The sequence below is a fragment of the Bradyrhizobium sp. U531 genome, assembly GCF_051710265.1.
In the GTDB taxonomy this organism is placed as follows: domain Bacteria; phylum Pseudomonadota; class Alphaproteobacteria; order Rhizobiales; family Xanthobacteraceae; genus Bradyrhizobium.
Genome location: NZ_JASVEN010000014.1, coordinates 57,672 through 113,696, shown reverse-complemented (window position 1 = coordinate 113,696; position 56,025 = coordinate 57,672). Strand labels below are relative to the sequence as shown.

Here is a 56,025-nt window from a genome sequence, read left to right as displayed (position 1 = left end):
CGTCGGCGGCGTCGTCAGGCAACTGTTTCCCGGCCGGCATCTGGAGGCGTGACGGTGCGCTTCCTTGTGCTGTCCGCCCTGCTGCTGATCGCCTCGCCGCTGCACGCGGCGGAGCGGCTCAACGTCGTCGCGAGCTTCTCGATCCTCGCCGACTTGGTCCGCAATGTCGGCGGCGACCGCATCGATCTGACGACGCTGGTCGGGCCCGACAGCGACGTTCATGTCTACACACCGGCGCCGGGCGATGCGAAGCGCATCGCCGCGGCCAGGCTCGTCATCGTCAACGGGCTCGGGCTGGAGGGCTGGCTGCCGCGCCTGGTGCAGTCAGCGGGCAGCAAGGCAATCGTCGTCACGGCCAGTGCCGGCATTGCGCCGCTCAAGCTTGGCTCGGCCGCCGATCCGCACGCCTGGCAATCCATCCCCAACGTCAGGATTTACGTGGCCGACATCGCCAAGGCGCTGGCGGCCGCCGATCCGGATGACGCGGCATTCTTCGATGCCCAGGCCAAGGCCTATCTGGAAAAGCTCGAAACGCTCGACCGCGAGGTCCGCGAGGCCGTCGTCAGGATTCCGTCCGAGCGGCGCAAGGTGATCTCGACCCACGACGCCTTCGGCTATTTCGCCGCCGAATACGGTATCCAGTTCGTGGCTCCCCTCGGGGTCTCCACCGAAACCGAGCCCAGCGCCCGGGACATCGCTGCCATCATCGGCCAGATCAGGGCCCAAAAAATCCCGGCGGTCTTCCTGGAGAATATCAGCGATGACCGCCTGATCCGCCGGATCGCGGCGGAGACCGGGGTCAAGGTCGGGGGGACCCTGATTTCGGACGGTTTGACCGGCGAAAAGGGGCCTGCACCCACTTACATTGATATGGTCAGGCACAATATAAAGGCCCTGACCAGCGCGCTTGACCATTAGGGCAGGGGCCACCCCGCCTCGCGTCGCGCGACCAGCCCTATGTCCGGAGTTGTTATGTCTGAAGCGACCTCCCAGAAAATTCCCGTGACCGTCCTGACCGGCTATCTCGGTGCCGGCAAGACCACGCTCCTCAACCGCATCTTGTCGGAGAACCACGGCAAGAAATACGCCGTCATCGTCAACGAGTTCGGCGAGATCGGCATCGACAACGACCTCATCATCGGCGCCGACGAGGAAGTGTTCGAGATGAACAACGGCTGCATCTGCTGCACCGTGCGCGGCGACCTCGTGCGCATCATGGATGGGTTGATGAAGCGCAAGGGCAAGTTCGACGCCATCATCGTCGAGACCACCGGCCTTGCCGATCCCGCGCCGGTCGCCCAGACCTTCTTCGTCGACGAGGACGTGCAGAAGAACGCGCGGCTCGACGCGGTGGTCACGGTGGCCGACGCCAAATGGCTGGCCGATCGTCTCAAGGACGCGCCCGAGGCCAAGAACCAGATCGCCTTCGCCGACGTCATCGTCCTGAACAAGACCGATCTCGTCAACAAGGGCGAGCTGGCCGAGGTCGAGGCCCGCATCCGCGCCATCAATCCCTATGCGAAGCTGCATCGCACCGAGCGCTGCTCGGTGGCCCTGGCCGACGTGCTCGATCGCGGCGCGTTCGACCTCGATCGCATCCTCGAAGTCGAGCCGGACTTTCTCAATGCCGACGATCATGACCACGACCATGATCACCACCACCACGGCCACGACCATCATCATGATCACGGCCATGGCCTGAAGCACTATCACGACGAGGACATGCAATCGCTGTCGCTCAAGACCGACAAGCCGCTCGATCCCAACGTGTTCATGCCCTGGCTGCAGAACCTGGTGCAGGTCGAAGGCGGCAAGATCCTGCGCTCCAAGGGCATCCTCGCCTTCCACGACGACGACGATCGCTACGTCTTCCAGGGCGTCCATATGATGCTGGAGGGCGACCACCAGCGGAAGTGGAAGGAGGGTGAGAAGCGCGAAAGCCGCCTCGTCTTCATCGGCCGCGAATTGCCTGAAGAGGCGATCCGCAAGGGTTTTGAGAGCTGCATCGTCTCGTGATGAAAGAGTTTACCCCGGCCCCCGATTCCGCCTCGATCGTCTCCGTCACTGATCGCGTCAAGCCGTTCGCGCTCGGCATGTCCGTGACCTCGGTGTATTTTCTGAAGGATCGCGCCGCCTTCGTCGGCGGCGAGGAGAACGTCGCCTTCGTCGACGGCCAGGGAGAGGTCACCAAGGTCGCCGTGCACAGCGGCGGCATTCTCTCGACCGCCTCCGACGGCAAACGCATCGTGTTGGGCGGCGACGACGGCAAGGTCGTCGCGCTCGATGCCAAGGGCGAGGTGACGCTGCTCGCCACCGACCCGAAGCGGCGCTGGATCGACGCGGTGGCGCTGCATGCCGACGGCGCCTTCGCTTGGTCGGCCGGCAAGGTCGCGACCGTGAAGAGCGGCAAGGCCGAGGAGAAGTCTCTCGAGGTGCCCTCGACCGTTGGCGGCCTTGCCTTCGCGCCGAAGGGCCTGCGGCTGGCGATCGCGCATTACAACGGCGTGACGCTGTGGTTTCCCAACATGGAAGGGTCGGCCGAATTCCTGCCCTGGGCCGGCTCGCATCACGCGGTCGCCTTCAGCCCGGACAACAAGTTCCTGGTCACGGCGATGCACGAGCCGGCTCTGCATGGCTGGCGGCTCGCCGACAACAGGCACATGCGCATGACCGGCTATCCCGGCCGGGTGCGATCGATGTCCTGGAGCGCGGGCGGCAAGGGGCTCGCGACCTCGGGCGCCGACACCGTCATCATCTGGCCGTTCGGCAGCAAGGACGGCCCGATGGGCAAGGAGCCCGCCATGCTGGCGCCGTTGCAGGCGCGCGTGGCCGTGGTGGCCTGCCATCCCAAGAACGACATTCTGGCCTGCGGCTACAGCGACGGCACCGTGCTGATGGTGCGGCTGGAGGACGGTGCCGAGATCCTGGTCCGCCGCAACGGCACACCTCCCGTCGCCGCGATCGGCTGGAACGCCAAAGGCACGCTGCTGGCGTTTGCCGACGAAAATGGGGACGGCGGCCTGCTCGAGCTTTGATCTGTCATGGTTCCAGCCGTATAGGGAATCATGCGGTTTTTGACGACCTTCCAGCTTGCCGACTTCCTTGACACGCTGCTCAGCCTGACCACGGCCTTCGTGCTGGGCACGCTGATCGGCGCCGAGCGGCAATATCGCCAGCGCACCGCGGGCCTGCGCACCAATGTGCTGGTCGCGGTCGGAGCTGCCGCCTTCGTCGATCTTGCCATGCAGCTGGACGGTGCCGACGGCGCGGTGCGGGTGATCGCCTATGTCGTGTCCGGCATCGGCTTCCTGGGCGCCGGCGTCATCATGAAGCAGGGCATGGACGTGCGCGGGCTCAACACCGCGGCGACGCTATGGGCTTCGGCCGCGGTCGGCTCCTGCGCCGGTGCCGACATGATCGCGCAGGCGGCCGCGCTGACGGTCTTCGTCATCGCCGGCAACACCATGCTGCGCCCGCTGGTCAATGCCATCAACCGCATTCCCATGAACGAGAAGGCGCTGGAGGCGACCTATTATTTCAAGCTCGCGGTCGCCGCCGATGCGCTGCCGGATATGCGCGACCGCCTCGTCGAGAAGCTCGAGGCCACGAAATATCCCGTGGCGGGTATCGAGGTCGTCGAGCTCGGCGAGGACATGCTGGAGATCGTCGCGAAGCTGGTCGCGAACGCGGTCGATCCGAACGAGCTGAACGCGGTGGCGACGGACCTGCAGCATCTGCCGGGCGTGCGTCACGCCACCTGGGAAGTCAGCACGACGGAATAGGCGCGGCGTTTGGGCACGCAAACGGCGGTTCCCCCCTCACGGGAGGCGGAACTCCGGTCGGACCATTTCGTTGATTCCGCGAACAAAGGCGGTGATCGACATGACAGTCAATGACAAGCGCAGACTGAAACTGGACTTCATCATCGCCTGCTCGCTGTTTGCGGCCGGCGTCGTGATATCAGGCGTCTCGATCGCGCAGATTCGCGCTGACGGCCGGATGCAGCTGGCGCAGGCGACACCGCCGCTGCAGGGCACGCCGTCGGACGATCAGAACAAGCCCGCGGAAGCCAAGCCCGGTGGCGATCGGCCGACCACGCCGGCGCCCGAGCCGGCTCGCCCGGATCCGCAGACGCAAGGTGCGGCGGGTGCCGCCAAACCGGCATTGCCGCCGGCCCCTGCCGAGAAGATCGCACCGCCGATCGAGAAGAAGTAGCTGACGGCAGCACTTCCGGCCATGCACTCGGTGTCATCCCCCGCGAAGGCGGGGGATCCAGTAATCCGAGAAAGCAGGTGGATACGGAGAGGCCGCGGCGTACTGGATGCCCCGCCTTCGCGGGGCATGACAGCAGTGAGTGAGGCGAGGCGCGGCGGGCCCCTTACCGCACCAGAATATTCCTGAACTGCCAGGGATCGCTGCTGTCGATGTCCTCCGGAAACAGTCCCGGGCGATCCGTCAGCGGCGTCCAGTCGGTGTAATAGCCCTTCACCGGGCCGAGATATGGCAGCTGGATTTCCAGCAGGCGCTCGAAATCCATCTCGTCGGCCTCGACGATGCCTTCTTTGGGGTTCTCCAGCGCCCAGACCATGCCGCCGAGCACGGCGGAGGTCACCTGCAGGCCGGTGGCGTTCTGGTAGGGCGCGAGCGCGCGGGTCTCTTCGATCGAGAGCTGCGAGCCGTACCAATAGGCATTGTTGTCGTGGCCGAACAACAGGACGCCGAGTTCGTCGATACCGTCGACGATCTCGTTCTCGTCGAGGATGTGATGCTTCTCCTGCATCTTCGCGGCGCGGCCGAACATCTCGTGCAGCGACAGCACGGCATCGTCGGCGGGGTGATAGGCGTAGTGGCAGGTCGGCCGGAAGACCGCCTTGCCCGAGGCGTCACGCACAGTGAAGTAATCGGCGATCGAGATCGACTCGTTGTGGGTGACGAGGAAGCCGTATTGCGCGCCGCGGGTGGGGCACCAGGTGCGCACGCGCGTGTTGGCGCCGGGCTGCATCAGATAGATGGCCGCGCCGCAGCCGGCTTCATGCGTCTTCGCATTCTCGGGCATCCACTTCTCATGCGTGCCCCAGCCGAGCTCGGACGGCTGCACGCCTTCCGACAGGAAACCTTCCACCGACCAGGTGTTGACGAAGACGTCAGGCTCTTTCGGCTTCTTGGCGCGCTGGGTGTCGCGCTCGGCGATGTGGATACCCTTGATGCCGGCCTGCCGCATCAGGTCCGCCCATTCGGCGCGGGTCTTTGGCTTGGGGGCATTGAGCTTCAAATCGGCGGCGACGTTGAGCAGCGCCTGCTTGACGAAAAACGAGACCATGCCGGGATTGGCGCCGCAGCAGGAGACGGCCGTGGTCGAGCCCTTCGGGCGCGCCTTCTTGGCCGCCAGCGTCACTTCGCGCAGTGCATAGTTGGAGCGGGCTTCCGGGCCCTTGGAGGAATCGAAATAGAAGCCGAGCCAGGGCTCGTTGACGGTGTCGATATAGAGCGCGCCGAGCTCGTTGCAGAGCTCCATGATGTCGGTCGAGCCGGTGTCGACCGAGAGGTTGACGCAAAAACCCTGGCCGCCGCCTTCGGTGAGCAGCGGGGTCAGCAATTCGCGATAATTGTCTTTGGTCACGGCCTTCTGGATGAAGCGGACATTCTGCTTCTCGCAATGCGCTTTGCGGCCCTCGTCCTTGGGATCGATCACGGTGACGCGCGACTTGTCGTAGTCGAGATGCCGCTCGATCAGCGGCAGCGTGCCTTTGCCGATGGAGCCGAAGCCGACCATGACGATGGGACCGGTGATCTTCGCGTAGATCTGCGAGGGAGGGCTCATGGGATAGTTTCTCCGAAACGTGCTGGCAGGCCAAAGGGTGGGTGGATCAGGCGCGGCGCTTGTCAGACGCTGCGGCGCTTGGCGGTGACTTCGATCTCGACCTTCATCTCGGGCTTGGCGAGAGCGCTGACCACCAGCAACGTCGCGGCCGGCCTGATGTTGCCGAGAACCTCGCCGCAGACGGCGAAATGGGCATCGATGTAGCTGGTGTCGGTGACGTAGTAGGTCGCACGGACGATGTCGGCCATCTCGAACCCGCCCTCCTTCAGGGCGGCTTCAATGGTCTTGAAGCAGTTGCGTGACTGGCTCGTGACATCCGAGGGCATCGTCATCGTCGTGTAGTCATAGCCGGTGGTTCCCGCGACGAAGGCGAAATCGCCGTCGATCACGGCTCGGCTGTAGCCGACGGACTTTTCGAGGGGAGAGCCGGTGGAGATCAGGCGACGGGACATGGTTCGGGCCTCGGCTAAAGGGCGTTTTGCGGGGTTAAAGGGCGTTTCCGGCGCCTGCGCAACCCCAAAGGAACAGGTCTGGCGTAGGCGCGGCCGGGCGTTGCCGCGGGACGCGGCTGCGGCCGACACCATCAAGGCGATGTCTCAGGCCGCGCGCGCTTGGAGAGGACGAGCCGACCTCCGTTTGGCCAGCGCCGCGCCGGTCGGGACGATCATCCCCTCGGCACCATCAAGCGCGCCGTCGGTGAACTCGATCGCCAGCAGGCGGTCGCGCTCGAACGGGCCGGGCAGCGACAGCGCAGCCGTCTTCTCGCCCGTGAAGCCGAAGCGGGCGTAATAGGGGGCATCGCCGAGCAGGATCACGGCGTCATGCCCGCGCGCCCGGGCGGCGGCCAGCGCTTGTTGCATCAGCGCGGCGCCGATCCCGAGCTCGCGGCAGGCAGAGTCCACCGCCAGCGGTCCGAGGACCAGAGCGGGCCTGCCTCCGGCGCTGACGTGCCACAGCCGCACGGTTCCCACGAGCCTGCCCTCGCGCACGGCCGACAGGGCAAGGCCCGCGGCAGGCGCACGTCCGTCGCGCAGGCGCTGGCAGGTGCGGCCATGGCGGTCCTCGCCAAAGCTGGCATCCAGCAACGCTTCACGGGCGACGGCATCGGCAGCACGTTCCGCGCGGATCACGAACGGAGCGGCTTTCGAGGTGAGGGCGATCTGTGGCTTCCGAAAAGCAGTCATGGCGCATCAGTCCCCGCTTGAAACCGGCGTGCGCGAGGCACGCCTGTTCAAGGCGTCGTCAGAAATCAGATGTTGGGAAAGGAGCCGGCAAAGCCGGCTCCCGGGTTCGTCAGGCCTCGGACGAGAGGCGGATCAGATGTGATACGTCTTCAGCGGCGGGATGCCGTTGAACGCCACCGACGAGTAGGTCGACGTATACGCCCCGGTGCCTTCGATCAGAACCTTGTCGCCGATCTCCAGCGTGACCGGGAGCGGATAGGGGTTCTTCTCGTACAGCACGTCGGCGCTGTCGCAGGTCGGACCTGCGAGCACGCACGGCGTCATGTCCGCGCCGTCGTGACGGGTGCGGATGGCGTAGCGGATCGACTCGTCCATCGTCTCGGCGAGACCGCCGAACTTGCCGATGTCCAGGTACACCCAGCGCACCTCGTCCTCGTCGCTCTTCTTCGAGATGAGCACGACCTCGGATTCGATGACGCCGGCGTTGCCCACCATGCCGCGACCCGGCTCGATGATGGTCTCCGGAATCTGGTTGCCGAAGTGCTTGCGCAGTGCGCGGAAGATCGAGCGGCCGTAGGTCACGACCGGCGGCACGTCCTTCAGGTACTTGGTCGGGAAGCCGCCGCCCATGTTGACCATGGTCAGGTTGATGCCGCGCTCGGCGCAGTCGCGGAACACCTGCGAGGCCATCGCCAGCGCACGGTCCCACGCCTTCACCTTGCGCTGCTGCGAGCCGACATGGAACGAGATGCCGCACGGCTCCAGCCCCAGGCGCTTGGCGACGTCGAGCACCTCGACGGCCATTTCCGGGTCGCAGCCGAACTTGCGCGACAGCGGCCACTCGGCGCCGGCGCAGTCATAGAGGATGCGGCAGAACACCTTCGCGCCGGGAGCGACGCGGGCGATCTTCTCGACCTCGGGAACGCAGTCCACCGCGAACAGCCGGATGCCGAGCGCGAAGGCGCGCGCGATGTCGCGCTCCTTCTTGATCGTGTTGCCGAAGGAGATGCGGTCGGGCGTCGCACCAGCGGCCAGCGCCATTTCGATCTCGGCGACGGTTGCGGTGTCGAAGCAGGAGCCCATGGAGGCGAGCAGCGCCAGCACTTCCGGCGCCGGGTTCGCCTTGACGGCATAGAACACGCGGCTGTCGGGGAGCGCCTTGGCGAAGGTCTGGTAATTGTCGCGCACGACCTCGAGGTCGACGACGAGGCACGGCTCGGTGTCGAGGCCATCCTGGCGGCGGTTGCGCAGGAATTCCTGGATACGGTCGGTCATAGCACTCTCCCAAACGGCCCAGCGACGGGGACCCGTTCAAAAAATGACGTCGGATAAGAGCGCTCCGGCCAGATCGCGCGATGGAGGCGCGACGAGCCAAAGACTCAAATCAGACTGTGCTGCCGTGGATTGGTTGGGAATTTCCCGCCCGCACACCTGGCAATGAAGGACAAGCCTTTTCAGTAGCCCGCGCCGGCGTTGGACTGCCGGTAGAGACCAAAAAAGCCCGATCCGTCGTTGCTTTAAGTCGCGTCCCCCGTTGAGAGCGGGGTGCGCCGGTTCGCCTCCGGCTGCCAGTCACGGTTGCAAAAAGTGAAGTCACCTTCGACAAGGCACCTCTTGAGAGAGATGCTGGACGCTCCGGGTTTGCTTTCGTCTTTCGGCTATGAGCCTTCCGACTTCCGCACTTCCGAAGAGCCCCTCGGCTTCTTCACCCCTTGGCGGCTGTCCGGCCTCTTGTCCGGATACCTACCGACTGACACACGACCACAGGCACGTGCGAAATTGGGCAAGAGCGCACATAAGGGTTTTGACTCTGCTTCGCAAGAATTTTTTTAGGCTGAGAACAGATTTGCCTAACATCTGCTTGCGCAGTGTTGCGCGAGCGACGCGGAAGATGAACGCGCGTTAAGTTTTCCGAGGCAGCGCGCGCTCGTCGCGCGCGAGGAAGCGTCAGCCGCGCTTGGTGAAAGGCTCGACGCGCCGAGCCGCGCGGATGAACGCCGTCATCACGAGCACGCCGAGCGCGAACAGCACGGCCTGCAGGATGTGCGTGCCCTGCTCGCCGAGCCCCATCAGGATCGCGAGTGCCCAGCCGCCGGCGAACGCCGCGCCGAACACCTCCGCGCCGATCAGAATCGCGGCGCTGATGACGGTGATGACGCTGGGCCAGACGATCTGGCGGGAAGACGAGGAAGGCGCGTTCATGAGCTCAGGGGTCCGTGGTCCATCGAGGGCCGCAATCTCCTCGAAAAGGCGGCCGGGGGCAAGGCCAAATGGCCCAAAAAAGCCCCATCGCGTGCTATAGCTGGCCGCAACAATCGACCCATGAAAACCGGGACTTGCGATGTCAGAACCCCGCCAAACTACGGACTCCGAGACCAATCCGCTGCTGAAGGCCTGGGTGACGCCGTTTGCGACCCCGCCCTTCGATGAGATCCAGCCGGAGCACTTCCTGCCGGCCTTCGAGCAGGCCTTCGCCGACCATTCGGCGGAGATCGCGGCGATCACCAACGATCCCGCCGCGCCCGACTTCGCCAACACCGTTACGGCGCTGGAGCGCTCCGGCAAGCTGCTGAGCAAGGTCGCCTCGGTGTTCTACGACCTCGTCTCGGCACACTCCAACCCCGCCATCCTGGAGATCGACAAGGAGGTCTCCTTGCGGATGGCGCGGCACTGGAATCCGATCACCATGAACGCCGTGCTGTTTGGCCGCATCGCCCAGCTGCACGAGAACCGCGCCGATCTTGGTCTCACGCCCGAGCAACTTCGCCTGCTGGAGCGCACCTACACCCGTTTCCACCGCGCCGGCGCCGGCCTCGCCGAAGAGGCAAAGACGCGGATGGCCGAAATCAACGAGAGGCTGGCCCAGCTCGGCACCGGCTTCAGTCACCATCTGCTCGGCGACGAGCAGGAGTGGTTCATGGAGCTCGGCGCGGCCGATCGCCAGGGCCTGCCGGAAAGCTTCGTCGCCAGCGCCAAGGCTGCGGCAGAAGAGCGCGGCATGGAAGGCAAGGCCATCGTCACGCTGTCGCGCTCCTCGGTCGAACAGTTCCTGAAGAGCTCGGCGCGGCGTGACCTGCGCGAGAAGGCCTACAAGGCCTTCACCGCGCGCGGCGACAATGGCAATGCCAACGACAACAACGGAACCATCGTCGAGATCCTGAAGCTGCGCGAGGAGAGCGCGAACCTGCTGGGCTATCCGACCTATGCCGCCTACCGTCTCGAGGATTCCATGGCCAAGACGCCGGACGCAGTGCGGGGCCTGCTGGAACGGGTCTGGAAGCCGGCTCGCGCCCGGGCGCTCGCCGATCGCGACGAGATGCAGGCGCTGATCACGGCGGAGGGCGGCAATTTCAAGCTCGCACCCTGGGACTGGCGTTTCTACGCCGAGAAGCTGCGGCTTCAGCGCGCCAATTTCGACGATTCCGCGATCAAGCCGTATCTCGCGCTCGACCACATGATCGAAGCCGCCTTCGATTGCGCCACGCGCCTGTTCGGCGTCACCTTCGAGGAGCGCAAGGACGTTCCGGTCTGGCATCCCGACGTGCGGGTCTGGGAGATGAAGGGGCCGGACGGCCAGCACAAGGCGCTGTTCTATGGCGACTACTTCGCCCGCCCGTCGAAGCGCTCCGGCGCCTGGATGACCTCGCTGCGCGACCAGCAGAAGCTCGACGGCGACGTCGCGCCGCTCGTTCTCAACATCTGCAATTTCGCCAAGGGCGCCGACGGCGAGCCCTCGCTGCTGTCGCCCGACGATGCCCGCACCCTGTTCCACGAGTTTGGCCACGGCCTGCACGGCATGCTCTCCAACGTGACCTACCCGTCGCTGTCGGGCACGTCCGTGTTCACCGACTTCGTCGAGCTGCCGTCCCAGCTCTACGAGCACTGGCAGGAACGCCCCGAGGTGCTGCAGAAGTTCGCCCGTCACTACCAGACCGGCGAGCCGCTGCCGGACGACCTGCTCCAGCGCTTCCTCGCCGCGCGAAAATTCAACCAGGGCTTCGCCACGGTCGAATTCGTCTCCTCGGCGCTGGTCGATCTCGAATTCCACACCCAGCCGGCCGCGGCCGCGCAGGATGTCCGCGCCTTCGAGAAGAAGGAGCTGGAAAAGATCGGCATGCCCGAGGAGATCGCGCTGCGTCACCGGCCCACGCAGTTCGGTCACATCTTCACCGGCGATCACTATGCGGCCGGCTATTACAGCTACATGTGGTCGGAGGTGATGGACGCCGACGCCTTCGGCGCATTCGAGGAGGCCGGGAACATCTTCGATCCCGCCGTCGCCAAGCGCCTGCACGACGACATCTATTCGAGCGGCGGATCGGTGGATCCGGAGGCCGCCTATGAGGCCTTCCGCGGCCGCCCCCCGGAGCCCGACGCTCTGCTCCGCCGCCGCGGCCTGCTCGACGACAAGGCGGCCTGATCGGGATGCGCGCCCTGCTCGGTCTGCTGCTTGCCGCCGCGATGATGCTCGCATCAGGCGCGGCGAGCGCCCATCCGCATGTCCGGGTGGATGTGACGAGCGAGTTCCTTTATGGCGCAGACGGCAGCGTTGCAGGTGTGCGCCACGCCTGGACGTTCGACGAAGCGTTCTCGGCCAGTGCCTTGCAGGGACTGCAGCGGAAGACTGATGGCACCTACTCTCGCGAGGCGTTGGCCTCGTTGGCGCAGGCCCAGGTCGAGTCATTCAAAGAACAGACCTACTTCACCACCGTCAGTGCCAACGTCAAGCAACCGTTTGCAGAGCCGATCGATTGCCTCTTCGAATACGCAGATAATCGCCTGACTCTGCATTTCACGCTGCCGCTGAAAGCCTCTGTGAAGGCGAAGCAGGTTCGTTTGGCTATCTATGATCGTTCCTTCTTCATAGATTTTCGATTGGCAAAGGAGCATCCGCTCAAACTCGTTGGTGCGCCTGCTGGTTGTGAGATATGGCTGGGGCATTCATGGCAGGCGCGGTCAATTGGGAACGACGGGGATCGCGAGCTGGTGCAGGAAGCGAGCGAGGATACCTTCAAGGAGGGCGGTGCGAACGCCGCTGTCGGCCTGTTATTCCTCGTTCCGATCTTGGTGGAGTGCCTATGATCCTGCCGGTTTGGATACCTCCGATGCGCCGCCTGTTCGAATGGCTTATCGTCGCCGCCATGATGTTCGCGCCAAGCCTCGCGAGCGCGCACCCGCATGTCTGGATCACCGCGACCAGCGAGTTGCTCTACGCCGCCGACGGCACCATCACCGGCGTCCGCCACGCCTGGACCTTCGACGACATGTTCTCGGCCTATGCGGTGCAGGGGCTCGAGAGCAAGACCAAGGGCGCCTATACCCGCGAGGAGCTGGGGGCGCTGGCGCAGACCAATGTCGAGTCGCTGAAGGAATATGCTTATTTCACCTTCGCGAAGGCCGACGGCAAGAAGGAGCGTTTCCAGGAGCCGGTCGACTACTTCCTCGACTACAAGGATACGGTGCTGACCCTGCACTTCACGCTGCCGCTGAAGAACCCGGTCAAGCCCAGGCAGCTGGTGCTCGAAGTATTCGACCGCTCCTTCTTCATCGACTTCCAGATGGCCAAGGAGAGCCCGGTCAAGCTGGTCGGCGCGCCCGCGGGCTGCCAGATGAAGCTGGATCGGCCGAGCGACGGCTCGGCGAGCGCGCAGAAGCTCAACGAGCAGACCTTCCTGAACGGCGAGAATTCGAATTTCGGCATGATGTTCGCCAACAAGATCACGGTGGATTGCCCGTGAAGCCAAAGCTCTCCCCCATCGCGCGCGGGCTTCTCGCCTTCGCCGCCGTTCTCCTCGTCGTCGGCGTGGCCGATGCCGCGCTTCACTATGTCCTCGCGCAAAATCCGTTCGGCGCGCCGAAGCCCGCGCCGGCGGCCGAACCCGAGGCCAGCGGCCTCGTCGGCTGGATCCTGGCAAAGCAGTCTGAATTCTATCGCCAGATGTCGTCGACCATCCGCGCCGCGAAGTCCGACGGCTCGGCGGTGTGGACGCTGCTCTTCATCTCGTTCGCCTACGGCATCTTCCATGCCGCCGGCCCCGGCCACGGCAAGGCGGTGATCGCCTCCTATCTCGTCGCCAACCGCGAGACCGCCCGGCGCGGCATCGCGCTGTCGTTTGCCTCGGCGCTGATGCAGTCGCTGGTGGCGATCCTGATCGTCGGCATTTCGGCCTGGGTGCTGAATGCGACCGCCAAGACCATGTGCAGGGCTGAAGGGGTGATCGAGATCGCCAGCTACGCCTTGATCGCGCTGTTCGGCCTGCGCCTCGTCTGGGTCAAGGGACGCACTTTCATCCAGGCGCTGCAGGCGGTCCAGCCGGTGCCGGCGATGGCCGGCGTGCCGCACCATCACGATCATCACCATCACCATGATGCCCACGATCACCATGGACATGATCACGATGGTCACGATCACCACGATCACGGCCACGCGCACGCCCATCATTCCCACGACCATGACCACGTTCACGACGAGCATTGCGGCCATTCCCATGGCCCCACGCCGAGCGAGCTTGCCGGCCCCGGCGGCTGGCGGCGCGGTTTTGCCGCGATCCTCACCGTCGGCATCCGGCCGTGCTCGGGTGCCATCCTGGTGCTGGTGTTCGCGCTGGCGCAGGGCCTGTTCTGGGCCGGGATCGCCGCGACCTTCCTGATGGGGCTCGGCACCGCGATCACGGTCGCGGCGATTGCGGTCATCGCCGTCTCCGCCAAGGGCATCGCAGCCCGCCTCAGCGCCGGGCGCGACGGCGGCGGTGCGCTCTTCATGCGCGGCATCGAGTTCGCGGCTGCAGGGGTCGTGCTGCTGTTCGGCGCCGGCCTGTTGCTGGGCTATATCGCGGCCGAACGGACGACGTGCTTCTAGGCCGAACTCTCGTGCCCCGGACGCTGCGCAGCGTCCCCGGCGATGCGAAGCATCGTCCGGTACGGTGCGCTGCAGAGCCGGGGCCCATCTCGCCATGGGTACGTGTGGCCCTCTGGGTCCCGGCTCTGCGGAGCAGCGCAAGCGCGCTGCACCGCGTCCGGGACACGGCAGTCACAGCCTCACACCGGCAGAAACCGCTTCAACGCGGGCATGAAGAAGATCCCGAGATTGATCGCAAACCCGGCGCTCCAGAGGATCGAGCGCAGCGTCGGGCGGTTGCCGAGATAGGTCAGCACATAGGCGATCCGCACGATCAGGAACAGCGCGGCGAGCTCGTCGATCAGCCGCTGCGGCGAATCCCGGTATTCGGCAAGCAGCACGGCGAAGGCGAAGAACGGGAAGGTCTCGATGCCGTTCTGGTGCGCGCCGAGCGCGCGCTGCGAGAGCGCGTCCTCGTAGAAGGCGGGGTCGCGCGGCCGGGAATTATCGAAGCCGCGAAACCTGATCCATTTGATCGCGGCGATCGTAGACAGATAGAGCAGCAACACTCCGAAGACGCACCATTCCGCGAGTGTCATCGTCTTTCCCCAGCCTGGTGCGACCCTAGCGAAAGCGGCCTCATCTTGACAAGTTCGGACCAACGCGCGACCCACAGAGCCATGACCAGTGTCGTCCCCATCGAGACCGGAAGACCGGCCGCCCAGTCCGCCCTGCCGCGTGTTGGCGTGCTCCTGATCAATCTCGGAACGCCCGACACCGCCGACGCGCCGGGCGTGCGGGTCTATCTGAAGGAGTTCCTGAGCGACGCTCGCGTCATCGAGGACCAGGGACTGATCTGGAAAGCCGTGTTGAACGGCATCATCCTGCGCAGGCGGCCCCGCGCCAAGGCGCTCGACTACCAGAAGATTTGGAACACCGAGAAGAACGAGTCGCCGCTGAAGACCATCACGCGGTCGCAAGCCGACAAGCTCGCCGTTTTGCTGCCGGACCACGCCCACGTCGTGGTGGACTGGGCGATGCGCTACGGCAATCCCTCGATCAAATCGGGCATCGATGCGCTGATCGCGAAAGGCTGCGAGCGCATCCTGGCGGTCCCGCTCTATCCGCAATATTCCGCCTCGACCTCGGCAACCGTCTGCGACGAGGTGTTTCGCGTGCTCGCCCTTCTGCGCAACCAGCCGACGCTGCGGGTGACGCCTCCTTATTACGAGGACGCCGCCTATATCGAGGCGCTGGCGACCTCGATCGAGACGCATCTGGCGACGCTGTCCTTCAAGCCGGAGCTGATCGTCGCGTCCTTCCACGGCATGCCGAAATCCTATGTCGACAAGGGCGATCCCTATCAGCAGCACTGCATCGCCACCACGCAGGCGCTGCGCCGCCGGCTCGGCATGGACGAGACGAAGCTGCTGCTGACCTTCCAGTCGCGCTTCGGCAATGAGGAGTGGCTGCAGCCCTATACCGACAAGACCATGGAGCGGCTTGCCAAGGAAGGCGTGCGCCGTATCGCGGTGGTGACGCCGGGCTTCTCGGCCGACTGCCTCGAGACGCTGGAGGAGATCGCGCAGGAGAACGCCGAGATCTTCAAGCACAATGGCGGCGAAGCGTTTTCGGCGATCCCCTGCCTCAACGACAGCGAGCCCGGCATGGACGTGATCCGCACCCTGGTGCTGCGCGAGCTCCAGGGCTGGATATAGCTCTGTGAACCGCCGCGAGCTCCTGGCGGCCTTGCTCGCAATTGCGGACGATGTCATCGAATAGAACGGGCGGTGGGACCGACATCTTGAATGATGCGGGCTTTCGATGTGGACTGTCGCCGTGTCCGATCCTGGAAATCGTCAGCCATGACCGTCCAAATCGAAACCTATTACGACTTCAGATCGCCCTACGCTTATTTCGCCGATTTCAGGATCCGCAAGGCCGGCCTCGGCTTTCCGGCCGGGGTCGAGTGGGTCGGGCGACCGATCTTCATCGACGTCATCCTCAATCTCCAGTCCGGCCGCGAGCCATGGGCGCCTTATGTCGACACCCTCATCCCGCCCAAGCGCGCCTACCTGATGGCCGACATCCGCCGCATGGCGAGGTTTTATGGGGCGCCCTTGAAGCCATCGTGGAAGTGGCCCAACCGGCCCAACCAGATTCCAGCCTTGTGCGTTGCGTCCCTGCTGTCAGGCGCCGTTGAGCAGGCCTTCCGAAGCGCCGTTTTCGATGGGCTGTGGCACGAGCAGCGCGACATCTCCGACCCCATGGTTTTGAGAGAGGCCGTCGCCCGCGCCGGCGGCGATCCGGAGATCGTGCAGCAGGCTGGCGATCCCGGTGTGCGCGATGCCCTGACGCAGCGGACGGTGGACGCGTATGCAAGTGGAGTGTTCGGGACACCCACGTTCGTCTGGAACAGGGAGATCTTCTTTGGCGCCGATCGACTCGACGTCCTGGCCTGGAAGGTGAACCGCGAGGCCGCCGAGCGGTAGCATCGGAAAAGGTGGGCGCGAATCCCCGGCGTTCCCTGCTAGGTCCGCATCCGTGCGCTTTCAAGAGGGTGTCGCAAATACATATCCTGACCGTTTCTTCGGCTCCGTATCTTGTGCAGAATTGCGTCGATACCGACGTGAATTGCGACCGCTGAACCGGTAGGGTTGCGCTCCCGACCAATGACAGCGCGGGAAAGGGCTTTTTCCTGCCTTGGAGGAAATATGAGCGGTTTCGACATTTTCGCGATTGTTCTGGTGTTGCTCGTCATCGTCACGCTGGTCGCCGGCGTGAAGACGGTGCCGCAGGGCTATGACTGGACCATCGAGCGGTTCGGCAAATACACGCAGACGCTGAGCCCCGGCCTTAACTTGATCGTGCCCTATTTCGATCGCGTCGGGCGCAAGATCAACATGATGGAGCAGGTGATCGACATTCCCGAGCAGGAGGTCATCACCAAGGACAACGCCACCGTGACGGTGGACGGCGTCGCCTTCTACCAGGTGTTCGACGCCGCCAAGGCGAGCTACGAGGTTTCCAACCTGACTCAGGCCGTCACCGTCCTGACCATGACCAACATCCGTTCCGTAATGGGCTCGATGGATCTCGATCAGGTGCTGTCGCATCGCGACGAGATCAACGAGCGCCTGCTCCGCGTCGTGGATGCCGCCGTGTCGCCCTGGGGCCTGAAAGTCAACCGCATCGAGATCAAGGACATCGTGCCGCCCGCCGACCTCGTCGAAGCCATGGGCCGGCAGATGAAGGCCGAGCGCGTCAAGCGCGCCGACATTCTGGCCGCCGAAGGCCAGCGCCAGTCCGAGATCCTGCGCGCCGAGGGCGCCAAGCAGGGCCAGATCCTGCAGGCCGAAGGCCGCAAGGAGGCCGCGTTCCGCGACGCCGAGGCGCGCGAGCGTTCGGCGGAGGCGGAAGCAAAGGCCACGCAGGTGGTGAGCGAAGCCATTGCCAAAGGCGACGTCGCCGCCTTGAACTACTTTATCGCAGACAAATACATCAAGGCGTTCGGGCAGTTCGCCGACGCGCCGAACCAGAAGATCATCATGCTGCCGATCGAAGCGACGAGCCTACTCGGCTCGCTCGCCGGCATCGGCGAGATCGCCAAGGCGACGTTCGGCGAAAGCGCGGCCTCCGCGGCCGCCGCCGCGCGGCGCCCGGGCTCGGTGCCGCCGACCGGCAACACGCCGCCGGCGGTGCCGCCGCGGCAGGGATAGTCACCGGCGCATGTCCCTTCAGGCAGGGGCATGCACATGATAGAAGGTCGTATCATGACCGACATGTTCATATCGCTCGGCACCTGGAACTGGCTGATCTTCGGCTTCATCCTGATGGCGCTGGAGGTGCTGGCGCCGGGTGTCTTCATGTTCTGGCTCGGGCTCGCTGCGCTGCTGGTGGGCCTGATCTCGTTTGCGATGGTCCTATCTTGGCAGATCCAGCTCGTGATGTTCGCGCTGTTCGCCGCCGCCGCCGTGCCGGTGTGGCGCCGCCTCGCCCGGCCGAAGCTCGATGCCAGCGCAAGTCCGTTCCTCAACAAGCGGACCGAGGCGCTGCTCGGCCGCGAGTTCACCCTGGAAAAGCCGATCATCGACGGCAACGGCACCGTGCGCATCGGCGACACGGTGTGGCGCGTGGCCGGTCCTGATACGCCAGCGGGAACGCGGGTGAAGGTGGTGCAGGTCGATGGCGCCAACCTGACGGTGGCGGCGGCGTAGCCACCGCCGTCATTGCGAGGAGCCCTTGCGACCAAGCAATCCAGAGTCCCTCTGCGGAGAGATTCTGGATTGCTTCGCTGCGCTCGCAATGACGAGATTGTTGAGGCTGCGTCGCGGAACTCAGATACCCCGCTTGTTGCTCCACCTCTCCGCAAACCGGTGCAGCGGCATGACCATCTCGCACAGATCCCGCCCGAGCGGCGTCAGCCCGTAACCTCCGCCCTCGCCAAGCGCGACGAACCCCGCTTCGCGCAGCTCCGTCAGCCGCGTTTGCAGCACCGTCGGCGAGGCTTCGTCGCAGGCGGTGCGCAGCGCGCGCGAGGTGAGGGGCGCGTCCCGCAGCTCCCAGAGAAGCCGTAAGCTCCAGCGCCGGCCGAGCAGGTCGAGCAGTACCATGATCGGCCGGCCCGTGCGGGAGCCGCGAACGCTGCGTGTCTTCGATCCGGCCTGTTTCGTCATCGACGGTCCCTTGCGTCTTGCTACAGATAGTGTAGCGTTCTGCTACGTTAATTGTAGCAACGGAGACGGCCCATGTCTTCTGCCGTGTCTGGTACGTCACCGCGTGTCGCGCCGCTCACCTCGCCTTATCCCCCGGATATCCAGGCGCAGTTCGACCGGATCATGCGCGGCGCGCCGCCGCTGATGCTGTTCCGGGTGATGGCGGGCCACGGCCGCGCCTGGGACAAATTTCGCGCCGGCGGACTTCTCGATCTCGGGCCGCTTTCGCTGCGCCAGCGCGAGATCGTCATCGACCGCACCTGCGCGCTGAACCAATGCGAGTACGAATGGGGCGTGCATGTCGCGATCTTTGCCGGGCCGGCAAAGCTCACCGAGGACGAGGTGCGCGCCACGGTGCAGGGCGATGCGGCGTCCTCGTGCTGGTCGCCCGGCGAGCAGGCGCTGATTGCGGCGGTCGATGCGCTGCATCACCGCGCGACGCTTGACGATGCCGAATTTGCCGCGCTGTCGGCGCATTACGACGAAGCGCAGATCCTGGAGATCATGCTGTTGTGCGGCTTCTACCGCACGGTGTCGTATCTGGCGAACGGGCTGCGGCTGCCGCTGGAGGAGAAGGCGGCGCGGTTTCCTGCTGCGCTCTAACCACCGTCATTGCGAGGAGCTCACGACAAATTTGCGTAGCAATTTTGCGTTGATGCGACGAAGCAATCCAGTAAGTCTCCGGGGAGGCAGTCTGGATTGCTTCGCTGCGCTCGCAATGACGGAGGAGAGAGTACGCCACACACTCTCGTCATTCCGGGGCGCGCGAAGCGCGAGCCCGGAATCCATGGGGCAGCGACCTCGGCGTTAAATGGATTCCGGGCTCGCGCCAAGTGGCGCGCCCCGGAATGACGGCGCGGAGGAAAGGCCGTGCGCCTTACGCCACGCCCGCCCGCAGCAGGTCGTGCAGGTGCACGATGCCCACCACCTTGCCCGCCTCGGTCACGACCAGCGTCGTGATCTTGCGGGTGTTGAGCACCTCGATCATCTCGGTTGCCAGCATCGAGGGCGGCACGGTCTTCGGCTGCCTGGTCATGATGTCGTCGACGGCCACCGTCAGCAGATCGGGCCGCATGTTGATGTGCCGGCGCAGATCGCCGTCGGTGATGATGCCCGCGATGCCGCCGACCTCGTCGACGATGCAGACGCAGCCGAGGCCCTTGGCCGACATCTCGATCACCGCGTCCGACATCTTGGTGCCGAGCGGCTTGACCGGGATCTCGGCGCCCGTGCGCATGTAGTCGCGCACGAATTTCAGCATCGCGCCCAGCTTGCCGCCGGGATGGAAATGCGCGAACTCCAGCGCGGTGAAGCCGCGGCCTTCGAGCAGCGCGATCGCGATGGCGTCACCGACCGCGACCTGCATCATCGTCGAAGTTGTCGGCGCCAGATTGTGCGGGCAGGCCTCGCGCGCCTTCGGCAGCTCGATCACGATGTCGGCGGCCTGTCCCAGCGAGGAGGCCGCATTCGACGTCACGGCGATCATGGGGATGGCGAAGCGCGCCGAATAGTTCACGACGTTCTTCATCTCCGGCTGCTCGCCGGACCAGGACAGCGCCATGATGACGTCGTCGGTGGTGATCATGCCGAGATCGCCATGGCCGGCCTCGGCGGCATGCACGAAGAAGGAGGGGGTGCCGGTCGAGGCCAGCGTCGCCGCGATCTTGCGCCCCATATGGCCCGATTTGCCGAGCCCGGTGACGATGACGCGGCCCTTGGCATTGCGGATCAGGTCGACGGCCTTGGCAAACGTCTCACCGAGCGGGCCGCGCAGGGCCGCTATGAGTGCGTTGATGCCGCCGCTCTCCGTCTCCAGGGTGCGGAGGGCGGATTCGACGCTGTCAGGGATGGGGCCGGATGATGCGGTCATCAGCGGTTTCGAACTCGGCATAATGTGATCCAGGGAGGAGGGGGCGTTCGCCCAGCTGGCGCCTCCTTAGCACGCCCGGGCCGTGGAGGCGACGCGCGCGCCAAAGCCCTCAACGGGTCATTAACCATAATTGTTTTAACTCCATTAACGGTGGTTCCCGCGTAGCGGTGGGGACGATCGTGAAAGTGTTTGATTTCGTTGGAGTTATTCCATCGTGGGGTCGCCTCCAGGCACCGGCCGGAGCAAACGCGCGCAGGTTCTGCGCGCGGCTTTGCCGTGTCTTGTCCCCTGCGTTGCGCTGACGGCTCTCACAAGCGCTCCCGCGGCCGCCCAGAGCCTGACGCCCGACCTGTTCAATCCCAACCGCGGCGGCTTTGCCTCGCCCGAGACGCTGCCGACGCGCCGCACGGCGGGCGTGCCGCAGGCGCCCTCGGATGCGCTGCCGGCGCTGCCCGACCCCAGCGCGGATCCGCGCAAGCGGACGCAGACACCGGCGACCTCGCGCGTCGGTCAGGTCCCGACCTACGGGCTGTCCGCCGCCACCGGCGCGAGCGCCTCCGGATACGACTCGCTCAACCGCAAGCGACAGCAACCCAAGCTCTATCCGGGCCAGCCGAAGCCGAAACGCGCGGCCGGTCCCGGCTCACCGGCGCCGACGACAGCGCCGCCGCCATCCACGCTCGGCCTGCCCAGGATCGCGCCGCCACCATCCGCGTCCGCCAATAAGGCGCCGGTGCCGGCGGCGATGGCAGGCACCGTGCCCGGACAGCCGTTGCGCCGCCGCCTCAAGGCGGACGACGATCCGTTCGGCGCCGTCGGCGACTATGCGGGCAGCTTCCTGATCAAGGGCGGGCTCGAGCTCTCCACCGGCTACGACACCAATCCGGCGCGCCTCAACAAGCCGGTCGGCTCGCCGGTCTATGTCGTCGCGCCCGATCTGCTTGTTCAGTCCGACTGGGAGCGTCACGCGCTGGTCGCTGACCTCCGCGGCTCGTTCTCGGGCTACACCAACAACATGCCGGCGACGATCGACGGGTTTGCCTCGCCTTCGCCGGTCGAGATCAATCGTCCTGATTTCACCGGCCATGTCGACGGCCGCCTCGACGTCGACCGCGATCTCAAGCTGACCTCGCAACTGCGCCTGCGGCTCGCCACCGATAATCCCGGCAGCCCGAACGTGCAGGCCGGCCTGCAGAAATATCCGGTCTACGCCTCCTACGGCACCACGGTCGGCTTCGACCAGACCTTCAATCGCTTCCAGGTCGCCGCCGGCGCCACCGTGGATCGCACCGCCTACACGGACTCCAAGCTCACCGACGGCTCGACCTTCAGCAATAACGACCGCGACTTCAACCAGTATGGCGGCGTGGGGCGCTTCTCCTATGACCTCAAGCCGGGCCTCAAGCCGTTCGTCGAGGTCCAGGGCGACACCCGCGTGCATGACCAGGCCGCCGATCGCAACGGCTACTTCCGCGATTCAAACGGCGGCTACGCCAAGGTCGGCTCGTCCTTCGAGTTCTCGCGCATCCTCACCGGCGAGATCTCTGTCGGCTATTCCGCGCGCAACTACACCGATCCGCGCCTCAGCCAGCTTTCGGGCTTCCTGACCTCGGGCTCGCTGATCTGGAATGCGAGCGGCCTCACCACGGTGAAATTCTTCACCGACACGCAGATCGCCGAGACCACAGTCCCCGGCTCCTCCGGCGTGCTGGTGCGCACCTATTCCGCAGAAGTCGACCACGACTTCCGCCGCTGGCTCACCGCGGTCGGCAAGTTCACCTACGGCACGCTCGACTACCAGGGCCAGAACCGCAACGACAAGACCTACTCGCTCGAAGGCAACCTGATCTACAAGCTCAACCGCAATATCTGGGTGAAGGGCACGCTGCGTCACGACATCCTGGACTCGAGTATCGCGGGATCGAGCTCGCAGGGGACGGTGGTGATGCTGGGGGTCAGGCTGCAGAATTGAGGGCGCCTGTTGGCGCACCTGGGTGAGGTGCATCGCAGGGGTGCGCGGCTCTCTCCGCTCGTCATTCCGGGGCGCGCGAAGCGCGAGCCCGGAATCCATTCATCAACGGGTGTTGCGGCTCAATGGATTCCGGGCTCGCGCCAATTGGCGCGCCCCGGAATGACGGCCCCGCAACTCAGCGCGGCAGGTCCGTCTTCCCCATCAGGAACGTGTCAATCGACCTTGCGCACAGCCGGCCCTCGCGGATGGCCCAGACCACCAGCGATTGCCCACGCCGCATGTCGCCGGCGGTGAACACGTTCGGGCGCGAGGTCTGGTAGTCCAGCGTGTTGGCCTTGACGTTGCCGCGCGGGTCGAGCTCGACCGAAAGCAGCTTCAAGAGGCCCTCGTGCACGGGATGGACGAAGCCCATCGCCAGCAACACCAGTTCGGCATCCAGTTCGAACTCGGTGCCGGCGATCGGCTTGAACTTGTCGTCGACGTGCACGCAGTGCAGCTTCTTGACCTTGCCGTTCTCGCCGGTGAACTTCTGGGTTAGCACCGCGAATTCGCGCACTGCGCCTTCGGCCTGGCTCGAGGACGTCCGCATCTTCAGCGGCCAGTTCGGCCAGGTAAGGCCCTTGTTCTCGCGCTCGGGGGGAGCGGGCATGATCTCGAGCTGGGTCACCGAGAGCGCGCCCTGGCGCAGCGAGGTGCCGATGCAGTCCGAGCCGGTGTCGCCGCCGCCGATGACGACGACGTGCTTGCCGCTGGCCAAAATCTCCTGGACGCCGCCCATCGGCTCGCTCGAGACGCGGCGGTTCTGCTGCGGCAGGAAGTCCATGGCGTAGTGGATGCCCTGGAGCTCGCGGCCGGGGATCGGCAGGTCGCGCGGGGCTTCCGCGCCGCCGGTCAATGCCACGGCGTCGTATTCGTTCAGCATCTCGCGCGGATCGACATTGCCGTCAGCGCCGACATGGCTGTTGTAGTGGAAGGTGACGCCTTCGCCTTCCATCTGCGTGACGCGGCGGTCGATGACGCCCTTCTCCATCTTGAAATCAGGGATGCCGTAGCGCAGCAGGCCGCCGGCCTTGGCGTACTTCTCGAACAGATGCACGTCGTGACCGGCGCGCGCGAGCTGCTGGGCGCAGGCCATGCCGGCCGGACCCGAGCCGACCACGGCGACCTTCTTGCCGGTCTTCACCGCGGCGACCTCAGGCTTCAGCCAGCCATTGTCCCAGGCGCGGTCGACGATGGCGCATTCGATGGTCTTGATGGTGACCGGGTTGTCGTCGATGTTCAGCGTGCAGGACGCTTCGCACGGCGCCGGGCAGATGCGGCCGGTGAACTCCGGGAAATTGTTGGTCGAGTGCAAATTGCGCGAGGCTTCTTCCCAATTGCCCTGGTAGACGAGGTCGTTCCAGTCGGGGATCTGGTTGTTGACCGGGCAGCCGGGCGTACCCGGCGCGACCGAGCCGGTGCCGTGGCAATAGGGAATGCCGCAATTCATGCAGCGCGCGGCCTGGTCGCGTACCTCTTTCTCGGAGAGGGGGACGACGAACTCGTTGTAATGCTTCACGCGCTCGGCGACCGGGGTGTACTTGCGGTCATGCCGTTCGATTTCGAGAAAACCCGTGATCTTGCCCATTAAACCCGAAGTCCCTGCCGCTTAGTCGTTTTGCTCTCTCACTCCTCATCCTGAGGAGCGGCGCGCTCTTCGCGCCGCGTCTCGAAGGATGAAGGCCCGGATGGTGGTCTCATGGTTCGAGACGGCGCTTCACGCCTCCTCACCATGAGGGCTTTTTCTTACGCCCCGATCGCGATTTTCGGCTCGGCGTCCGCGTTGGTGGCCATTTCGCGCAATGCGCGCCGGTACTCGACCGGCATCACCTTGCGGAATTTGGGCAGCCAGTCCTTCCAATTGGCGAGGATGTCGGCGGCGCGCTTGGAGCCGGTGGCCTTCGCGTGGCGCGTGATCAGGACGTGCAGCCGCTCGACGTCGGAGGCGAGCAGGTTCTTGAACACGTCGACCCGGCCATGCGCCTCGAGATCGCCGGAGGCGTGATAGGTGCCGGCGTTGATCAGCTCTTCCGACAGCACCGGCTCGAGTTCGACCATCGCCATGTTGCACAGCCGGTCGAAGTCGCCGGTCTCGTCCAGCACATAGGCGATGCCGCCGGACATGCCGGCCGCGAAGTTGCGCCCGGTCTTGCCGAGCACGACCACGATGCCGCCGGTCATGTATTCGCAGCAATGATCGCCCGCGCCCTCGACCACCGCGACCGCGCCGGAATTGCGCACGGCGAAGCGTTCGCCGGCGACGCCACGGAAGTAGCATTCGCCCTGGATCGCGCCGTACATCACGGTGTTGCCGACGATGATGCTCTCTTCCGGCACGATGCTGCTGTTGGCCGGCGGCTTGACGATGATCTTGCCGCCCGACAGGCCCTTGCCGACATAGTCGTTGGCTTCACCCTCGAGCTCGAAGGTGACGCCATTGGCGAGCCAGGCGCCGAAGGCCTGGCCGGCGGTCCCCTTGAGGCCAACATGGATGGTGTCCTGCGGCAGGCCGGCATGGCCGTAGATCTTGGCGACCGCGCCCGACAGCATCGCGCCGGCGGAGCGGTTGGTGCTGTTGATCTTGGCCTCGATCTTCACCGGCGCGCCGCGGTCGAGCGCGGGCTTGGCCTGTTCGATCAGCGTGCGGTCGAGCACGGCCTCCAGATGATGGTTCTGGCGCTCGGAGTGATAGATCTTCTGGCCCTTCTCTTCCTTCTGCTTGACGAACAGCTTGGAGAAATCGAGGCCCTTGGCCTTCCAATGCGCGACCAGCTTGGTCTGGTCGAGCAATTGAACCTGGCCGACCATCTCGTTGAAGGTGCGGAAACCCAGTGAAGCCATGATCTCGCGGACTTCCTCGGCGACGAAGAAGAAGTAGTTGATCACGTGCTCGGGCTGGCCGGTGAAGCGCTTGCGCAGGACGGGGTCCTGGGTCGCGACGCCGACCGGGCAGGTGTTGAGATGGCACTTGCGCATCATGATGCAGCCGGCCGCAATCAAGGGCGCGGTGGCGAAACCGAACTCGTCGGCCCCGAGCAGCGCACCGATCACGACGTCACGGCCGGTGCGGAAACCGCCGTCGACCTGGACCACGATGCGGCTGCGCAGCCGCTCGCGCACCAGCGTCTGGTGGGTTTCGGCGAGCCCGATCTCCCACGGCGAGCCGGCATGCTTGATCGAGGTCAGGGGCGAAGCACCCGTGCCGCCCTCGAAGCCCGCGATTGTCACATGGTCGGCGCGCGCCTTGGCAACGCCCGCGGCCACGGTGCCGACGCCGATCTCGGAGACCAGCTTGACCGAGACGTCGCCCGTCGGGTTGACGTTCTTGAGGTCGTAGATGAGCTGCGCCAGATCCTCGATCGAGTAGATGTCGTGGTGCGGCGGCGGCGAGATCAGGCCGACGCCCGGTGTCGAGTGACGCACCTTGGCAATGGTGGCGTCGACCTTGTGGCCGGGCAACTGGCCGCCTTCGCCGGGCTTGGCACCCTGCGCCATCTTGATCTGCATCATGTCGGAGTTGACGAGATACTCCGTGGTGACGCCGAAACGGCCGGAGGCGACCTGCTTGATCGCCGAGCGCATGGAATCGCCGTTCGGCATCGGCTTGAAGCGGTCGGCTTCCTCGCCGCCTTCGCCGGTGTTCGACTTGCCGCCGATCCGGTTCATGGCGATCGCGAGCGTGGTGTGGGCCTCGCGCGAGATCGAGCCGAAGCTCATCGCGCCCGTGGCGAAACGCCTGACGATGTCCTTGGCCGGCTCGACCTGGTCGATCGGCACCGGCTTGCGCTTCTCCTCGTCCGCGTTCTTGATCCGGAACAGGCCGCGCAGCGTCAGCAGGCGCTCCGACTGCTCATTGAGGATCTTTGCGAAGGCGCGATAGCGCTCCTGCGAATTGCCGCGGGCGGCGTGCTGCAGCAGCGACACCGACTCGGCGGTCCATGCATGGTCCTCGCCGCGGCTGCGATAGGCATATTCGCCGCCGACATCGAGCGCGCCCTTGTAGACCAGCGCCTCGCCGAACGCGTCGGCGTGACGGCGGACGGCCTCTTCGGCGATCTCGCCAAGGCCGACGCCCTCGACGCGGGTATGCGTGCCCGCGAAGAACTTCGCGACGAAGTCCGCCCTGAGGCCGACCGCGTCGAAGATCTGCGCGCCGCAATAGGATTGGTAGGTCGAGATGCCCATCTTGGACATCACCTTGAGCAGACCCTTGCCGATCGACTTGATGTAGCGCTTGACGATCTCGTAGTCGTCGAGCGAGCCGGGCAGGCGGTCCTTCATCGCGACGATGGTTTCGAACGCGAGGTAGGGATTGATCGCCTCCGCGCCGTAGCCGGCAAGGCACGCGAAGTGATGCACTTCACGCGGTTCGCCGGATTCGACGACGAGACCGACCGAGGTGCGCAGACCCGTGCGGATCAGATGATGATGCACGGCGGCGCAGGCCAGCAGCGAGGGGATCGGCACCCGGTCGGTGCCGACCATGCGGTCGGACAGGATGATGATGTTGACGCCCTCGCGCACCGCGCTTTCGGCGCGCGCGCAAAGCTCGTCCAGCACCTGGTCCATGCCCGCCGCGCCGAGGCCGGCGTGGAACGTGGTGTCCAGCGTGCGCGACTTGAAGTGCGACTCGGCAACGTCCGAGATCGAGCGGATCTTTTCCAGGTCCGCGTCGGTCAGGATCGGCTGACGCACTTCCAGGCGCTTGGTGGTGGCAAGACCCTGCAGGTCGAACAGGTTCGGCCGCGGTCCGATGATGGAGACGAGGCTCATCACCAGCTCCTCGCGGATCGGGTCGATCGGCGGGTTGGTGACCTGGGCGAAGTTCTGCTTGAAGTAAGTGAACAGCGGCTTGGCCTTGTCCGACAGCGCCGAGATCGGCGTGTCGTTGCCCATCGAGCCCGCGGCTTCCTCGCCGGTGGCCGCCATCGGCGTCATCAGGATGGCGATGTCTTCCTGGCTGTAGCCGAAGGCCTGCTGGCGATCGAGCAGCGACAGGTTGGAGCGCACGCCGGTGGTCGGAACCTTCGGCAGCTCTTCCAGCACGATCTGGGTCCGCTCCAGCCACTCCTTGTAGGGATGGCTCCTGGCGAGCTCGGCCTTGATCTCGTCGTCGGGAATGAGGCGGCCCTGTTCGAGATCGACCAGCAGCATCTTGCCGGGCTGCAAGCGCCACTTGGTGATGATCTGGTCCTCGGGGATCGTCAGCACGCCCATTTCGGACGCCATCACGATGCGGTCGTCCTTGGTGACGAGATAGCGCGCGGGCCGCAGGCCGTTGCGGTCGAGCGTGGCGCCGATCTGGCGGCCGTCGGTGAAGGCGATCGCGGCAGGGCCGTCCCACGGCTCCATCAGCGCGGCGTGATATTCGTAGAAGGCGCGGCGCTTCTCATCCATCAGGGGATTGCCGGCCCACGCCTCCGGAATCATCATCATGACGGCGTGTGGCAGCGAGTAGCCGCCCTGCACCAGGAATTCGAGCGCGTTGTCGAAGCAGGCGGTGTCCGACTGGCCTTCGTAGGAGATCGGCCAGAGCCGGTTGATGTCCTTGCCGTACAGCTCGGAGCTCACCGAAGCCTGGCGCGCCGCCATCCAGTTGGTGTTGCCGCGCAGCGTGTTGATCTCGCCGTTATGCGCGATCATGCGATAGGGATGCGCCAGCGACCATGCCGGGAAGGTGTTGGTCGAGAAACGCTGGTGCACGAGCGCGAGCGCGCTCTCGAAATCCTTCTCGTGCAGGTCGGGATAGTACTTGCCGAGCTGGTCGGCGAGGAACATGCCCTTGTAGATCACGGTGCGGCAGGACATCGAGCAGGGGTAATAGCCCGCAAGGCCGCGGTCGCGGCGCTGGTAGATCGCCTGCGAGATCGACTTGCGCAGGATGTAGAGCCGGCGCTCGAAATCGTCCTCGGTCTTGGCGGTGCCGTTGCGGCCGATGAACACCTGCATGCAGGCGGGCTCGGTCGGCTTCACGGTGACGCCTAGCGAGGAATTGTCGGTCGGCACGTCGCGCCAGCCGAGCAGGGTCAGACCCTCCTCCTTGATCTGGTCGGCGATGATGCTCTTGATGACGTTGCGCCAGGCGGTGTCGCGCGGCATGAAAAGCGCGCCGATGGCGTATTCGCCGGGCGCGGGCAGCGCAAAGCCGAGTTCAGTCGCCTTGCGGCTGAAGAAGGCGTGCGGGATCTGCACCAGGATGCCGGCGCCGTCACCTGCGCGCGGGTCGGCGCCGACGGCGCCGCGATGCTCGAGATTGCAGAGGATGCTCAGCGCGTCCGAGACGATCGCGTGCGACTTCTGGCCCTTGATGTTGGCGATGAAGCCGACGCCGCAGCTGTCCTTCTCCAGGCTCGGATCGTACAGGCCTTCGGCTTCGGGACGTGAATTGTGTTCCTGAATCGGATCGGTCGTTTTCGAGGCGACCGTCGCCGACAGCTCTTCTGCCACGATGTTTGCGCGCTCGAATTGCGACCCGTTCATTGTTCCAATCCTCTCCATGCGGCAAGCTGCCTCACCGCCATCTTCGGCGCACCTTGGGCGTTCCGCGGCACCCGCCTCTGGGTCACCGCTCGTCCGCTAGCGAGCCGCATTTTCTTAAATTCAGGCCTAGGCGTTCTTCGTCCCCGAGAACGGCTTTGCCCGTTGCCTTATGGTGCTCGAGAGCACCGACTTTCCTTGCAATCCCGATGCCGGAACCGCGAGCAAAATTAAGACAGTCTTCCTGTCCTAACCATCACCTTGCCAAATTTTTGTCTAGCACACAAGCGTGCGGAAGTCCCGATTCCCGATAAGTCAATCAATCGCTTTCCGAAAGTTGCGCGGCCCCGTTTTTGAAGCAAACGCGCCCTGATCCGGCCCTGCAGACGCCGGAATCCCAATTGAAGCTTCGGATCAACCCTTCGAAAGGCGCGCCACGCCGCCAGAAGCGAAAGAGCGCGAGGCATTCGGGGGCCTGACAGGAGCGTGTCGACGATGAAGTTTTTCACAGGATGTGTGGCCGCTGCCACGCTGGCGTTGGCTGTAGCCGCCGCTCAGGCGCAAGTTCCAGCAAACGGTATCGGGGGCGGGAGATATATCGCGGTGTCGGATTTCGACGGTCCCTATGCGCCTGCCGAGGCTGCCCCGCCACCGCCGCCGCGTTACGGCCAAGGCTACGGTTACGGCTACGACGAGCGCGGCCCGGCACCGGCGCTGCTGCCGGCCACCGAAGTCTATGCCGTGTTGCGTGACAACGGCTTCTCGCCGCTCGGCATCCCGCGGCTGCGCGGCAGCGTCTACACCATCGCAGTGATCGACCGCCGCGGCGACGATGGCCGGCTCGTGATCGACGCCCGCGACGGCCGGATCATCCGTTTCCTTCCGGCCGCCGATGCTTACGGCATGGCGCCGGCTTATGAAGAGCGCGCGGTTGCGCCTTATGGGCCGCAAACCGCGCTGCCGCCGCCCACCATGGTCCGCAGCGGCCCGCCGCGTCCGCCGGCGGCGATCCCGCATGTGGCGAGCCGCACCGTGCCGCTGCCCAAGGCCGCCCCGCGACGGAGCGAGACACCGGTCGCCGCCGCCAAGCCGGCAGAGCCTGTGCCGCAGCAGGCGCAAGCGCCGGCCCCGCAGCAGACCGCAGCCGCGCAGGCGAAGCCGGCGGAGGCCGCGCCTCAAGCCCCGGCTCCCACCGTCGGCCAGGCCAAGCCAACCCCGACGATCCTGCCGACGCAGGAGATGCCGGCCGCGCAGGGGCTGGATTAGCGTTGCGCGTTTTGCGCGACAACTCTGGCCACACCAACGGTGTCATCCCCGCGAACGCGGGGATCCATACCGCGTGATCTATCGGTGGGATGAGGTGCGAGTACCGGGCTGCGAGTCTTCGCCAGACTTTGGCTTGTGGCGATGAGTCCCCGCGTTCGCGGGGACGACCTCGCGGAGAGAGAGGGCAAAACAAAAGGCGCCCGGGAAATTCAGGCGCCTTCCGCATTCTTAGCGATGATCTCAGCTCCGCGGATAGCCCGCGGCCTCCAGGATCAAATTCGCAACTTCCTTGGGGTGCGAGACCAGCGAGAGGTGGCCGGCGTCAAGCTCGATCGTGGTGGCGTTCATGCGCTTGGCGAGGAAACGCTCGAAATCGGGATTGATGGTGTAGTCGTTCTTCGACACTGCGTACCAGCTCGGCTTGGAGTGCCATGCGGCTTCCGTGGTGCGGCCGCCGAAGATCGAGGCCGCGGTCGGCCATTGCACTGCGTAGAGCTCCTTCGCCTGCTCCGGCTTCACGCCGTTGGCAAAGTACTTCAGGAAGGCGTCCTCCGAGAGCTTGGTGTAACCATCGCGCTCGACGATGCCGGCACGTACGGGCCCGGTCGGGAATTGCTTCGACAGCGCGACGAAATCCTCGTTCGCGTCGGCTGCGCGGGCGGCGATGTAGACGAGGCCGGTGACCTTCGGATCGGTGCCGACCTGGCTGATCACGGTGCCGCCCCAGGAATGCGCGACCAGCACGGTCGGCCCGTCCTGCTCGGCCAGCGCGCGCTTGGTGGCTTCAACGGAATCGGCGAGCGACGACAGTGGATTTTGCACGGCCGTGACGTGCAGGCCCGCGGCCTGCAGGATCGGGATCACTTCCGACCAGCTCGAGCCGTCGGCCCAGGCACCGTGCACCAGCACGACGTTGGTCGCCTTCACGGTCTGCGGTGTCTGCGCGTGAGCGAGGCTGATGGGAGCCGCCAAAAGGCTCGCGGCGACGAAAAGGCTGCGCCAAAGTGTCATGATCGTTCTCCGTCTCATCTTATGTTCGATGTCCAAAGGACGGCGCCCGGGGTGACGGCGTTACGCTTGGTCACTCATCCGTGACAAACGTCCTGATCGGGCGCGTACGAGACGCGCAAGCAAGATTAGGTGGCGTATGCGGTAACGTAGAACGACAGACTCGATCCTGTATTTCCAGTTCAACCGAAAACCAGCCGGCCGGCCGCGGGCGCTTCGCGAGGCAACGAAGGAGCAAGCAAAAAAACGCCCCGGGGCACCGGGGCGTTTTCTCAACCTGGAAGTCGCGTGCAGCTTAGGCGGCTTGCGCGGCCGAGTTCTCGATCACCTGCGCTTTCAGCGCGCCGGTGTTGATCGCGATCTGGCGCGGCTTCTTCGCTTCGGGAATCTCGCGCACGAGGTCGACATGGAGCAGTCCGTTCTCGAGCGAGGCGTCCTTCACCTGCACGAAGTCGGCGAGTTGGAAGGCACGCTCGAAGGCGCGCGCGGCGATGCCGCGATACAGCACTTCGTTCTGGCTGTTCTCGCTGGCGACCTTCTCGCCCTTGATCGTCAGCGTGTTTTCCTTCGCGACGATGGAGAGCTCGTCCTTGGCGAAGCCCGAGACCGCAACGGTGATGCGGTAGGCGTTTTCGCCGGTGCGCTCGATGTTGTAAGGGGGGTAACCGGGGCTGGCGCCATCCGAACCGGCCTGGTCGAGCAGGTTGAAGAGGCGGTCGAAGCCGACGGTGGAACGATAGAAGGGGGTGAGATCGTAGCTACGCATGGTCAAGTCCTCCATTGAGCGACTGTTGGGTAACCCGCCCGCCAATCGGGCCGGGCTTTAGTCTGTGTGCAGCCTGATGTTCCGGTTCCGAAACACTGGTAGCGGCCTGCACGAAGGTGATATGGGTGGAGCGAGACGGCGTTCAAGAGGGCGGCATTTGCGCCTTTTCGGCGCTTTAGCCCCTTGATTTGCAGCACTTGCCGCCCAAGCAACCTCCGATATGACGCTGGTCTCGATCCCGTCCAATCCCGTCCCCGAAAACGTCGTCTCCGGCACCATCAAGACCCCCGATGGCGTCGAGCTGCGCTTTGCGCGCTGGGCGCCGCCGGCGAACCGCAAGGGCACGGTCTGCGTCTTCACCGGGCGCAGCGAGCAGATCGAGAAGTATTTCGAGACCGTCCGCGACCTGCGCGACCGCGGCTTTGCGGTGGCGATGATCGACTGGCGCGGGCAGGGCCATTCGTCGCGCCGCCTGCGCGATCCGCGCAAGGGTTATGTGCGCGACTTCGCCGATTTCGAGATCGACGTCGAAACCTTCGTCCAGCAGGTGGTGCTGCCGGATTGCCCACCGCCATTCTTCGCGCTGGCCCATTCCATGGGCGGCACGGTGATGCTGCGGGTGGCGCATGCCGGCAAGCGCTGGTTCGACCGCATGGTGCTGTCGGCGCCGATGATCGACCTGCCCGGCCGCACAACCTCGTTTCCCGCGCGGGCGCTGCTGAAGACGATGCGCCTGATGGGAATGGGTGGCAGCTACGTCCCCGGCGGCAGCGATCGCATCACCGGGCTCGAGCCCTTCATCAACAATCCGCTCACCAGCGATCCCGTGCGCTATGCACGCAATGCCGCGATCCTGGAGGAAGACCCGACGCTGGGGCTGGCCTCGCCGACGGTGGCCTGGGCCGATACCGCCTTCCGCGCGATGCACACCTTCAAGGGCAAGAACTATCCCTCGGAGATCCGCCAGCCGATCCTGATGCTCGCAGCCTCCAACGACGCCGTGGTCTCGACCGCGGCGATCGAGGAGTTCGCCTATCATTTGCGCGCCGGCTCGCATCTGGTGATCGCCGGCGCCAAGCACGAGATCCTGCAGGAGCAGGACCGCTACCGCTCCCAGTTCTGGGCCGCCTTCGACGCCTTCGTGCCAGGCACGCCGCTGTTCAAGTGAGGATGCGGGTCATCGCGCCACGATCTCCGTCATGCCCGGGCTTGTCCCGGGCATCCATGATCTTCGGCTCAGCGTGGTAAGAACGTGGATGGCCGGGACAAGCCCGGCCATGACGAGCCGCTACAGCGTCTTCAAATACTCGATCAGGTCGTAGCGCTCGGCATCGTCCTTGAACTCGCGGCCGATGACGCCGTCGCGTTTGGGCTCGCCCGGCTTTCGTTCGAAGGAATGGCCGAGCACGCTGTTGCCCTGGACCGGCTGGCCGTCGGATCCCGTCGCGGAGAACTCGGTTTCACCCGTCTTGCATTTCTCGTTGGCGCTGACGACAAAGCCGACCGTCCCGGGATCATAGTCGCGGCGGCCCATGCAGAACCTGGTCGGGCGCTCGCTCGCAGGCTTCAGCAGCCAATACAGCGAAGGCACCGAGCCGTTGTGCAGATAGGGCGCGGTGGCCCAGATGCCGTTCAGCGGCCGCGCGCGATAGCGCGGATCGGGCGCCGGATTGAGACAGTTCTTGCGCGCCAGATTCCATATCTTCGCGCGTTCGACTTCCGGGACGTTCTCGTCGTCCATCCATTTGCGGGCGACGAGATCGACCACCGTCATGAGGCCGAGCGCATAGACCATCTCGTTGGGCGACTTGCTCGCGGTCGGGATCTCGCATTGCCACCACGTCTGGAGGTCGGCCGTGTTCACCTTCAGGAAGCTCGGCACATCGACGATCCTGTTGCTGAGCACGAGCGACTGCTCGGGGTCGGTGCTGATCTCCTTCTGCGGGATCGTGACGGCGTTCAGGACCTTGCTGTCGCCGCTCGGCTCCCAATGCGACGAGGACCAGAAGGCCGGAGTGCTGATATCTGGCAAGTGACACCCGGAACACATCTCGGCGTAGATCTTGCGGCCGTTCTCGACCTTCTTCTGATCGAGCTTCCAGTTGTCGCCGAGAATCTGCGAGGGCCATTTCGGCGCCAGCAGCCCGCCGAACTTCGGCTCGGCGGACTTGAACGGATCGGGGCCCCTGAGCATGTCCTCGATCCAGCCGAGCGTCCTCACGTTGACGGAGGAGCGCCACAGCCGGTCCGCCGGATAGGCGTCGGACAGATTGAGCAGCGCGGTGACGCCGAGCGCTTCGCCGGCATTGCGGATCAGCGGCTGCTCGATCGAGGCGTCGTATTGGGCGAATTTGAGCCAGGGCACGGTCCAGATCGCGGGATAGCTCACCGGCGCGTCCTGGGCGTGCAGGTTCTTCTCGAATCCCTTGACCCCGCTCAGCGCGAGATCCTGCGAGAAGACCTGGTTGCCGATGCGATTGAGGGCGTCGAGGCGGCCGAACCCTTCCTCCGTGTCCTGCTGCTGCCTTCCGTTCCAGGTTTTCTTGCCTTCAACCGTCTTCTGCTGGGTCTTGGCCCAGTCGATCAGGAATGTGCCGATCGCGCTGAGCTTCTGCTTGAGCGCGGCGCGGTCCGCCTTGCTGGAATCGGGACCGAGCACGCGGTCGGCAAAGCGGTTGAAGCGGAACGGAACGTACAGCGTGTAGGCGATCGACAGGCCGGTGGAGAGCTCCAGCTTCTTCAGGTCGGTCATCGCCGGGCCGCCGTCGAAGCGGATGTCCACGCCCTGGTAATGGATCTGGCCGGTGTGGCAGGCCGCGCAGGTCAGCCCGATCTTGTCCTCCTCGCGACGGCCGGTCGCGGGATCGGTCACGCCGGTCATCCGCGCGAAGCCGACCGGCAGGCCGTCGACGTTCTCCGCCGGCGTCCACCTGGCCGACCAGTCCGGCGCCTGCGTCGTCTCATAGACGTTGGCGTAACCGTAGCGGCGCAACGTCGTCGTGTCGGTTTGGATCGACTGCGGGCTCGGGATGAAGCCGAAGCGCTCGAGATAGGCGCTGTCCTTCATCATGCCCGGCTTCGAGAGCAGACGCAGGCGCGGCTGCTCCAGCGCCATGAACCATTCATAGGGCACCGGGAAGGTCGCGGTGCCCTGGCTAGTATGGTGGAACCAGTGCCGGTCCTTCAGCGACCAGTTCTGGTCGAGCCAGTAGGCCGCCTTCGCCGCCGGGGCCGCGGGCAAGGGCGGCGGCAGCAGATTCACCAGGATGCCCTTCTGCGGCAGCATGGCGCGGATCTGGTTGGGGAATTCGGCCAGTGCGACGAGCGCAACGAGACCAATGGCGATCAGCAAGGCGGCAAGCTTGAGGGCGCCTCGCACCACGCGCTGGCATGTCGACAGCACCGGCGGGACCAGAAGCTGGTTGATGCGCGCCGGGAATTGGCGCTCGTTGAACAGCGTGCGCACGTCGCCAACGCTGAGATAGCGGTCCTCGCCCGTGCCCTTGCCGATGATCTTCAGCAGGATCGGCCACTCGAACTTCATCAGCAGCGGGTAATACCAGCGCGCGGCGCTGCCGGCCCGCTTGAGGTTGTCGCGCATGAAGACGTCGATTTCCGAGGCGTTGAGGCCCTGCTCGGAGCCGCCGTTCGGGTCGGTGTAGGTCCGGCCGTAACCGGCGAACCGCGCGATCTCGTCCTCGTTGACCTTGCCGTCGACGCCGAGGATGCGCGAGCCGGCGCCGAGCTTGTCCAGCGGTCCGCCGCGCAGCGCGTCGAGCTGCGCACCCGAGAAGATGCTCTTCAGGACATGACCGAGACCATTGGCGATGAGCGCCACCCCGCGGACCTGGAAGCGGGCGGAGGCCTTCTTCAGCCCGGTCTCGCCGGTCGCGTTTGCGATCGTCTCGGACAGCTTGCCGAGCGGGACGGTGCCGCCCTCGACGAAGCCTTCACCGACCAGGCCGCGCAGGAAGGGGCAGGGATTGTTCGGCGAGACCTGGATCGAGGGATTGAAGGGCGGTTTCGAAGCGGGGTCATGCATGGCCCAAAATCCTGAAAACGGCGAATCGTGAAATGGCGCGCCGATCAAGCGCAGAAAGTCCTAACAAACCGACAGCAAGCTATACTACTTGAGCGTGTAGCGAAGTGTGGCCGAATTCACTGTTCTGTCAATAAAAGCAGGCGTGTTCTGGCAAGGAAGTGCGCGCAGGGCCGCCGGGGGACCGCGGCCGGCCCGTTTAGGACTTGGTGGCGCGTCTGACGTCGCTCTGCACCAGGGTCAGCTTGCCCAGCGGCACGCCGGCCTTCAGCAGTCCCTCGCGATAATGGGCGAGATCTTCCGGCCGCTTCCAGTGGAAGTTGCGCAAGTGACGATCGACGTTGAGGGTCGGGTAGTTGCGCATCAGCACGGAGGTGGCTTCGCTCGCCTCGGCGCTCCGCCCCAATTGGGCCAGGGCCGCGGCGCGGATCGCCAGCGCCTGCAGGTGGTTGGGGTTGACGTAAAGCTGCTCGCGCGCCCATGACAGGGTCGCGTCATATTGGCGCAACAGATAGTGGCTGAAGGCGTTCAGGGCCGCCCATTGGTAGCGCGGATCGCTGTTGTCACGCTGCGCGGCCATCGAGAACAGCTCGATCGCCTCGCGGTGCTCGCCGATGACGAAATGGCAGATGCCGAGCACGCCGCGCGCGCCGTTGTCATAGGGGTTGAGCGCGACCGCGCGCTTGGCCGCGTCCATCGCGGCCTCGTAGTGCCCTTCCAGCGCGTGCGCCCAGGACAGGATCGAGAACGCGAAGGAGGAGCGCGGGTCGAGCCGCACGCTGGTTTCGGCCAGGTTCATCGCCTCGGCCCACATCTCGCGCGTACCCTTGACCCAGCCGAACTGGATGCTCTGGATCTGGATCGTGGCGAGATAGGCATGGGCGATCGACAGTTTGGGATCGAGCCTGATGGCTTCCCTGAACAGCTCGACGGCGATGGCCAGATCTTCCTTGGTCTGCCGGTAGTAGTGCGACAGTCCCTTGAGGAAGCGGTCCCAGGCGCTCACGTCGGTCGAGAGCCGCGCCGGCGCCGACGCTTCGGCCCGAACGATCTCGGTGGCGATGGCGGCGGACAGGTTGGTGGTGATCTCGTCCTGCATCGCGAAGAGATCGCCGATATCGCGGTCGTAGCGCCCGGTCCAGAGCTGTTCGCCGGTCTCCGGAGCGATCAGCTCGGCGGTGACGCGGATCTTGGCGCCGGCACGCCGCACCGAGCCCTGGATCAGATAGGTCGCGTCGATCTCTCGTGCGATCAGGCGCGTGCTCACATTCTTGCCCTTGAAGGCGAAGGTCGAGTTGCGGCTCAGTACGCGATAGAAGGATTGCAGCGACAGCGCGTGGATCAGATCCTCGGTGAGACCGTCGGAGAAATATTCGTCCTGGGCCTCGCTGAGATTGGCGAAGGGCAGCACGCCGACGATTGCCGTGCGGTACTGCTGCGAAAGGGCGGATGCCTCGCGCAATTCGGGGGCGAGCGCCGGAGCCCCGTCGGGCGTCCAGGTAAAGACCCCGATCGGATCCTTGATGTTCTTGAAGCGATGGTTGCCGGAATCGGTCAGCGGCACGGAGAGATGCTTGCTGGCCTCGCGATGAGCCTTCGCCGAGATGGCGAAGCCGCCGGGGCTCGCCACGGATTCCAGGCGGACGGCAATGTTGACATCGTCACCGAACACCTCGTCCTCATCGGCGATGACGTCGCCCATGTGAACGCCGAGGCGGAACTGCATGGCGCGGTCGGACGGCAGATGGTGGTTGCGCTCCACCATCAGCGTCTGCATCGCGATCGCCGCCTCGGTGGCGCCGACGATCGAGGGAAACTCCAGCAGGAAGCCGTCGCCGGTGTTCTTCACGACGCGGCCGCCGTGGTTGAGAATGATGGGATGGATCGCGGCACGATGGGCCTTGAAGGCGGCATGGGTGCCGGCCTCGTCGCTGCCCATCATGCGCGAATAGCCGGCGACATCGGCGCAGACGATGGCAGCCAGACGTCTTTCCATATTCTCGCAGCTCCAAGGGAGGGGGACCGGCCACGGCATGGCAGGCGCCTCGAATCCCGCATTTCAAGAACCCTGCCTTTATAGAGCAGATGCGGCCGAGCGATAGTATGATCCGCATTGCAAATTCGAGGTAAATCCCACGCAATCCCGGCGGTGGACGAAGCGGGACGAACCGACTAAGCCCGTGCTCCGGGCCAGGGCCGATGGTGAGGGCACGTCACATATGCTGGGCATTCACGAAATCTGGCTGTTCATCCTGTCGGGCGTGCTGCTCAACATCACGCCGGGACCGGATTCGGTCTACGTCATCGGCCGCAGCATGCAGATGGGCTGGCGGGGCGGAGCCGCCGCTGCATTGGGCATCAGTTGCGGCTGCTTTTTCCACGTTGCGGGCGCAGCGATCGGCCTCTCGGCCCTGCTGATGGCCTCGTCCACGGCCTTCTCGATCCTGAAGCTGGTCGGTGCGGCCTATCTGGTCGTCACGGGACTTCAGATGCTGTGGTCGCGTCCTGTGCTGACGGCGGTGAAGGACGAAGCTGAGCGGAGCTCGCTGCGGCGGGTCTTCCTCCAGGGCGTCTTCACGAACGCACTCAATCCAAAGGTCGCGCTGTTCTTCCTGGCTTTCCTGCCGCAATTCGTCGCGGCCGATTCGCCGCACAAGCCGCTCGCCTTCCTGACGCTCGGCCTGATCTTCATCTTTACAGGAACTCTGTGGTGCCTGGTGCTGGCGGCGTTCGCGGCGAAGGCTGCTCACCGGCTGCGCCGGTCCGAGGGCGCGATCGCCTGGGTCAATCGCGCGCTCGGCGGTCTCTTCATCTATCTCGGCATCCGCGTCGCCATGCTGGAGACGCGGTAAGCTCATTCGAACGAATGATGCCTTCGAATGATGCCGTGGTTCGCAGTCGGCCCGAAAGAGGCCGCGCGGGGAGGTCTTGATGATTCGAGGAAGCTGTCTCTGCGGCGCCGTGCGTTTCGAGATCGACCAGGTGCGCGCGCTGACACATTGCCACTGCACCAATTGTCGCAAGCTGACCGGCGCGTCCTTTGCGACTTACGCTCATGCCGATGCCGACAAGTTTCGCTTTGTGGCGGGCGAGGACATGACCGTGTCTTACGAATCCGCGCCGGGAAGTTTTCGTTATCGCTGCAAGACCTGCGGTTGCCTGACGCCGGGCAGGGCGAGCTACCTGCCGACCGTCAGCATTCCCGCCGGGCTGCTGGATGATAATCCGCAGGTCAGGCCCCGCCTGCACGTCTTCACCTCGTCGCGCGCGCCGTGGTGGACGATCGAGGACGACCTGCCTCAATACGAAAAATGGGTGCCGGGTTACGAGCCGAAACCGTAAGGCCTCGGCCAAGCCACCTTGCGAGTGCTCTACGCAAGCTCCTTCGCCAGCGCGCTGCCGGCGAGATACAGGCCGAGCAGGATCATCGCGATCAGGAACCAGCGGCGGAAGGCCTCTGCCGGCATCCGCGCCCGGACCGACTGGCCGATGAACATACCGGCAAAGGCCATCGCCATGCCCACGGCGCCCGGCACCGCATTGGCCGGCGTCAGCAGTCCGCCGACGGTGAGGTTGAAGGCGAGCGCCAGCGTCGCTGTCGTGAAGAACACGCCAAGCGCCTGCACCAGCTCGTCCTTCTCCATGCCGATCGCCTGCATGAACGGCATCGAGGGGATCACCTGGACCCCCGTCGAGGCCGAGATCACGCCGGTGATGACGCCGACCACGCCGCCGACCCATCTCTCGTTCCTGGGCGCGACGTGGAACTGCAATTTGTTGAGGCCGATCACGGCATAGACGACGAGCAGGACGCCGAGCACGATCGTGCCGTAGCGCGCATGCGGACCGGTCAGTGCGCCGGCATTGAGCCAGCAGCCGATCACGGTGCCGATCATCAGCGGCCACAGCCGCCGCAGGATGTCGCGCAGATAGGGGCCGGAGAAGGTCTGCCAGATATTGGTGACGATGGCAGGCACGATCACGATGGCAATGGCGCGGCTCGGCGCCATGCTCACGGCGAGCAGGCCCATGGAGACCGTCGGCAGGCCGAGGCCGACCACGCCCTTGACGAACCCGGCGATCAGGAAGACGGCGGCGATGAGGATGAGGAGCGGATCGATCATGCCGGCACATTGACCGAAGCCGCGCGGGCGCACAATCTGGAGGTTACGGAGTGAGCCTTCGCCTGAGACGAAGGCTGGCGCGTGATCCGGGCAGGAGCGCAGCGGCTTTCCGGCGGGATCAGGCTCCAACCACCGGAAAGAGCCCTGCCATGCGTTTCGACCTCGTCGACCTCCAGCTTTTCATTGCGGTTGCCGACCAGCGCAGCATCACCCGCGGTGCGGAGCGGGCGCATCTGGCGCTGGCCTCGGCCAGCGCGCGCATCAAGGGGCTGGAGGACGCGCTCGGCGTCGCCCTGCTCAAGCGCGGACGGCGGGGCGTGGAACTGACCGCGGCCGGCGAGAGCCTGCTCGATCATGCGCGGCTCGTGATCCACCAGGTCGACGCCATGCGCGGCGATCTCGCCGGCTTTGCCAGCGGCGTGCGCGCCAGCGTGCATTTCCTCGCCAATACCTCGGGCCTGTCCGAGCATCTGCCGAAGGCGCTCGCCGGCTTCCTGCGCGAGCATCGCGACGTCGCCATCGACATCGAGGAGCGCGAAAGCACCGACATCGCCGCGGCGATCACTGCGGGCGCCGCCGATCTCGGCTTCGCCGCCGAGCATGCGCTGCCCGACCATATCGAGCGCTTCGTGTTCAGCGAGGATCGCCTGACGCTGGTGACCGCGCGCCGCGGCCCATTCGCCGGCCGGCGCCAGATCGACTTCCAGGAGGCGGGAGCCTGCGATTTCGTCGGGCTGACCAGCGCCACCGCGCTTCAGATGCACATTTCCAAGCACGCGGCGCGGCTCGGCATGCGCCCGCATTTCCGCGCGCGCCTGCGCGATTTCGACGCGATCTGCCAGATGGTCGCCGCCGACGTCGGCGTTGCCCTGGTGCCGGAATCCGCCGCCCGCCGTTGCGCAAAGCTGATGCCGCTCGCCGTGATCCGATTGCGCGATGCCTTCGCCAACCGCCGCCTCGTGATCTGCGCGCGCAGCTTCAAGGCGCTGCCACGGCCGGCAAAGATGCTGGTGGAGCATTTGAGGGCGGAGGCAGTGTGAGTTTCTTATCCTCCCCTGGAGGGAGAGGGTCGATCGCGCGAAGCGCGAGCGGGGTGGGGTGATCTCTCCACTCGGTCAGCATCGGATGTGGAGAGACCGTCACCCCACCCCGTCTCACATTTCGCTGCGCTCAATGTGAGCCGACCCTCCCCCTCCAGGGGAGGGTAAGAGAGAGCTCTACTTCGCCGTCTCCACCCCGGCGTCCTTGATCACCTTGGCCCACTTCTTCGTCTCATCGGCGATGAAGGCGCGGAAGTGATCCGGCTCGTCGCCAACCAGCGTCGCGCCCTGTGCGGCGAGCTTCTCCTTCACCGCGGGATCCGCCATCGCCTTGGTCGCGAGGCCATGCAGCGCGGTGACGATCTCCTTCGGCGTGCCCTTGGGCGCCACCATGCCGTACCAGTTCTCGACACGCAGATCGGGAAAGCCCGCTTCCGAAAGCGTCGGCACGTCGCGCGCGGTCGGCGAGCGCATCGCCGAACCGATCGCGATCGGCTTCAACGCGCCCGCCTTCACCTGCGGCAGAAGCACCGGGAGATCGAGGAACGTCATCTGCACCTGCTGGCCGAGGAGATCGTTCACCGCCGGCGCGGCGCCGCGATAGGGCACGTGCACGATGTCGATCTTGGCCGTCAGCTTGAACAGTTCGCCGGCCAGATGCGGCAGGCTGCCGGGGCCGGAGGAAGCGAAGTTGAGCTTTCCGGGCTGCGCCTTGGCGAGCGCAATCAACTCACTGACGTTCTTCGCCTCCACATCGGTGGCGACCACCAGCATTTCCGGCACGGTCGCAACCAGCGTCACCGGCGCAAGGTCGGTCGCGGTGTCATAGGCGACCCGCTCCATGCTCGGGCTGATCGCGAGCGCGCCGGCCGAGGAGATCGCGATGGTGTAGCCGTCGGGCGGGGCCTTGGAGACGGCGTCGGTGCCGAGCACGCCGCCCTGGCCGCCGCGATTGTCGATCAGCACCGGCTGGCCCGACAGCTCCGACATGCGCTGGCCGATCACCCGCGCGATGATGTCATTGGGGCCACCGGCCGGAAACGGCACGATCAGCTTGATCGGCTTGGCGGGAAAATTCTGCGCCGCCGCCGCTGACGGCAGCAACGGGAATATCGTCAGCAATAGTCCAGCGAGCAGCCTGCGTGAGATGGTCATGCAAGCCTCCCGCTCGCGTTTGTTATTGGTTCAGCAGCTTCAGTGCTTCTTCGTGCACCCTGGCGTCGCCCGCCGCAACGATGCGGCCGCCGCCCTGGGCCGGCTTGCCTTCCCAGGTGGTGACGACACCGCCGGCGCCGGTCACGATCGGGATCAGCGCGGCGATATCGTAGGGCTTGAGCTCGGTCTCGACCACGAGATCGACATGGCCGGCCGCCAGCATGCAATAGGAGTAGCAATCGCCGCCATAGCGGGACAGCCGCGCGCCCTGCTCGATGCGGCCGAAAATGGCGCGATCGCGCTCGTTCATCAGCAGCGGCGAGGTGGTGTAGGTCGTGGCTTCCGAGAGCGAGGCGCAGCGGCGGACCTGGAGCCGGCGCTCGCCGGAGGGGCCCTTGTAATTGGCCGAGCCGTTGTCGCCGGAGAAGCGCTCGCCAATGAAAGGCTGGTGCATCATGCCGAACACCGGCGTGCCCCTGTGTAGCAGCGCGATCAGCGTGCCCCAGATCGGAAAGCCGCCGATGAAGGATTTGGTGCCGTCGATGGGGTCGAGAACCCAGACATAATGGGCGTCCTCGCCCTCATTGCCGAATTCCTCGCCGACGATGCCGTGCTGGGGGAAGCTCGCCTTGATCAGCCGCCGCATCACCGCCTCGGCGGCGCGGTCGGCCTCGGTGACGGGGTCGAAATCCCCGGTCTTGCTCTTGTCGTCGATCGACAGCGAGGTGCGGAAGAAGGGCAGGATGGTTTCGCCGGAGGCGGTGGCGAGCCGTCCGATGAAGGCGGAGAAGTCGATCACCGTCACGGCGTATCCTCAAAGCGAAAATTGGTGGGAGCCCATCTCCTGCCTAGCTCAATTCGCCTCCCGCGTGCAGCGCTGTCTTCATTTGCACCCTGGTATTTTGGATGCCGCAGCCTGCTGCCCGATCCAAGGCATCCGCTGGCCAAATACCGATCACAGCCTTGAAAACTTAGTTCCGCTGTTGCCTTGTTCGTATGCAAATGACAATCAACCCATTGAATTTCCTTATCAAAGAAACTGAATCTGGGTTTCCATGGAAGCAACTGAGCCATGTGCTTATTGCATGGGAAACGGCTCAAAAGCTCTTGCGCTTTGTGCGGCGCGGTCGCATATTGTTGCGGTGCGGTAGCGCCTGGCGTTACCGCTGCCCTCCTTGGGCGTTTCCTCCCTAGACTTGGGCCGCTTGCGTCATTCGCGAGCGGCCCTTTTTTCTTGCCGTTTTCTGCCGCCGCCATTTTCATTTCAGGGCGCGGAAGCTTGCGAAGCGAAACGTTCTCGCGCCTTCGTCCCACGACAGATCTTGCGAAGAAAAGCGGGCGCCTATTCCGCCGCGGCCTGGAACGGGCCGAGATCGGCGAATGGAATCGTGGTCGCCAGCACTTCGGCGAGAACGCCGAAATCGGTCGCCACCTGCGCAAAGCGCGGGCCGCGCTCGCGCCGGCGCTCGTCCATGTAGATCGCGCGGTTGAGCTCGAGCTGCACGGCGTGCAGCCCGCTCGCGGGATTGCCGTAATGCTCGGTGATGAAGCCGCCGGCATAGGGCTTGTTGCGGCCGATCGAGTAGCCAAGCCCGGTCATGGTCTCCTCGACCCGGTCGGGCAGCAGCGGCGTGCAGCTCGTGCCGTAGCGGTCGCCGATCACGACGTCGGGCCGGCGCGGCTCGTCCCTGCTGACGCCGACCGAAGGCATCGAGTGGCAGTCCATCAGCACCACGGTGCCGAACATCTGGTGCACCTTGTTGATCAGCCGGCGCAGTGCGCGGTGGTAGGGCTTGTACAGCGTCTCGATCCGTCCCAGCGCGTCGTCCACCAGAATGCGGTCGCGGTAGATCTCCTGGCCGTCGCCGACCACGCGCGGAATGGTGCCGAGGCCGCCGGCGACCCGCATCGAGCGGGTATTGGCAAAGCTCGGCAGCCGTCCGCTGAACATGCGCGGGTCGAGCTCATAGGGCTCGCGATTGACGTCGACATAGGAGCGGGGAAAGTTGACCCGCACGGTCGGAAAGCCGCGCTCGCTCAAATGGCCGATCAGCTCGTCCATGAAGGAATCTTCGGACCGCCGCAGCGTCGGCAGGTCGATCCTGGACGCGGCCAGGAATTCGTCCGGGTAGGTCGAGCCGGAATGGGGCGAGTTGAAGATGACCGGCGCGCGCCAATGCGCGGGCTCCACGATCTCGAAGGCTGGCGACGTCTCGCCGTCAAACCGGGTCATCTTCTCAGGCTTCGTCCCTTCGCGCCGGGATCTGGCAGGGGCCAGACCGCATCGATTCGGCCGATCGAGCGGCTCTTATGTGTCGTCATTGTCCGGAATCGCAACCATTCTGCCAAGCGAAAAAATGCAACGGTCATTTGGAACACGTCTTAACCGTGCGAGCAGGCAGGCGGGGATGAGCCGGCGCGGCTCGATTGATTCGAGCCGCTTTCCGGTTCACAAGAGGCCGGCAGCGCAGCCAGCCCGGGGTAAAGATTTTCACCCCAAATTTACCCTCTGTCGGGCTTAGTGATCTCTGCTGATATCCTCTGGGGATGCGACGATTCCTGCCATGCCAAAGATCCTGCTCGCCGAAGACGACAACGACATGCGCCGTTTCCTGGTCAAGGCGCTGGAAAACGCCGGTTTTCAGGTCTCGTCCCATGACAACGGCATGGCCGCCTATCAGCGGCTCAGGGAAGAGCCGTTCGAGATGCTGCTCACCGACATCGTGATGCCGGAGATGGACGGAATCGAGCTCGCCCGCCGGGCCTCTGAACTCGATCCCGACATCAAGATCATGTTCATCACCGGCTTCGCCGCGGTCGCCCTGAACTCGGATTCGGACGCCCCCAAGAATGCCAAGGTGCTGTCCAAGCCCGTGCACCTGCGCGAATTGGTCAGCGAAGTGAACAAGATGCTGGCGGCCTAAATCGGCCTCCTTCCGTCCTTGCACAGGGTCCCCTGAGCCGTTATAGGGACCCCACCCGACGCAAGTGGACTATTAGGGCGCGTAGCTCAGCGGGAGAGCACTACCTTGACATGGTAGGGGTCACAGGTTCGATCCCTGTCGCGCCCACCACGCTTCGCCGAAAGGCTATGCGTGGCGCAGCCACACCTAATAATAGCGAAGCGTGTCCGGCGTAGCTCGCAGAGCGAGGACGGACTGCGCGCGCCTTCAGCGGTACTCCGGACCAGCCTCCATCCAGGATTGCGCTTGCCGCCAGCCGGGCTACGCTCGCTTCGACAGCGAGCCCGCCTATGAGCATATCCGTTATCGAGCAAGCCAGGATCCAGGCCCAGGTGCTGGTGCCCCTGGTCAAGGCGCTGCAGGCCGAGCTTGGCCCGGCGCGCGCCAATGCGCTGGTGCGCAAGGCGCTCGGTGATCTCTATCGCGGCTTCGGCGAGGAGTTCTGGAAGGCCAGGAACCAGGGCGCGAGCGAGGCCGATCTCGGAAAGGCCGTCGCCTCTGCCTTCAAGACCTACGCCCGCGACGACGCGCTCGCCTATGACGTCATCGAGCAGTCGCATGACGCCTTTGCCTTCGACGTCAAGCGCTGCGCCTACGCCGAATTCTACAAGGCGCTCGGCGAACCCGAGCTCGGCTTCCTCCTGGTCTGCACTGCGGACTTTGCGACCGCGGAAGGGTTCGGTCCCGACATCAAGCTCGCACGCACGCAGACCATCATGCAGGGCGCGTCTCACTGCGACTTCCGCTATCGCCGCGAAGGAGACGCATCACAGTGAAGCGACTGACCCGGGCGAGCTGTCTTGCCGCGGCGGCGCTGGCGCTGGTCGCCGCGCGCGCCGATGCCGCGATCATCGACTGGCAGGCTGAGCTGCAGCGCTGCCGGGAGCTGCGCGCGAGCGTGGCGCCGCTGCTTCAGGCCGGCGAGGGCATCTCCGCCGTCGGCCGCTCCAACAGATCCGTCCGTCGCTGCATCTGGATCCAGCGCATCGCGGTGCGGAAGAAAATCCCGGGCGCGGAAATTTGGTAGCGCAGTGCGGGCGTCAGCTGGATCCGCTCCTCTGACCGCGCAGCACATCCTTCAGTCCGGTCGGGTACAGGTTCGGTCCGCCGTCGATGTCGAGATCGGCAAGGTCGAACCAGCGCGCAACGATCTCTTCGCCATTGTCCTCGCGGAAGTCGATGCGATCCTGCCCGGCGAAGGCGCCGTCGGGAAACTCCACCTCGCAGACGAACATCACCTCGTGGCCGGTCGATCCCTCGTGCACGAAAATGTTCTCCAGCACCAACGGCTCACTGATGATGGTGACGTCGATACCGAGTTCCTCATCGAACTCGCGCAGAAGGGCGGCGCGCCAGCTCTCGCCGAACTCGATCTCGCCGCCGAGCGGGCGCACGCCCTTGATCCGCCCGCCATCGTCGCGAACCTCTGCCGCGAGCAGGCGCCCGCCCCGCCAGTGCAGGCCGATCGCGACGACACGGATATGAGGATGCGGGCGCCATGTGGTCATAACAATCGTTATCGCGGGCGCCGCCGCCGTGCAATGCGCGGAGGCCAAGTCGTGTCAGAAGTCAGGCCTTGTCAGTCCGCACCGGATCAGGCTGCGCAGGCTTGATCCGTCATTCGCCGCCTGCCATTGTCCGATCATTCACACGGCGACGATGTCGATGCATCGTCCGTCGGTTGCACAGAGAAGGCAGGCGAGATGAGCAGCGTGAACAAGCCCGGTGGCAACTATCTGCCTGTGATCATCCATGGTGGATTGGCCTATGTCAGTGGCCAGCTGCCGCGTCGCGGCGAAGACCTGCTGTATGCCGGCAAGGTCGGAGCAGGCGTCGATATCGCGGCCGCACAAGAAGCTGCGGCCCTTTGCGCCGATCTCTGCATTTCCGCCATCAATCACGCCACCGGTGGAGAGGACAAAATCGTCCAGGTCCTGCAGGTCGTGGGATATGTCGCTTCAGCGCCCGGATTCACCCAGCAATCGCAAGTCATGAACGGTGCCTCCGACCGGCTGGTCGAACGGCTCGGCGAGCGCGGTCGTCACACGCGCACCTCCGTCGGCGTTGCCGAGCTGCCGCGCGGGGCGCCGGTCGAGCTGAACATGATTGCCGCCGTTCGGTCATAAAAGGCCGCCTCATCGAACGAGATATTTGGCAACCGCCGCCTCATCCCACGCGATCCCGTTGCCGGGCTCCTCGCTCGGCAGCGCAAAGCCGTCCTTGATCTTGAGCCGCGTTGCCAGCACGGCATCGGCCCAGTCGACATATTCCAGCCAGTGCGCGGTCGGCGTCACGCAGAGCAGATGCGCGCTGACCTCCGAGAACAGATGCGTCGACATCTCGATGCCGGCGGCGTGGGCGAGCGCGGCAGCCCGCAGCCAGCCGGTGACGCCGCCGATGCGTTGCACGTCGGGCATCACGTAGTCGCAGGCTTCCGCGGCCAGGGCCGTCTGCATCGAGAAGGCGCTGTCGAAATTCTCGCCGATCTGCACCGGCGTGCGCAGCGCGTCCGCGACGCGAGCGCTGCCGGCATAATCGTCGTGCCGAATGGGCTCCTCGATCCAGCTCAAGCCCTCGTCGTCCAGCATCTCGCCGCGGCGGATCGCGTCGGTGACCGTCAGGGCCTGGTTGTAGTCGCACATCAGCGTGACCTCGTCGCCGACGGCCTTGCGCACCGCGCGGACGACAGCGAGATCCTCCCGCGCATCGGCGCGGCCGACGCGGATCTTGGCGGCCTGAAATCCTTCGGCCAGCAGCTTGTGCGCCTCGTCCACCGCCGCACCGGCCGGCATGATGCCGAGCCCCTTCGAATTGTAGGCCCTGACCGGCTTCGGGGCGCCGCCGAGCAGCCGCGCCAGCGGCAGGCCCTTGGCTCGCGCGAGCGCATCCCATGCCGCCATGTCGATGCCGGATTGCGCCAGGCGCTGCAGGCCGGCGAGGCCCAGCAGGGTGAAGCGCTGGCTCAGCTTGCGCTCGATCTCGAACGGCAGCAGCTCGTCGCCGGCGACGAGCTCTGACATTTCCGTGACCATCGCCGCTAGTGGCTTCAAGGCCGATGGCGTGATCGAGAACAAATAGGCGTGCCCGACCGCGCCCTGGTCGGTTTCGCAGTCGATCAGCACCAGCGGGGCCTTCGCCACCGCCCCGGTCGAGGTCTTGAGCGGCAGGCTCATCGGCACGATCACGGGGCGCGCGTTGAAGCGTTTGATGCGGATGGTCTCGGTCATGGCGCGGGCTCCGGATGATCAACGGTGGTTGATGTCGATCTTAGACATTCGTGATGAAACGAAAAGGCGGTTGGTCCGACCACCATAAAATGTGGTTGCACTGCCTTGCGTTTTCTGGGTTCTGTTCCGCCGCATCCCCGCCGCAAATTACGGGCGTTTGCGACAAAATCGCACACGACGGAGCCACAGTGTGAAACAAGAGATCTCCGAAGAGCAGCGCAAGAACGGCATCCTCATCGGGGCCGCGATCGCCTTCCTCTTGCTCGCCTTGCCGGTCGCGGTGTGGCTGGACCTGACCGAGCTCAGCAAGACGGCGTTACGCCGGCAGGCGGTCGATCTCAATTCGGTGATCTCGAGCGTGCGCAGCTACTACGCCTCCAATGTGGTCGGACGCGTTCTTGCCAACCCGGATGGGACCACGAAGGTCGTTCACAATTACGAATCGGTTCCCGGTGCCATCCCGATTCCTGCGACGCTGTCGCTGGAGCTCGGACGCGTGATAGGCGCCCAGCAGGAGAACATCACCTACCGCTTCGTCTCGGACTTCCCGTTCCAGAACCGCGCATCGCACCAGCTCGACAAGTTCGAGAAGGACGCGCTCGATGCCCTGCGCAGGGATCCCGAGCAGAAGATCGTCGAAACCGAAACCTCGCTGTTCAACGACAAGGTCCGCCTCGTCGCCCCCGTCACGATGGGCCCGGCCTGCGTCAGCTGCCACAACAGCCACCCCGAGAGCCCGAAGAAGGACTGGAAGGTCGGCGACGTCAGAGGCATCCAGGAGGTGATCATCGCGCAGCCGATCGCCGCCAACATCTTCTCGTTCAAGTTCCTGCTGGCCTATTTCCTCGTGGCTGCCGGCAGCGGACTGGCGTTTCTGTCGCTGCAGCGCCGGCAGGCCGGCCGCATCAAGTCCATGAACAGGGAGCTGGAATCAGCCAACGACTTCCTGGCCTCGCTCTCGATGAAGATCTCGCGCTACATCCCGCCGCAGGTCTACAGGAGCATCTTCTCCGGCCAGAAGGACGTCACCATCCACACCGAACGCAAGAAGCTCACGATCTTCTTCTCGGACATCCAGAACTTCACGGCGACCGCCGAGCGGTTGCAGCCGGAGCAACTGACCCAGCTGCTCAACGAATACTTCACGGAGATGTCGACGATCGCCCATGATTATGGCGGGACCATCGACAAGTTCATCGGCGACGCCATGCTGATCTTCTTCGGCGATCCCGAGACCAAGGGCGATCGCGCCGATGCGCAGGCCTGCCTGCAGATGGCCTGGCGCATGCAGCAGCGCCTTGCCGAGCTCAATGCGAAATGGCGCGCCGCCGGCATCGAGCAGCCGTTCCGCTCACGCATGGGCATCAATTCGGGCTATTGCAATGTCGGCAATTTCGGCAGCACGGACCGCATGGACTACACCATCATCGGTGCCGAGGCGAACCTCGCCGCGCGCCTGCAATCGATCGCCGAACCCGGCGGCATCGTGCTGAGCTACGAGACCTTCGCGCTCGTCAGCGACATCGTCCGCGCCCACGCGCTGCCGGGAATCACGATGAAGGGCATCAGCCGCGAGGTCATTCCCTATTCGGTCGACGCGCTGAACGATGCCGCGGCGGAGAGAAGCGGGGTGATCACCGAGCGCGCGCCGGGCCTGGAGCTCTATCTAGACCCTGCCGTGGTGCAGTCCGGCGATGCCGCGCACGTCCGCGCACTGCTGGAAAGCGCGCTGGCTTCGCTGAAGCCGGCGTGAGAGGGTGAGCGTCGGTCCACTCGAGCTTCCACAGCGCCATGCCCAGGACAAGCCCGGGCATGACGACTTCTGCCAAATGTTCAGGGCGTCTCACCTCGCCGCGCCTTCCGTGAACGCGGTCTCGATCACATCCCCAAAAGGCTGCCACGATCGCCCGTCGAACTGCACCAGCCGCATCTGCTTGATCGGCAGATAGTTGCTCGCGGAGGTGTTCATCCTGATGTCGGGCAGCGCAACGGAGGGGCCGAAGCTCTTCAGCGAAGTCGCCTGTCGCATGATGTTCTCGCGCGAGACGTCGTTGCCGCATTGCTTCAGCACCTGCGTCAGCGCTTCGGCCGCCGCGTAGCCGTAGAGCGCGGCACTGTTGTTGGTGCTTTCGACCTGATGATATCTATCCATGAAGGCGAACCAGTCCTTCATGGCGGGGTCGTCCTTCCACGCGGGGTCGCTCGGATCCTTCAGGAACGCCGCCGAAATCACGCCGGCCGAGTTCTCCAGGCCGGCTGGCGCCATCGCATTGGCGATCGAGGCGGAGGCATCGTTGACGATGAACACCGGATGCCAGTTGAGCGACGCGGCGAGCTTGATCACCTGCGACGCCGTCGACGGAACGCCGAGAAAGACGAAGATGTCGGCCCCGGTGCGCTTGAGGATCGAGACGTGCCCGTCGAGATGGGCGTCGTTGATGTCGAAGGCGATGTCGACGACGACATGGCGGTTCAGATCGCCGAGGCCTTCCTGAATACCCTTGTAGAGCTGGCGCCCGAACTGGTCGTTCTGCCACAGCACGACGATCTTCTTCCGAGAGTAATAGGCCTGGATGTAATTGGCGTAAATGCGCCCCTCCGATCGGAACGAGGGCTGCCAGCCCATGGTCCAGGGAAACTTCTCGGCCTGGCTCAGCTCTTCGTCGCCGGAGGCAACGAACAGCTGCGGGATCTTCTTCTCGTTCAGATACCGGCGCGCGGCCAAATTGCCGGGCGTGCCGAACGATCCGAACATCAGGTGCACGTCGTCCTTCTCGACCAGATTGCGCGTGAGTTCCAGCGCGCTGGCCGGATCGGAATTGTCGTCGCGCGTGATGAAGCGGATCTTGCGGCCGTTGATGCCGCCGCGCGCGTTGATCATATCGAAATAGGCCGCTTCCGCTTGGCCGATCGCGCCGAATTCCGAGAGCGGTCCCGAATACGGCATGACATTGCCGATGCGGATTTCCTTGTCGCTTGCGGGTTGTTCCGAATGCTGCTGCGACATCGCGCCGAGCGAGGCGGCGGCAACCATGGAAACGAACAGCATCCTGCCGATGACGCGCATGTTCGATACCTTGTCGTTGGCCCCCAACGAGGTCGGCTCAGTCCGCAGCAAGGCCGGTTGATCTACGTCAAGCGTTTGGCAATCGTGTGGCCGGTCGCGACAGCTGCGGGGCGGAAAGGGCAGGCGTGCTGACGCGCCGCCACCCCAGTTGCGCGGGCGTAGGTTGCGTTAGCTTGTCCAGCCCGGGGTCATCTCGACGACGCGTTCCATGTCCGGCCGCTCCCGCGAGTCCTGCAGGCGTCGCCAACGGCTGGGAGGCACGCCGCTCCAGCGCTCGAATGCCCGGCAGAAATGGGCGGGGTCGTCATAGCCAAGCAGGGATGCAATTTCGCCGATCGACCGGTCAGTCCGGTACAACAGTCGCACCGCCCGGCGCTGCAGCGCGTTTCGCAGCAGGTCGCTGTAGCTGAGGCCGACGTCGCCGAGCCTGCGTTGCAGCGTTCGTCGCGCAAGCCCCGACCGGCTTCCGATGCGTGAAAGGGTCGGACGCCGATCGAGCAGCTCCAATTCGATCAGCACGGACAGACGACCCGGCAGGTCTTCCGGATCCGGCAGGTCGAAAATGCGTCCGAGCTCGCTCGCCGTCAGCCCATCGCTCGGTGCCAGATTTGGATTGACCGATGTCAACAGCCGCCGATCGAACACGATCGCGCTGGCAGCGTTGCCGACAGCCGTATCGGTCCCCATCAATTCGCCGATCGGGCTTCGCAGACGGCTCGGCAGGCCGCCGAAGATGATCCTGTCGGGCAGCCAACAGGCGCCGGAAAAATGCCGGATCACGGCAATCATGTACCAGACGGCGAGCATCTCGTTCTGCTGGCGCCCGTCGCGCGCAGGGTCTGAGAGTTCATACGACCAGTGAATTTCGCTGCCGTGGCGGCGCATGACCAGATGCGTGGCGTTCTGCAGCATGTGCGGCAGGCTCGTCGCGGCGCGGTGGATCGCCTCGAGCAGGGTCGGGGCCTGGGTCACCCATCTGCCGAAAACGCCGAGGCCCGCCATCGACGTCCGGCGACCGAGACGGGCCGCAAAGACATCGTCGTGCAATTCCCGCGACGTCACCATCAACAGCCGAAAATGATCGCGCAGCGGCACCAGCGTGTCCGGCGCTTCCAGCAAGGCGAGGGGAAGGTCGGCGCGTCGAAACACCCGTTCGATCGATCCTCCGGCAGCCAGCACGACCTCCGCGATCGGACCGAGCGTGCTCGCACGCGTGTAACCGGTCTGGTGCATCTGCCCTCCCGCGCCAAACAGACGGCCGCGTCGGCACGACATGGCAGGCTGAATTCGGCGCGAAAGCCTAGCATCCGAATCCCGATGGAATACGGCTAAACGCCCGTGTCGCTCAGGGGCAGGGAGGAACGCATGTGCTTTGCTTGTCTTGGCTTCTCGTCTCCGGCCGGGAAAATTTCCCGGCGTGATGTCATGCTGCGTGCGTCGGCGCTCGGCCTGGTGCTGCCCTTTGCCGGTCTCGCATCGCAGACCGCGCAGGCCGCAGAGCAGAGCGATTCGGCGCCCGCGGATGTGGTGAGCGGCATCAAGGACATCATTGCGAAGGCGAATTCACCGGAACTGATCGCCAGCAAGGCGTTCGAGATTAACGGCGCCGATCTGCCCTGGACAGATCTCGGTCTCGACGCGGTGCGCGGCCAGCAGGTGACGTTCCTCCTGAATGGTCGCATGTGGCTGTCGCGGGAGCACGATCTCTGGTTCGGTCCCGGCCTGATCTTCCACGCGCGCACGCGCGGGCTCCGGCCCATCTACAATCCGATGCTGGATACAGGAACCATGACGGTCGCCCACGATGGACGCATCGAGGTCGCGCGTTCGGCCGCGGAATGGGCCAATGAGGACGGCGTGCTGGGCACGCCGGAAGACATTTACAAGAAGGCCGATGTCAAGATCACCGGCATCGCCCTGCTATGGCGTGGGGATGCCAGCGTCGGGATCAAGAGTCTCCTGGCACATGGCGACGTCGGCGGTCAGCTCAAGTCCGAGCTTGCGCGTCTCGATCGCGGTGGCAAGCTGCCGGCCGGGTGGTCGAACCTGCTCGGTTTCGGGGGCGGGCAGGAAGTCTTCAGTCAGGGCGCCGATGGCGAGATCGTCTGCGACATCACGGGCCATGTCAGCATCATCGAGAGATCGCTGCCGCTTCCATTGGCCTCACGTCCGCGCCTCGCATGGCGCTGGAAAATCGATCAACTGCCGTCCGTCGTCGCCGAGGACCAGGCTGCGACCCACGACTATCTGTCGATCGGCGTGAAGTTCGAAGACGGGCGGGATCTTACCTATGTCTGGAGCGAATATTTGCCTGAAGGCAAGGTCTTCCGATGCCCGTTACCCGCCTGGAACGCGATCGAGACTCATATGATCGTCCGTTCCGGGAAGGCCGACCTCGGAACCTGGCAAGCGCAGGAACGCGACATCGCGGCAGACTACGCCGCCCATATCGGCGGTTCGGCGAAGGCCATCTCGAAGATCTGGCTGCTGGCCGTGGCGCCGTTCCAGCGCCGCCACGGTGCCTGTCGCTATGCCGACATCAAGGTCACTACCGCTGACAACGCCGTGCACAAGGTCTAGCTGGCAAGGTCGAGCAAGCCTGTGGCTCAATCTGAAGCCGGCTTGCCCTACGGCAGTCCTCGTGCCTCCAACTGGTGCACCAGCAGCAGCGTCGGTTCGGCGAGGCTGTCGCCGGAACCGTCGAGACCGAAGGCGTTCGCGATGCCGTCGCGGCTGCGAAGCAACGTGTTGCGTGGACAATGGCCGGCGCCGCAAAGCGTCTTCTTCAAGGTTTCGCCCTGCGTGACGGTGCCAGCGGAATCGTCGGCGGCCCAGGCCAGCAGGATCGGAACATCGACATTGAGGATGCCGGGGAAGACCGATCGCTTGTTGTATTGGCCGGCGTCACTGCCGAGATAGGCCTTCTCGCTGTCGCTCGCGTCCTTGCCCGCGCGGTAGATGCCAGACACCAGCACGACGGCGGCGACGTCGGCGCGGTCGGTCTGAAGCTCCGGATGCGCCAGCATGGTCGCGATATGGAAGGCGCCGGCGCCATAGCCGATCGCGACGATCTCACGGGCATCGCCGTTGAACAGGTCGATATTGCCGTGGACCCAGGACAGCGCCGCCGCCACGTCGGTCGCGCCCATCGGCCAGGTCGCGGCCGGGGCCAGGCGATAGCTGACACGCACCCCGATCATGTCGTTGCGCGCCGCAAAGCACATCGCCTGGTCCTGGATCTGGCGTGACAGCTCCGGCGCGGCGCGGTCGCCGGTGAAGGTGTCGCCGGTCACGAACAGCAGCACCGGCCGCGGCGTATCCGCCTTGGTCTCGGCGGCGGCGACGTCGAGCACGTTTGCTTCGCTCTCGCCGTAGCGCAGGCCGCGCGAGAACGTGACCCGCTCGCACAGCCGCGCGGTGCCGCCAGCGGTGGTGTCGGAATCGGTGAGGCCGACCCGGATGAGGTCGGAGGGCGGTGACAGCCGGGCCGGCACGGGACCGTGGGCGGAGGCGGCCGTCGCGGCGAGAACGAGGAGAAATGCGAGATGGTTCTTCATGTCGATGCTAGCCTTGCCCTCTCATATCGGCGCTCGCATTTGGCCTGTCTTTTCAATTCGCCTCAATAGTTGGGGCGCCGTGAGGCGATTTCGCGGCGCGGCCATTCATCGCGGCTTCAGTTCGGGCGACCACCGAACATCCATGCCCGGCCGAATCGCGTTCGCGTCTGCGCTTAACGGATTACGCAGGCAGAGCGCGAGGCGTTGGAGCGGTTGCCGGTTATCGATAGCCATCTTAGCTCCGCGTTAGAAAAGCAGCGCCCGATACCGTCAAACCCCACGGCCAGCTTAATGCGCGTGTCAGAATCCGGCCAGAGTGTCGTTGATCGGTCAAACGCCCTGATAAGGCGAGTCGGATAATAGCGTGTCGGTCGGCGGATCATCCGCCGCGGGAATACAGCATGACGAATCCCACTCAATTTCACTCGAGGCTTGGCGCGCCGGAATCGCCGAACGGGGTCTTCGAGCCACCCGCCCATCTCACGGCCGCATTATGCGCGAGCGCGCGCGACGCGCTCAATCTGGTGACCGGCCGGTTTGAACTCGCCATCCGGCACGCGCGCGTCATCGAACCGCGGATTGACGATCCAAGGATGCGTCAGCTGTTCGCCGAGCGGATCGAGCTTACCCAGCGCCTGCTGGACGTCGCCCACCTGAAAATACAGCTGCTCCGGTTCGGCTCGCCGACCGATCATGGCCAGTACCCTTCCTCGCCCGAGAGATAACGATGCGAACCAATCTGCCTGTCACGGCCACCGAATACCCGATTACGGACGAGACGCTGATCGTCTCGAAAACCGATCTCAAGGGCAAGCTGACCTACTTCAACGACCAGTTCGTCCAGGCCTCGGGATTCACCGAACAGGAACTCGCCGGACAGCCGCACAACATCGTGCG

At 65.0% G+C, this 56,025-nt stretch carries 53 protein-coding genes and 1 tRNA gene (2 of these 54 running past the window's edge); 31 read left to right on the top strand and 23 right to left on the bottom strand.

The annotated features are described in order from the left end of the window. From QRQ56_RS37035 to QRQ56_RS37010, 6 genes are all read left to right on the top strand, one after another. Positions 1-52 carry the 3' end of a metal ABC transporter permease gene (locus QRQ56_RS37035; RefSeq protein WP_438746648.1) on the top strand. 818 nt of this gene lie to the left of the window's left edge, so 52 of the gene's 870 nt are visible here — the last part of the coding sequence; the start codon falls outside the window, past its left edge; it ends in the stop codon at positions 50-52. A gap of 2 nt (positions 53-54) precedes the next feature. Continuing rightward, a complete protein-coding gene (locus QRQ56_RS37030) occupies positions 55-918 on the top strand; it encodes a metal ABC transporter solute-binding protein, Zn/Mn family (RefSeq protein ID WP_438746714.1) in 864 nt (287 codons plus the stop codon). 54 nt (positions 919-972) lie between these two features. Next, positions 973-2,016: a CobW family GTP-binding protein gene (locus tag QRQ56_RS37025; protein WP_438746647.1), complete on the top strand. Its 1,044-nt coding sequence runs from the start codon at positions 973-975 to the stop codon at positions 2,014-2,016. After that, a complete protein-coding gene (locus tag QRQ56_RS37020) occupies positions 2,016-3,035 on the top strand; it encodes a WD40 repeat domain-containing protein (protein ID WP_438746645.1) in 1,020 nt (339 codons plus the stop codon). Before QRQ56_RS37025 ends, QRQ56_RS37020 begins: the two co-directional genes overlap by 1 nt. Positions 3,036-3,065: 30 nt before the next feature. Beyond that, a complete protein-coding gene (locus tag QRQ56_RS37015; RefSeq protein WP_438746642.1) occupies positions 3,066-3,782 on the top strand; it encodes an MgtC/SapB family protein in 717 nt (238 codons plus the stop codon). A gap of 100 nt (positions 3,783-3,882) precedes the next feature. Next, complete coding sequence (locus QRQ56_RS37010; protein WP_438746640.1) at positions 3,883-4,215, top strand: hypothetical protein; 333 nt, start codon at positions 3,883-3,885, stop codon at positions 4,213-4,215. A 163-nt stretch (positions 4,216-4,378) separates the two neighbouring features. Here QRQ56_RS37010 and QRQ56_RS37005 read toward each other — a convergent pair whose 3' ends face one another. From QRQ56_RS37005 to QRQ56_RS36985, 5 genes are all read right to left on the bottom strand, one after another. Then, positions 4,379-5,821: a homospermidine synthase gene (locus QRQ56_RS37005; RefSeq protein ID WP_438746639.1), complete on the bottom strand. Its 1,443-nt coding sequence runs from the start codon at positions 5,819-5,821 to the stop codon at positions 4,379-4,381. A gap of 62 nt (positions 5,822-5,883) precedes the next feature. Further along, the gene (locus QRQ56_RS37000) at positions 5,884-6,273 is read right to left on the bottom strand and encodes a RidA family protein (protein WP_438746637.1); all 390 of its coding nucleotides are present in this window, start codon (positions 6,271-6,273) and stop codon (positions 5,884-5,886) included. 144 nt (positions 6,274-6,417) lie between these two features. Continuing rightward, complete coding sequence (locus tag QRQ56_RS36995; protein WP_438746636.1) at positions 6,418-7,005, bottom strand: GNAT family N-acetyltransferase; 588 nt, start codon at positions 7,003-7,005, stop codon at positions 6,418-6,420. Between the two features lie 132 nt (positions 7,006-7,137). After that, a complete protein-coding gene (locus QRQ56_RS36990; RefSeq protein ID WP_438746634.1) occupies positions 7,138-8,280 on the bottom strand; it encodes a type III PLP-dependent enzyme in 1,143 nt (380 codons plus the stop codon). A 672-nt stretch (positions 8,281-8,952) separates the two neighbouring features. Further along, a complete protein-coding gene (locus QRQ56_RS36985) occupies positions 8,953-9,207 on the bottom strand; it encodes a hypothetical protein (RefSeq protein ID WP_438746633.1) in 255 nt (84 codons plus the stop codon). A gap of 139 nt (positions 9,208-9,346) precedes the next feature. Between QRQ56_RS36985 and QRQ56_RS36980 the strand changes: the two genes are divergently transcribed. The 4 genes from QRQ56_RS36980 to QRQ56_RS36965 are packed head-to-tail and all read left to right on the top strand — an operon-like array spanning position 9,347 to position 13,864. Continuing rightward, positions 9,347-11,425, top strand: a complete 2,079-nt coding sequence (locus tag QRQ56_RS36980) for a M3 family metallopeptidase (protein WP_438746631.1) — start codon at positions 9,347-9,349, stop codon at positions 11,423-11,425. Then, the gene (locus tag QRQ56_RS36975) at positions 11,425-12,087 is read left to right on the top strand and encodes a DUF1007 family protein (protein ID WP_438746712.1); all 663 of its coding nucleotides are present in this window, start codon (positions 11,425-11,427) and stop codon (positions 12,085-12,087) included. The genes QRQ56_RS36980 and QRQ56_RS36975 overlap by 1 nt, the downstream gene beginning before the upstream one ends. Positions 12,088-12,110: 23 nt before the next feature. Further along, positions 12,111-12,743 (top strand): DUF1007 family protein, encoded by a 633-nt coding sequence (locus tag QRQ56_RS36970; RefSeq protein WP_438746629.1) that lies wholly within the window; start codon positions 12,111-12,113, stop codon positions 12,741-12,743. Then, positions 12,740-13,864, top strand: coding sequence for a nickel/cobalt transporter (locus QRQ56_RS36965; protein WP_438746628.1), 1,125 nt, complete (start codon positions 12,740-12,742; stop codon positions 13,862-13,864). Before QRQ56_RS36970 ends, QRQ56_RS36965 begins: the two co-directional genes overlap by 4 nt. Before the next feature lie 179 nt (positions 13,865-14,043). On the opposite strand, the gene QRQ56_RS36960 is transcribed toward QRQ56_RS36965, so the two are convergent. Next, positions 14,044-14,442: an MAPEG family protein gene (locus QRQ56_RS36960; RefSeq protein WP_438746627.1), complete on the bottom strand. Its 399-nt coding sequence runs from the start codon at positions 14,440-14,442 to the stop codon at positions 14,044-14,046. 81 nt (positions 14,443-14,523) lie between these two features. On the opposite strand from QRQ56_RS36960, the gene hemH reads away from it, so the two are divergent. The 4 genes from hemH (at position 14,524) to QRQ56_RS36940 (ending at position 18,060) form a co-directional block, all read left to right on the top strand. Further along, positions 14,524-15,561: a ferrochelatase gene (hemH, locus tag QRQ56_RS36955; protein ID WP_438746625.1), complete on the top strand. Its 1,038-nt coding sequence runs from the start codon at positions 14,524-14,526 to the stop codon at positions 15,559-15,561. Positions 15,562-15,708: 147 nt separating this feature from the next. Further along, positions 15,709-16,335 carry a 2-hydroxychromene-2-carboxylate isomerase gene (locus tag QRQ56_RS36950; RefSeq protein WP_438746623.1) on the top strand — a complete coding sequence of 209 codons (627 nt, stop codon included), beginning with the start codon at positions 15,709-15,711 and terminating at the stop codon, positions 16,333-16,335. Positions 16,336-16,557: 222 nt separating this feature from the next. Beyond that, complete coding sequence (locus QRQ56_RS36945; RefSeq protein WP_438746622.1) at positions 16,558-17,562, top strand: SPFH domain-containing protein; 1,005 nt, start codon at positions 16,558-16,560, stop codon at positions 17,560-17,562. Positions 17,563-17,616: 54 nt separating this feature from the next. Further along, positions 17,617-18,060: an NfeD family protein gene (locus QRQ56_RS36940; protein ID WP_438746621.1), complete on the top strand. Its 444-nt coding sequence runs from the start codon at positions 17,617-17,619 to the stop codon at positions 18,058-18,060. A gap of 120 nt (positions 18,061-18,180) precedes the next feature. Here the strand turns inward: QRQ56_RS36940 and QRQ56_RS36935 are convergent, their stop codons facing one another. Then, positions 18,181-18,519 carry a winged helix-turn-helix transcriptional regulator gene (locus QRQ56_RS36935; protein ID WP_438746620.1) on the bottom strand — a complete coding sequence of 113 codons (339 nt, stop codon included), beginning with the start codon at positions 18,517-18,519 and terminating at the stop codon, positions 18,181-18,183. Between the two features lie 72 nt (positions 18,520-18,591). Between QRQ56_RS36935 and QRQ56_RS36930 the strand changes: the two genes are divergently transcribed. Then, the gene (locus QRQ56_RS36930) at positions 18,592-19,161 is read left to right on the top strand and encodes a carboxymuconolactone decarboxylase family protein (RefSeq protein WP_438746619.1); all 570 of its coding nucleotides are present in this window, start codon (positions 18,592-18,594) and stop codon (positions 19,159-19,161) included. 274 nt (positions 19,162-19,435) lie between these two features. Here the strand turns inward: QRQ56_RS36930 and QRQ56_RS36925 are convergent, their stop codons facing one another. Beyond that, positions 19,436-20,449 carry a KpsF/GutQ family sugar-phosphate isomerase gene (locus QRQ56_RS36925; protein ID WP_438746616.1) on the bottom strand — a complete coding sequence of 338 codons (1,014 nt, stop codon included), beginning with the start codon at positions 20,447-20,449 and terminating at the stop codon, positions 19,436-19,438. A 193-nt stretch (positions 20,450-20,642) separates the two neighbouring features. On the opposite strand from QRQ56_RS36925, the gene QRQ56_RS36920 reads away from it, so the two are divergent. Then, positions 20,643-22,400 carry an outer membrane beta-barrel protein gene (locus tag QRQ56_RS36920; RefSeq protein ID WP_438746615.1) on the top strand — a complete coding sequence of 586 codons (1,758 nt, stop codon included), beginning with the start codon at positions 20,643-20,645 and terminating at the stop codon, positions 22,398-22,400. 175 nt (positions 22,401-22,575) lie between these two features. Here the strand turns inward: QRQ56_RS36920 and QRQ56_RS36915 are convergent, their stop codons facing one another. Together QRQ56_RS36915 and gltB are read right to left on the bottom strand one after the other, a co-directional pair. Beyond that, on the bottom strand, positions 22,576-24,027 hold the full coding sequence (locus QRQ56_RS36915; protein WP_438746613.1) for a glutamate synthase subunit beta: 1,452 nt from the start codon (positions 24,025-24,027) through the stop codon (positions 22,576-22,578). Positions 24,028-24,185: 158 nt separating this feature from the next. Beyond that, complete coding sequence (gltB, locus tag QRQ56_RS36910) at positions 24,186-28,919, bottom strand: glutamate synthase large subunit (RefSeq protein WP_438746612.1); 4,734 nt, start codon at positions 28,917-28,919, stop codon at positions 24,186-24,188. Between the two features lie 492 nt (positions 28,920-29,411). On the opposite strand from gltB, the gene QRQ56_RS36905 reads away from it, so the two are divergent. Continuing rightward, positions 29,412-30,182, top strand: coding sequence for a hypothetical protein (locus QRQ56_RS36905; RefSeq protein WP_438746611.1), 771 nt, complete (start codon positions 29,412-29,414; stop codon positions 30,180-30,182). Between the two features lie 240 nt (positions 30,183-30,422). Here QRQ56_RS36905 and QRQ56_RS36900 read toward each other — a convergent pair whose 3' ends face one another. Both QRQ56_RS36900 and QRQ56_RS36895 read right to left on the bottom strand, forming a co-directional pair. Continuing rightward, the gene (locus QRQ56_RS36900) at positions 30,423-31,193 is read right to left on the bottom strand and encodes an alpha/beta fold hydrolase (RefSeq protein ID WP_438746609.1); all 771 of its coding nucleotides are present in this window, start codon (positions 31,191-31,193) and stop codon (positions 30,423-30,425) included. A gap of 292 nt (positions 31,194-31,485) precedes the next feature. Then, a complete protein-coding gene (locus QRQ56_RS36895; RefSeq protein WP_438746608.1) occupies positions 31,486-31,956 on the bottom strand; it encodes an Hsp20 family protein in 471 nt (156 codons plus the stop codon). 220 nt (positions 31,957-32,176) lie between these two features. On the opposite strand from QRQ56_RS36895, the gene QRQ56_RS36890 reads away from it, so the two are divergent. Continuing rightward, positions 32,177-33,124, top strand: a complete 948-nt coding sequence (locus tag QRQ56_RS36890) for an alpha/beta fold hydrolase (RefSeq protein ID WP_438746607.1) — start codon at positions 32,177-32,179, stop codon at positions 33,122-33,124. A 120-nt stretch (positions 33,125-33,244) separates the two neighbouring features. Here QRQ56_RS36890 and QRQ56_RS36885 read toward each other — a convergent pair whose 3' ends face one another. Together QRQ56_RS36885 and QRQ56_RS36880 are read right to left on the bottom strand one after the other, a co-directional pair. Further along, positions 33,245-35,998, bottom strand: a complete 2,754-nt coding sequence (locus QRQ56_RS36885; protein WP_438746605.1) for a di-heme-cytochrome C peroxidase — start codon at positions 35,996-35,998, stop codon at positions 33,245-33,247. Positions 35,999-36,194: 196 nt separating this feature from the next. Beyond that, complete coding sequence (locus tag QRQ56_RS36880) at positions 36,195-37,991, bottom strand: adenylate/guanylate cyclase domain-containing protein (RefSeq protein WP_438746603.1); 1,797 nt, start codon at positions 37,989-37,991, stop codon at positions 36,195-36,197. Positions 37,992-38,214: 223 nt separating this feature from the next. On the opposite strand from QRQ56_RS36880, the gene QRQ56_RS36875 reads away from it, so the two are divergent. Further along, positions 38,215-38,847, top strand: a complete 633-nt coding sequence (locus tag QRQ56_RS36875; protein WP_438746601.1) for a LysE family translocator — start codon at positions 38,215-38,217, stop codon at positions 38,845-38,847. Positions 38,848-38,926: 79 nt separating this feature from the next. Further along, entirely contained in the window at positions 38,927-39,337 is a 411-nt protein-coding gene (locus QRQ56_RS36870) for a GFA family protein (RefSeq protein WP_438746599.1), read from the top strand. A gap of 29 nt (positions 39,338-39,366) precedes the next feature. On the opposite strand, the gene QRQ56_RS36865 is transcribed toward QRQ56_RS36870, so the two are convergent. Further along, positions 39,367-40,119, bottom strand: coding sequence for a sulfite exporter TauE/SafE family protein (locus QRQ56_RS36865; protein ID WP_438746598.1), 753 nt, complete (start codon positions 40,117-40,119; stop codon positions 39,367-39,369). Between the two features lie 149 nt (positions 40,120-40,268). On the opposite strand from QRQ56_RS36865, the gene QRQ56_RS36860 reads away from it, so the two are divergent. Then, the gene (locus tag QRQ56_RS36860; RefSeq protein ID WP_438746596.1) at positions 40,269-41,159 is read left to right on the top strand and encodes a LysR substrate-binding domain-containing protein; all 891 of its coding nucleotides are present in this window, start codon (positions 40,269-40,271) and stop codon (positions 41,157-41,159) included. A gap of 177 nt (positions 41,160-41,336) precedes the next feature. On the opposite strand, the gene QRQ56_RS36855 is transcribed toward QRQ56_RS36860, so the two are convergent. Together QRQ56_RS36855 and hisN are read right to left on the bottom strand one after the other, a co-directional pair. Further along, entirely contained in the window at positions 41,337-42,314 is a 978-nt protein-coding gene (locus tag QRQ56_RS36855; RefSeq protein WP_438746594.1) for a Bug family tripartite tricarboxylate transporter substrate binding protein, read from the bottom strand. A 22-nt stretch (positions 42,315-42,336) separates the two neighbouring features. Further along, positions 42,337-43,119 carry a histidinol-phosphatase gene (gene hisN, locus QRQ56_RS36850; RefSeq protein ID WP_438746592.1) on the bottom strand — a complete coding sequence of 261 codons (783 nt, stop codon included), beginning with the start codon at positions 43,117-43,119 and terminating at the stop codon, positions 42,337-42,339. Between hisN and QRQ56_RS36845 the strand changes: the two genes are divergently transcribed. After that, positions 43,091-43,357 carry a hypothetical protein gene (locus QRQ56_RS36845; protein WP_438746590.1) on the top strand — a complete coding sequence of 89 codons (267 nt, stop codon included), beginning with the start codon at positions 43,091-43,093 and terminating at the stop codon, positions 43,355-43,357. The genes hisN and QRQ56_RS36845 overlap by 29 nt on opposite strands. Before the next feature lie 299 nt (positions 43,358-43,656). Here QRQ56_RS36845 and QRQ56_RS36840 read toward each other — a convergent pair whose 3' ends face one another. Continuing rightward, entirely contained in the window at positions 43,657-44,547 is an 891-nt protein-coding gene (locus QRQ56_RS36840) for an N-formylglutamate amidohydrolase (protein ID WP_438746589.1), read from the bottom strand. Between the two features lie 331 nt (positions 44,548-44,878). Between QRQ56_RS36840 and cpdR the strand changes: the two genes are divergently transcribed. The 4 genes from cpdR (at position 44,879) to QRQ56_RS36820 (ending at position 46,304) form a co-directional block, all read left to right on the top strand. Beyond that, complete coding sequence (cpdR, locus tag QRQ56_RS36835; RefSeq protein WP_007597092.1) at positions 44,879-45,238, top strand: cell cycle two-component system response regulator CpdR; 360 nt, start codon at positions 44,879-44,881, stop codon at positions 45,236-45,238. A gap of 75 nt (positions 45,239-45,313) precedes the next feature. Further along, a tRNA-Val gene (locus tag QRQ56_RS36830) sits at positions 45,314-45,388 on the top strand. Positions 45,389-45,567: 179 nt separating this feature from the next. After that, positions 45,568-46,053, top strand: coding sequence for an L-2-amino-thiazoline-4-carboxylic acid hydrolase (locus tag QRQ56_RS36825; protein ID WP_438746585.1), 486 nt, complete (start codon positions 45,568-45,570; stop codon positions 46,051-46,053). A gap of 5 nt (positions 46,054-46,058) precedes the next feature. Next, the gene (locus QRQ56_RS36820) at positions 46,059-46,304 is read left to right on the top strand and encodes a hypothetical protein (RefSeq protein WP_438746710.1); all 246 of its coding nucleotides are present in this window, start codon (positions 46,059-46,061) and stop codon (positions 46,302-46,304) included. Positions 46,305-46,317: 13 nt separating this feature from the next. On the opposite strand, the gene QRQ56_RS36815 is transcribed toward QRQ56_RS36820, so the two are convergent. Then, complete coding sequence (locus QRQ56_RS36815) at positions 46,318-46,785, bottom strand: NUDIX hydrolase (protein ID WP_438746584.1); 468 nt, start codon at positions 46,783-46,785, stop codon at positions 46,318-46,320. 195 nt (positions 46,786-46,980) lie between these two features. On the opposite strand from QRQ56_RS36815, the gene QRQ56_RS36810 reads away from it, so the two are divergent. Further along, a complete protein-coding gene (locus tag QRQ56_RS36810) occupies positions 46,981-47,403 on the top strand; it encodes a RidA family protein (RefSeq protein ID WP_438746582.1) in 423 nt (140 codons plus the stop codon). Between the two features lie 9 nt (positions 47,404-47,412). Here the strand turns inward: QRQ56_RS36810 and QRQ56_RS36805 are convergent, their stop codons facing one another. After that, the gene (locus tag QRQ56_RS36805) at positions 47,413-48,504 is read right to left on the bottom strand and encodes an enolase C-terminal domain-like protein (RefSeq protein WP_438746580.1); all 1,092 of its coding nucleotides are present in this window, start codon (positions 48,502-48,504) and stop codon (positions 47,413-47,415) included. Between the two features lie 190 nt (positions 48,505-48,694). On the opposite strand from QRQ56_RS36805, the gene QRQ56_RS36800 reads away from it, so the two are divergent. Further along, on the top strand, positions 48,695-50,257 hold the full coding sequence (locus tag QRQ56_RS36800; RefSeq protein WP_438746579.1) for an adenylate/guanylate cyclase domain-containing protein: 1,563 nt from the start codon (positions 48,695-48,697) through the stop codon (positions 50,255-50,257). A gap of 90 nt (positions 50,258-50,347) precedes the next feature. Here the strand turns inward: QRQ56_RS36800 and QRQ56_RS36795 are convergent, their stop codons facing one another. Continuing rightward, positions 50,348-51,571, bottom strand: coding sequence for an ABC transporter substrate-binding protein (locus QRQ56_RS36795; protein WP_438746709.1), 1,224 nt, complete (start codon positions 51,569-51,571; stop codon positions 50,348-50,350). A gap of 168 nt (positions 51,572-51,739) precedes the next feature. After that, complete coding sequence (locus QRQ56_RS36790; protein WP_438746577.1) at positions 51,740-52,804, bottom strand: helix-turn-helix domain-containing protein; 1,065 nt, start codon at positions 52,802-52,804, stop codon at positions 51,740-51,742. Between the two features lie 192 nt (positions 52,805-52,996). Between QRQ56_RS36790 and QRQ56_RS36785 the strand changes: the two genes are divergently transcribed. Beyond that, complete coding sequence (locus QRQ56_RS36785; RefSeq protein ID WP_438746576.1) at positions 52,997-54,151, top strand: DUF3047 domain-containing protein; 1,155 nt, start codon at positions 52,997-52,999, stop codon at positions 54,149-54,151. A gap of 47 nt (positions 54,152-54,198) precedes the next feature. On the opposite strand, the gene QRQ56_RS36780 is transcribed toward QRQ56_RS36785, so the two are convergent. Further along, entirely contained in the window at positions 54,199-55,128 is a 930-nt protein-coding gene (locus QRQ56_RS36780) for an alpha/beta hydrolase (protein WP_438746574.1), read from the bottom strand. A 401-nt stretch (positions 55,129-55,529) separates the two neighbouring features. Here QRQ56_RS36780 and QRQ56_RS36775 point away from each other — a divergent pair, with 401 nt between their 5' ends. Both QRQ56_RS36775 and QRQ56_RS36770 read left to right on the top strand, forming a co-directional pair. Continuing rightward, on the top strand, positions 55,530-55,853 hold the full coding sequence (locus QRQ56_RS36775) for a hypothetical protein (protein ID WP_438746572.1): 324 nt from the start codon (positions 55,530-55,532) through the stop codon (positions 55,851-55,853). 2 nt (positions 55,854-55,855) lie between these two features. Next, a protein-coding gene (locus QRQ56_RS36770; RefSeq protein WP_438746570.1) for a methyl-accepting chemotaxis protein crosses the window boundary here: on the top strand, positions 55,856-56,025 show its 5' end (the start). 1,978 nt of this gene lie beyond the right edge of the window; only the first 170 of its 2,148 coding nucleotides appear in the window; it begins with the start codon at positions 55,856-55,858; the stop codon falls past the right edge of the window.

Bases quoted from the DNA above. Each gene is read 5' to 3' on its own strand.
- QRQ56_RS37025 (WP_438746647.1), top strand. From the start codon at position 973: ATGTCTGAAGCGACCTCCCAGAAAATTCCCGTGACCGTCCTGACCGGC.
- QRQ56_RS37020 (WP_438746645.1), top strand. From the start codon at position 2,016: ATGAAAGAGTTTACCCCGGCCCCCGATTCCGCCTCGATCGTCTCCGTC.
- QRQ56_RS37015 (WP_438746642.1), top strand. From the start codon at position 3,066: ATGCGGTTTTTGACGACCTTCCAGCTTGCCGACTTCCTTGACACGCTG.
- QRQ56_RS37010 (WP_438746640.1), top strand. From the start codon at position 3,883: ATGACAGTCAATGACAAGCGCAGACTGAAACTGGACTTCATCATCGCC.
- QRQ56_RS37005 (WP_438746639.1), bottom strand. From the start codon at position 5,821: ATGAGCCCTCCCTCGCAGATCTACGCGAAGATCACCGGTCCCATCGTC.
- QRQ56_RS37000 (WP_438746637.1), bottom strand. From the start codon at position 6,273: ATGTCCCGTCGCCTGATCTCCACCGGCTCTCCCCTCGAAAAGTCCGTC.
- QRQ56_RS36995 (WP_438746636.1), bottom strand. From the start codon at position 7,005: ATGACTGCTTTTCGGAAGCCACAGATCGCCCTCACCTCGAAAGCCGCT.
- QRQ56_RS36990 (WP_438746634.1), bottom strand. From the start codon at position 8,280: ATGACCGACCGTATCCAGGAATTCCTGCGCAACCGCCGCCAGGATGGC.
- QRQ56_RS36985 (WP_438746633.1), bottom strand. From the start codon at position 9,207: ATGAACGCGCCTTCCTCGTCTTCCCGCCAGATCGTCTGGCCCAGCGTC.
- QRQ56_RS36980 (WP_438746631.1), top strand. From the start codon at position 9,347: ATGTCAGAACCCCGCCAAACTACGGACTCCGAGACCAATCCGCTGCTG.
- QRQ56_RS36970 (WP_438746629.1), top strand. From the start codon at position 12,111: ATGCGCCGCCTGTTCGAATGGCTTATCGTCGCCGCCATGATGTTCGCG.
- QRQ56_RS36960 (WP_438746627.1), bottom strand. From the start codon at position 14,442: ATGACACTCGCGGAATGGTGCGTCTTCGGAGTGTTGCTGCTCTATCTG.
- hemH (WP_438746625.1), top strand. From the start codon at position 14,524: ATGACCAGTGTCGTCCCCATCGAGACCGGAAGACCGGCCGCCCAGTCC.
- QRQ56_RS36950 (WP_438746623.1), top strand. From the start codon at position 15,709: ATGACCGTCCAAATCGAAACCTATTACGACTTCAGATCGCCCTACGCT.
- QRQ56_RS36945 (WP_438746622.1), top strand. From the start codon at position 16,558: ATGAGCGGTTTCGACATTTTCGCGATTGTTCTGGTGTTGCTCGTCATC.
- QRQ56_RS36940 (WP_438746621.1), top strand. From the start codon at position 17,617: ATGACCGACATGTTCATATCGCTCGGCACCTGGAACTGGCTGATCTTC.
- QRQ56_RS36935 (WP_438746620.1), bottom strand. From the start codon at position 18,519: ATGACGAAACAGGCCGGATCGAAGACACGCAGCGTTCGCGGCTCCCGC.
- QRQ56_RS36930 (WP_438746619.1), top strand. From the start codon at position 18,592: ATGTCTTCTGCCGTGTCTGGTACGTCACCGCGTGTCGCGCCGCTCACC.
- QRQ56_RS36925 (WP_438746616.1), bottom strand. From the start codon at position 20,449: ATGCCGAGTTCGAAACCGCTGATGACCGCATCATCCGGCCCCATCCCT.
- QRQ56_RS36915 (WP_438746613.1), bottom strand. From the start codon at position 24,027: ATGGGCAAGATCACGGGTTTTCTCGAAATCGAACGGCATGACCGCAAG.
- gltB (WP_438746612.1), bottom strand. From the start codon at position 28,919: ATGAACGGGTCGCAATTCGAGCGCGCAAACATCGTGGCAGAAGAGCTG.
- QRQ56_RS36905 (WP_438746611.1), top strand. From the start codon at position 29,412: ATGAAGTTTTTCACAGGATGTGTGGCCGCTGCCACGCTGGCGTTGGCT.
- QRQ56_RS36900 (WP_438746609.1), bottom strand. From the start codon at position 31,193: ATGACACTTTGGCGCAGCCTTTTCGTCGCCGCGAGCCTTTTGGCGGCT.
- QRQ56_RS36895 (WP_438746608.1), bottom strand. From the start codon at position 31,956: ATGCGTAGCTACGATCTCACCCCCTTCTATCGTTCCACCGTCGGCTTC.
- QRQ56_RS36890 (WP_438746607.1), top strand. From the start codon at position 32,177: ATGACGCTGGTCTCGATCCCGTCCAATCCCGTCCCCGAAAACGTCGTC.
- QRQ56_RS36885 (WP_438746605.1), bottom strand. From the start codon at position 35,998: ATGCATGACCCCGCTTCGAAACCGCCCTTCAATCCCTCGATCCAGGTC.
- QRQ56_RS36880 (WP_438746603.1), bottom strand. From the start codon at position 37,991: ATGGAAAGACGTCTGGCTGCCATCGTCTGCGCCGATGTCGCCGGCTAT.
- QRQ56_RS36875 (WP_438746601.1), top strand. From the start codon at position 38,215: ATGCTGGGCATTCACGAAATCTGGCTGTTCATCCTGTCGGGCGTGCTG.
- QRQ56_RS36870 (WP_438746599.1), top strand. From the start codon at position 38,927: ATGATTCGAGGAAGCTGTCTCTGCGGCGCCGTGCGTTTCGAGATCGAC.
- QRQ56_RS36865 (WP_438746598.1), bottom strand. From the start codon at position 40,119: ATGATCGATCCGCTCCTCATCCTCATCGCCGCCGTCTTCCTGATCGCC.
- QRQ56_RS36860 (WP_438746596.1), top strand. From the start codon at position 40,269: ATGCGTTTCGACCTCGTCGACCTCCAGCTTTTCATTGCGGTTGCCGAC.
- QRQ56_RS36855 (WP_438746594.1), bottom strand. From the start codon at position 42,314: ATGACCATCTCACGCAGGCTGCTCGCTGGACTATTGCTGACGATATTC.
- QRQ56_RS36845 (WP_438746590.1), top strand. From the start codon at position 43,091: ATGAAGGCGGAGAAGTCGATCACCGTCACGGCGTATCCTCAAAGCGAA.
- QRQ56_RS36840 (WP_438746589.1), bottom strand. From the start codon at position 44,547: ATGACCCGGTTTGACGGCGAGACGTCGCCAGCCTTCGAGATCGTGGAG.
- cpdR (WP_007597092.1), top strand. From the start codon at position 44,879: ATGCCAAAGATCCTGCTCGCCGAAGACGACAACGACATGCGCCGTTTC.
- QRQ56_RS36825 (WP_438746585.1), top strand. From the start codon at position 45,568: ATGAGCATATCCGTTATCGAGCAAGCCAGGATCCAGGCCCAGGTGCTG.
- QRQ56_RS36815 (WP_438746584.1), bottom strand. From the start codon at position 46,785: ATGACCACATGGCGCCCGCATCCTCATATCCGTGTCGTCGCGATCGGC.
- QRQ56_RS36810 (WP_438746582.1), top strand. From the start codon at position 46,981: ATGAGCAGCGTGAACAAGCCCGGTGGCAACTATCTGCCTGTGATCATC.
- QRQ56_RS36805 (WP_438746580.1), bottom strand. From the start codon at position 48,504: ATGACCGAGACCATCCGCATCAAACGCTTCAACGCGCGCCCCGTGATC.
- QRQ56_RS36795 (WP_438746709.1), bottom strand. From the start codon at position 51,571: ATGCGCGTCATCGGCAGGATGCTGTTCGTTTCCATGGTTGCCGCCGCC.
- QRQ56_RS36790 (WP_438746577.1), bottom strand. From the start codon at position 52,804: ATGCACCAGACCGGTTACACGCGTGCGAGCACGCTCGGTCCGATCGCG.
- QRQ56_RS36785 (WP_438746576.1), top strand. From the start codon at position 52,997: ATGCTGCGTGCGTCGGCGCTCGGCCTGGTGCTGCCCTTTGCCGGTCTC.
- QRQ56_RS36780 (WP_438746574.1), bottom strand. From the start codon at position 55,128: ATGAAGAACCATCTCGCATTTCTCCTCGTTCTCGCCGCGACGGCCGCC.
- QRQ56_RS36775 (WP_438746572.1), top strand. From the start codon at position 55,530: ATGACGAATCCCACTCAATTTCACTCGAGGCTTGGCGCGCCGGAATCG.